Annotated in this window: 46 protein-coding genes and 1 riboswitch (2 of these 47 cut by a window edge); of the genes, 21 read left to right on the forward strand and 25 right to left on the reverse strand. The window is 66.5% G+C overall.

All coding sequences use genetic code 11. The features are described 5' to 3' along the window. Window positions 1-553, forward strand: partial view of a sigma-54-dependent transcriptional regulator gene (locus tag H4O11_RS16440; RefSeq protein ID WP_182340874.1) — the 3' end only. It extends 836 nt beyond the left edge of the window; 553 of the gene's 1,389 nt are visible here — the last part of the coding sequence; the start codon falls outside the window, past its left edge; the stop codon is at window positions 551-553. A 24-nt stretch (window positions 554-577) separates the two neighbouring features. Here the strand turns inward: H4O11_RS16440 and H4O11_RS16445 are convergent, their stop codons facing one another. Next, window positions 578-1,042 (reverse strand): (R)-mandelonitrile lyase, encoded by a 465-nt coding sequence (locus H4O11_RS16445; RefSeq protein ID WP_182340876.1) that lies wholly within the window; start codon window positions 1,040-1,042, stop codon window positions 578-580. Window positions 1,043-1,172: 130 nt separating this feature from the next. Between H4O11_RS16445 and H4O11_RS16450 the strand changes: the two genes are divergently transcribed. Continuing rightward, a complete protein-coding gene (locus H4O11_RS16450; RefSeq protein ID WP_182340879.1) occupies window positions 1,173-2,078 on the forward strand; it encodes a LysR family transcriptional regulator in 906 nt (301 codons plus the stop codon). 57 nt (window positions 2,079-2,135) lie between these two features. Here H4O11_RS16450 and H4O11_RS16455 read toward each other — a convergent pair whose 3' ends face one another. Next, complete coding sequence (locus tag H4O11_RS16455) at window positions 2,136-3,119, reverse strand: aldo/keto reductase (protein WP_182340882.1); 984 nt, start codon at window positions 3,117-3,119, stop codon at window positions 2,136-2,138. A 215-nt stretch (window positions 3,120-3,334) separates the two neighbouring features. Between H4O11_RS16455 and H4O11_RS16460 the strand changes: the two genes are divergently transcribed. The 3 genes from H4O11_RS16460 to mdtD all read left to right on the forward strand — a co-directional run bounded on the left by H4O11_RS16460 (window position 3,335) and on the right by mdtD (window position 6,195). After that, the gene (locus tag H4O11_RS16460) at window positions 3,335-3,574 is read left to right on the forward strand and encodes a WGR domain-containing protein (protein WP_182340992.1); all 240 of its coding nucleotides are present in this window, start codon (window positions 3,335-3,337) and stop codon (window positions 3,572-3,574) included. 55 nt (window positions 3,575-3,629) lie between these two features. Continuing rightward, window positions 3,630-4,703, forward strand: a complete 1,074-nt coding sequence (gene hemE, locus H4O11_RS16465) for a uroporphyrinogen decarboxylase (protein WP_182340885.1) — start codon at window positions 3,630-3,632, stop codon at window positions 4,701-4,703. A gap of 94 nt (window positions 4,704-4,797) precedes the next feature. Next, entirely contained in the window at window positions 4,798-6,195 is a 1,398-nt protein-coding gene (mdtD, locus tag H4O11_RS16470) for a multidrug transporter subunit MdtD (RefSeq protein WP_182340888.1), read from the forward strand. Between the two features lie 132 nt (window positions 6,196-6,327). On the opposite strand, the gene H4O11_RS16475 is transcribed toward mdtD, so the two are convergent. Together H4O11_RS16475 and H4O11_RS16480 are read right to left on the reverse strand one after the other, a co-directional pair. Then, window positions 6,328-9,867 carry an ATP-binding protein gene (locus H4O11_RS16475; protein WP_182340891.1) on the reverse strand — a complete coding sequence of 1,180 codons (3,540 nt, stop codon included), beginning with the start codon at window positions 9,865-9,867 and terminating at the stop codon, window positions 6,328-6,330. A 165-nt stretch (window positions 9,868-10,032) separates the two neighbouring features. After that, the gene (locus tag H4O11_RS16480) at window positions 10,033-13,545 is read right to left on the reverse strand and encodes a hybrid sensor histidine kinase/response regulator (protein ID WP_182340995.1); all 3,513 of its coding nucleotides are present in this window, start codon (window positions 13,543-13,545) and stop codon (window positions 10,033-10,035) included. Between the two features lie 241 nt (window positions 13,546-13,786). Here H4O11_RS16480 and H4O11_RS16485 point away from each other — a divergent pair, with 241 nt between their 5' ends. The 3 genes from H4O11_RS16485 to H4O11_RS16495 are packed head-to-tail and all read left to right on the forward strand — an operon-like array spanning window position 13,787 to window position 15,582. Then, window positions 13,787-14,449, forward strand: a complete 663-nt coding sequence (locus H4O11_RS16485) for a YceI family protein (RefSeq protein ID WP_425506079.1) — start codon at window positions 13,787-13,789, stop codon at window positions 14,447-14,449. Beyond that, entirely contained in the window at window positions 14,446-15,012 is a 567-nt protein-coding gene (locus H4O11_RS16490; RefSeq protein WP_182340894.1) for a cytochrome b, read from the forward strand. The genes H4O11_RS16485 and H4O11_RS16490 overlap by 4 nt, the downstream gene beginning before the upstream one ends. 3 nt (window positions 15,013-15,015) lie before the next feature. After that, on the forward strand, window positions 15,016-15,582 hold the full coding sequence (locus tag H4O11_RS16495) for a YceI family protein (protein ID WP_182340897.1): 567 nt from the start codon (window positions 15,016-15,018) through the stop codon (window positions 15,580-15,582). Between the two features lie 110 nt (window positions 15,583-15,692). On the opposite strand, the gene H4O11_RS16500 is transcribed toward H4O11_RS16495, so the two are convergent. Further along, window positions 15,693-15,923, reverse strand: a complete 231-nt coding sequence (locus tag H4O11_RS16500) for a glutaredoxin family protein (protein WP_182340900.1) — start codon at window positions 15,921-15,923, stop codon at window positions 15,693-15,695. A gap of 102 nt (window positions 15,924-16,025) precedes the next feature. On the opposite strand from H4O11_RS16500, the gene H4O11_RS16505 reads away from it, so the two are divergent. Together H4O11_RS16505 and H4O11_RS16510 are read left to right on the forward strand one after the other, a co-directional pair. After that, window positions 16,026-17,408, forward strand: a complete 1,383-nt coding sequence (locus tag H4O11_RS16505) for an L-serine ammonia-lyase (RefSeq protein ID WP_182340903.1) — start codon at window positions 16,026-16,028, stop codon at window positions 17,406-17,408. An 84-nt stretch (window positions 17,409-17,492) separates the two neighbouring features. After that, on the forward strand, window positions 17,493-18,485 hold the full coding sequence (locus H4O11_RS16510; protein WP_182340907.1) for an alpha/beta fold hydrolase: 993 nt from the start codon (window positions 17,493-17,495) through the stop codon (window positions 18,483-18,485). 56 nt (window positions 18,486-18,541) lie between these two features. On the opposite strand, the gene H4O11_RS16515 is transcribed toward H4O11_RS16510, so the two are convergent. Both H4O11_RS16515 and H4O11_RS16520 read right to left on the reverse strand, forming a co-directional pair. Continuing rightward, window positions 18,542-20,362: a S8 family peptidase gene (locus H4O11_RS16515; protein WP_182340909.1), complete on the reverse strand. Its 1,821-nt coding sequence runs from the start codon at window positions 20,360-20,362 to the stop codon at window positions 18,542-18,544. Between the two features lie 62 nt (window positions 20,363-20,424). After that, entirely contained in the window at window positions 20,425-24,963 is a 4,539-nt protein-coding gene (locus tag H4O11_RS16520; RefSeq protein ID WP_182340912.1) for an ESPR-type extended signal peptide-containing protein, read from the reverse strand. Between the two features lie 245 nt (window positions 24,964-25,208). Between H4O11_RS16520 and H4O11_RS16525 the strand changes: the two genes are divergently transcribed. Further along, window positions 25,209-26,570 carry a sensor histidine kinase gene (locus tag H4O11_RS16525; protein WP_182340915.1) on the forward strand — a complete coding sequence of 454 codons (1,362 nt, stop codon included), beginning with the start codon at window positions 25,209-25,211 and terminating at the stop codon, window positions 26,568-26,570. On the opposite strand, the gene H4O11_RS16530 is transcribed toward H4O11_RS16525, so the two are convergent. From H4O11_RS16530 to metX, 4 genes are read right to left on the reverse strand one after another with little or no spacing between them, the layout of a single operon-like run. Continuing rightward, on the reverse strand, window positions 26,571-27,278 hold the full coding sequence (locus H4O11_RS16530) for a response regulator (protein WP_182340918.1): 708 nt from the start codon (window positions 27,276-27,278) through the stop codon (window positions 26,571-26,573). 51 nt (window positions 27,279-27,329) lie between these two features. Next, window positions 27,330-28,418, reverse strand: coding sequence for a homoserine dehydrogenase family protein (locus tag H4O11_RS16535; protein ID WP_182340921.1), 1,089 nt, complete (start codon window positions 28,416-28,418; stop codon window positions 27,330-27,332). Beyond that, window positions 28,415-29,665: an O-succinylhomoserine (thiol)-lyase gene (locus H4O11_RS16540; protein ID WP_182340924.1), complete on the reverse strand. Its 1,251-nt coding sequence runs from the start codon at window positions 29,663-29,665 to the stop codon at window positions 28,415-28,417. The genes H4O11_RS16535 and H4O11_RS16540 overlap by 4 nt, the downstream gene beginning before the upstream one ends. Beyond that, window positions 29,662-30,693: a homoserine O-succinyltransferase MetX gene (gene metX, locus H4O11_RS16545; RefSeq protein ID WP_182340927.1), complete on the reverse strand. Its 1,032-nt coding sequence runs from the start codon at window positions 30,691-30,693 to the stop codon at window positions 29,662-29,664. The genes H4O11_RS16540 and metX overlap by 4 nt, the downstream gene beginning before the upstream one ends. Window positions 30,694-30,769: 76 nt before the next feature. Next, window positions 30,770-30,888, reverse strand: a riboswitch (SAM riboswitch). Between the two features lie 54 nt (window positions 30,889-30,942). Here metX and H4O11_RS16550 point away from each other — a divergent pair. The 4 genes from H4O11_RS16550 (at window position 30,943) to H4O11_RS16565 (ending at window position 36,207) form a co-directional block, all read left to right on the forward strand. Further along, the gene (locus tag H4O11_RS16550; protein WP_246333554.1) at window positions 30,943-31,641 is read left to right on the forward strand and encodes a M23 family metallopeptidase; all 699 of its coding nucleotides are present in this window, start codon (window positions 30,943-30,945) and stop codon (window positions 31,639-31,641) included. A gap of 111 nt (window positions 31,642-31,752) precedes the next feature. Next, window positions 31,753-33,357 (forward strand): peptide chain release factor 3, encoded by a 1,605-nt coding sequence (locus tag H4O11_RS16555; protein WP_182340930.1) that lies wholly within the window; start codon window positions 31,753-31,755, stop codon window positions 33,355-33,357. A 94-nt stretch (window positions 33,358-33,451) separates the two neighbouring features. Then, window positions 33,452-34,084: a PAQR family membrane homeostasis protein TrhA gene (gene trhA, locus H4O11_RS16560; protein ID WP_182340933.1), complete on the forward strand. Its 633-nt coding sequence runs from the start codon at window positions 33,452-33,454 to the stop codon at window positions 34,082-34,084. 179 nt (window positions 34,085-34,263) lie between these two features. Then, window positions 34,264-36,207: an AsmA family protein gene (locus H4O11_RS16565; RefSeq protein ID WP_182340936.1), complete on the forward strand. Its 1,944-nt coding sequence runs from the start codon at window positions 34,264-34,266 to the stop codon at window positions 36,205-36,207. 54 nt (window positions 36,208-36,261) lie between these two features. Here H4O11_RS16565 and H4O11_RS16570 read toward each other — a convergent pair whose 3' ends face one another. Next, a complete protein-coding gene (locus H4O11_RS16570; protein WP_343042852.1) occupies window positions 36,262-37,407 on the reverse strand; it encodes a PilT/PilU family type 4a pilus ATPase in 1,146 nt (381 codons plus the stop codon). Window positions 37,408-37,494: 87 nt separating this feature from the next. Then, complete coding sequence (locus tag H4O11_RS16575) at window positions 37,495-38,532, reverse strand: type IV pilus twitching motility protein PilT (protein WP_182340939.1); 1,038 nt, start codon at window positions 38,530-38,532, stop codon at window positions 37,495-37,497. 108 nt (window positions 38,533-38,640) lie between these two features. On the opposite strand from H4O11_RS16575, the gene H4O11_RS16580 reads away from it, so the two are divergent. Together H4O11_RS16580 and proC are read left to right on the forward strand one after the other, a co-directional pair. Beyond that, on the forward strand, window positions 38,641-39,297 hold the full coding sequence (locus tag H4O11_RS16580; protein ID WP_182341006.1) for a YggS family pyridoxal phosphate-dependent enzyme: 657 nt from the start codon (window positions 38,641-38,643) through the stop codon (window positions 39,295-39,297). Window positions 39,298-39,314: 17 nt separating this feature from the next. Beyond that, window positions 39,315-40,136 (forward strand): pyrroline-5-carboxylate reductase, encoded by an 822-nt coding sequence (gene proC / locus H4O11_RS16585; protein ID WP_182340942.1) that lies wholly within the window; start codon window positions 39,315-39,317, stop codon window positions 40,134-40,136. Between the two features lie 5 nt (window positions 40,137-40,141). Here the strand turns inward: proC and H4O11_RS16590 are convergent, their stop codons facing one another. Further along, a complete protein-coding gene (locus tag H4O11_RS16590; protein WP_343042853.1) occupies window positions 40,142-40,870 on the reverse strand; it encodes an aspartate/glutamate racemase family protein in 729 nt (242 codons plus the stop codon). Between the two features lie 103 nt (window positions 40,871-40,973). On the opposite strand from H4O11_RS16590, the gene H4O11_RS16595 reads away from it, so the two are divergent. Both H4O11_RS16595 and H4O11_RS16600 read left to right on the forward strand, forming a co-directional pair. Continuing rightward, window positions 40,974-41,789: a S1/P1 nuclease gene (locus H4O11_RS16595; RefSeq protein ID WP_182340945.1), complete on the forward strand. Its 816-nt coding sequence runs from the start codon at window positions 40,974-40,976 to the stop codon at window positions 41,787-41,789. Between the two features lie 11 nt (window positions 41,790-41,800). Then, window positions 41,801-42,601, forward strand: coding sequence for an MBL fold metallo-hydrolase (locus H4O11_RS16600; RefSeq protein ID WP_182340947.1), 801 nt, complete (start codon window positions 41,801-41,803; stop codon window positions 42,599-42,601). Between the two features lie 78 nt (window positions 42,602-42,679). Here the strand turns inward: H4O11_RS16600 and H4O11_RS16605 are convergent, their stop codons facing one another. Genes H4O11_RS16605 through H4O11_RS16615 form a run of 3 tightly spaced genes read right to left on the reverse strand, consistent with a single transcriptional unit; the run spans window position 42,680 to window position 44,852 of the window. Beyond that, a complete protein-coding gene (locus tag H4O11_RS16605; protein WP_182341013.1) occupies window positions 42,680-43,216 on the reverse strand; it encodes a hypothetical protein in 537 nt (178 codons plus the stop codon). A gap of 23 nt (window positions 43,217-43,239) precedes the next feature. After that, window positions 43,240-44,478: a TonB family protein gene (locus tag H4O11_RS16610; RefSeq protein ID WP_182340950.1), complete on the reverse strand. Its 1,239-nt coding sequence runs from the start codon at window positions 44,476-44,478 to the stop codon at window positions 43,240-43,242. Continuing rightward, window positions 44,475-44,852: a BlaI/MecI/CopY family transcriptional regulator gene (locus tag H4O11_RS16615; RefSeq protein ID WP_182340954.1), complete on the reverse strand. Its 378-nt coding sequence runs from the start codon at window positions 44,850-44,852 to the stop codon at window positions 44,475-44,477. Before H4O11_RS16615 ends, H4O11_RS16610 begins: the two co-directional genes overlap by 4 nt. Before the next feature lie 121 nt (window positions 44,853-44,973). Between H4O11_RS16615 and H4O11_RS16620 the strand changes: the two genes are divergently transcribed. After that, window positions 44,974-45,531 carry a flavin reductase family protein gene (locus tag H4O11_RS16620; RefSeq protein ID WP_182340957.1) on the forward strand — a complete coding sequence of 186 codons (558 nt, stop codon included), beginning with the start codon at window positions 44,974-44,976 and terminating at the stop codon, window positions 45,529-45,531. A 31-nt stretch (window positions 45,532-45,562) separates the two neighbouring features. Beyond that, entirely contained in the window at window positions 45,563-47,512 is a 1,950-nt protein-coding gene (locus H4O11_RS16625; protein ID WP_182340960.1) for an acetyl-CoA hydrolase/transferase C-terminal domain-containing protein, read from the forward strand. Window positions 47,513-47,554: 42 nt separating this feature from the next. On the opposite strand, the gene H4O11_RS16630 is transcribed toward H4O11_RS16625, so the two are convergent. From H4O11_RS16630 to H4O11_RS16665, 8 genes are all read right to left on the reverse strand, one after another. Continuing rightward, complete coding sequence (locus H4O11_RS16630) at window positions 47,555-48,286, reverse strand: ankyrin repeat domain-containing protein (protein WP_182340963.1); 732 nt, start codon at window positions 48,284-48,286, stop codon at window positions 47,555-47,557. Window positions 48,287-48,463: 177 nt separating this feature from the next. Next, complete coding sequence (tkt, locus tag H4O11_RS16635; protein WP_182340966.1) at window positions 48,464-50,464, reverse strand: transketolase; 2,001 nt, start codon at window positions 50,462-50,464, stop codon at window positions 48,464-48,466. Between the two features lie 143 nt (window positions 50,465-50,607). After that, complete coding sequence (locus tag H4O11_RS16640) at window positions 50,608-51,933, reverse strand: dicarboxylate/amino acid:cation symporter (RefSeq protein ID WP_182340969.1); 1,326 nt, start codon at window positions 51,931-51,933, stop codon at window positions 50,608-50,610. Between the two features lie 65 nt (window positions 51,934-51,998). Beyond that, on the reverse strand, window positions 51,999-53,705 hold the full coding sequence (locus tag H4O11_RS16645; protein ID WP_182340972.1) for a BatD family protein: 1,707 nt from the start codon (window positions 53,703-53,705) through the stop codon (window positions 51,999-52,001). Beyond that, on the reverse strand, window positions 53,702-55,501 hold the full coding sequence (locus H4O11_RS16650) for a VWA domain-containing protein (protein ID WP_425506080.1): 1,800 nt from the start codon (window positions 55,499-55,501) through the stop codon (window positions 53,702-53,704). Before H4O11_RS16650 ends, H4O11_RS16645 begins: the two co-directional genes overlap by 4 nt. Further along, complete coding sequence (locus H4O11_RS16655) at window positions 55,474-56,475, reverse strand: vWA domain-containing protein (protein ID WP_182340978.1); 1,002 nt, start codon at window positions 56,473-56,475, stop codon at window positions 55,474-55,476. Before H4O11_RS16655 ends, H4O11_RS16650 begins: the two co-directional genes overlap by 28 nt. After that, entirely contained in the window at window positions 56,475-56,921 is a 447-nt protein-coding gene (locus H4O11_RS16660; RefSeq protein WP_182340981.1) for a DUF4381 family protein, read from the reverse strand. The genes H4O11_RS16655 and H4O11_RS16660 overlap by 1 nt, the downstream gene beginning before the upstream one ends. Then, window positions 56,918-57,671 carry the 3' portion of a DUF58 domain-containing protein gene (locus tag H4O11_RS16665; protein WP_182340983.1) on the reverse strand. It continues 167 nt past the right edge of the window, so only the last 754 of its 921 coding nucleotides appear in the window; its start codon lies off the right edge, out of view — the gene reads right to left on this strand; its stop codon occupies window positions 56,918-56,920. The genes H4O11_RS16660 and H4O11_RS16665 overlap by 4 nt, the downstream gene beginning before the upstream one ends.

Below are 57,671 nucleotides of genomic sequence, written 5' to 3' on the forward strand. Positions count from 1 at the left end.
CACGCACAAGGACCTTGCACAGCTGGTGGACGAAGGGCGCTTCCGCCACGACCTCTATTACCGCATCAACGTGATCGAACTGCGCGTGCCACCGCTGCGCGAGCGGCATGAAGACCTGCCCGAACTGGCGGCGTCCATCCTGGCCCGGCTGGCGCGCAGCCACGGCTGTCCGCCGCCGCTGCTCGCCCCCTCCGCGCTCGATGCGCTGTCGCGCTATGGCTTTCCCGGCAACGTGCGCGAGCTGGAGAACATCCTCGAGCGCGCATTGGCGCTGGCCGAAGCGGACAGTATCGGTGCCGCCGACCTGCGCCTTCCGGAAGCTGCCGCCCGTGCGCCGGGCACGCCAGCGGTCACCGCGGTGGAAGCAGTTGAAGCGGTGGTGGACCTGCCTGCCGCCAGCGCCGCGCTGCCGTCCTACATCGAGCAGATGGAACGCACCGCCATCCAGCGCGCGCTGGAAGAAAACCGCTGGAACAAGACCCGCACCGCCGCACAGCTGGGCATCACCTTCCGCGCGCTGCGTTACAAGCTGAAGAAGCTGGGCATGGAATGACCCATGCCGGCCGGGGATGGCCGGTCATGGCCCCGCGTACTGCGCATCGCTGACCTGCTCCAGCCAGGTCACCGGGCTGCCGTCGACCGCCTCGGCGATGGCGATGTGGCTCATCGCCACCTCGGCGCTCGCACCGTGCCAATGCTTCACGCCCGGCGGGATCCACACCACGTCGCCCGGACGCAGTGCCTGGCGCGGCTTGTCCCATTCCTGCACCCAGCCGATGCCGCTGGTCACGATCAGCGTCTGGCCCAGCGGATGGGTATGCCAGGCGGTGCGCGCGCCGGGCTCGAAACTGACGGTGGCGCCGCCGACCCGTGCCGGAGCAGTGCCCTGGAACGGTGCATCAACGCGGACCTTGCCGGTGAAGTAGCTGTCCGGGCCCGCTACTGAAGGCGCGCTGCCGGCGCCGGTCACCGTGATGGAGGAAGCTTCGCCGGTACTGGCCGGGGCGGCCATGGCCATGATGGCCGACAGAAAAAAGGACATGCGGATCTCCTTGGTGTTGGACAACCAGCCTATCCTGCTCCCGACGATGCATTGCATGGGGGACGGCGCATGCATCCAGAAGCACGACTCATCAATTGCCGGGCATGCCACGTCGGGCCATGATGGGAGCATGCCGCGAGAAAACCTCAATGACCTGCAAGCATTCGTCCATGTCGCACGCGAAGGCAGCTTCACCCGCGCCGCCGCCCAGCTGGGGGTCTCGCAATCCGCACTGAGCCACACCCTGCGCGCGCTGGAGCAGCGGCTGGGCGTGCGGCTGCTGACGCGGACTACACGCAGCGTCTCCACTACCGAGGCCGGCCAGCGCCTGCTGGATACGTTGTCGCCACGGCTGGCTGAAATAGAAGAGGAACTGCTGGCACTGGCCGAGTACCGCGACCGCCCGGCCGGCACCATCCGCATCAGCGCCGCCGGCCACGCCGCCGAACATATCGTGTGGCCGCGCCTGGAGCGCGTACTGCAGGAATACCCGGACCTGAAGGTGGAACTTACCGTCGATTACGGACTGTCCGACATCGTGGCCCAGCGCCATGACATCGGCATCCGCCTCGGCGACCAGGTCGCCAGGGACATGATCGCCGTGCCGATAAGCGCGCCGCTGCAGATGTGCGTGGTGGCCTCGCCTGCCTATTTCCGCCACCACGTCATCCCCATGCATCCGCACGAGCTGGCTACCCACAACTGCATCAACCTGCGCCTGCCGACCCATGGCGGACTCATGCCCTGGGAGTTCGCCCGCGATGGCGAGGAGATCAACGTGCGGGTCACCGGACAGTGGACCTTCAACAACAGCGCGCTGATGCTGCGCGCAGCGCTGGCCGATGGCGGGCTGGCCTGGCTGCCTTCCGACCTGGCCGGGCCAGCGATCACGCAGGGTCGCCTGCAGACGGTGCTGGAACACTGGTGCCCGTTGTTCGATGGCTACCACGCCTACTATCCGTCGCGGCGCCAGTCTTCGGTCGCCCTGCGCATCGTCATCCAGGCACTGCGCGGCGACACCGCTCCGGCAACCTGACGACCACCGGCGCAAGGGGCGCCCGCCGGGCATCGCCCGGCGCCAGCGTGCCGTCGGTCAACGCCCGACCAGCCTTGCCCGCTCCGCGTTGTAGCGGTCCCCCACGATGGCAATGTCATCCAGCGCGCTGGCGATACGTGCCAGCTCCGCTTCGCCGAGGGCCAGCGTTGCTGCCCCCAGGTTCTCATCCAGGCGCGCCACCTTGGTGGTGCCGGGAATGGGAACGATCCACGGCGCCTGGGCCAGCAGCCAGGCCAGCGCGACCTGTGCCGGCGTGGCCCCCTTGTCCGTGGCAATCGCACCGATACGGTCCACCAGCACCTGGTTCGCCGCGCGCGCTTCCGCAGCGAAACGCGGAACCGAATTGCGGAAGTCACCGGCATCGAAGGTCGTATCTGCGGATATAGCGCCGGTCAGGAAGCCCTTGCCCAGTGGGCTGAAGGGTACGAAGCCGATGCCAAGCTCCCGCAGCACCGGCAGCAGCGCGGTCTCCGGCTCGCGCCACCACAACGAATACTCGCTCTGCACCGCTGCAACCGGTTGCACCGCATGGGCACGGCGTACGGTCGCCGCACCGGCCTCGGACAAACCGAAATGCCGCACCTTGCCCTCGGCGATCAGGTCCCTTACGGTCCCCGCCACGTCTTCGATGGGTACGTTGGGATCCACCCGGTGCTGGTAGAACAGGTCGATATGATCGGTGCTCAGCCGCCTCAGGCTGGCCTCGGCCACCGCACGGATCCGTTCGGGTCGGCTGTCCAGGCCGGCGTCCACCTGGCCCTCCTTGAAACCGAACTTGGTGGCGATGACCACCTTGTCGCGACAGGCAGCCAATGCCTCGCCCAGCAGTTCCTCGTTGCGGAACGGGCCATAGGCTTCGGCACTGTCGAAGAACGTAACGCCCCGCTCTACCGCGGCATGCAGCAATGCAATCGCCTGTGACCGTTCGGTTGCCGGACCATAGCCATAGCTCAGGCCCATGCACCCCAGGCCCAGCGCAGATACCTGCAGGCCGCTGCGGCCCAGTTCGCGGGATTCCATGTTGGTGCTCCTGCCGGCCACGCCGGACAAACAAGGGGAACACCACCTTACGCCGGGGCCTGCCGGTGATTGGCACCCCTTCACCACTGGCGGTCATGAGCATCGTTCATGACTGCCTGCCATGCCCCTGCGGCGCACGGCAGCATGGCAGGTCCATCGCGATGCCGTTCAGCAACACATGGTTGCCGGCCAGCAGCCGGCACTACAATCACCGGATGCACGTACACCTGCAACAACCCGCCATCGGCAATGAAGCGCCCCGCTTCCTGCGCCTCAGCCTGCAACCGGACCTGCTCGGCAGTTGGGAACTGCTGCGCGAGTCCGGCCGCGCCGGTGCACGTTCGCAGCTTCGCCGCGAGCTGTACCTGCAGGAGCAGGAAGCGCGCCAGGCGTTCGAAAAAGCACGCGATGCCGAACTGCACCGTGGCTTCAGCATCATTTCCAGCAGCGCATGAGCGCACTGTCCCCCCTGCCGGCACCCCTCGCCGCCCCCGCACAAGGAATGCCCCCGTGACCAGCCCCCTCCGCAACGATCGCCTGCTGCGCGCCCTGCGCCGTGAACCGGTGGACCACACGCCGGTCTGGCTGATGCGCCAGGCCGGTCGCTACCTGCCGGAGTATCGCGCCACGCGCGCCAAGGCCGGCAGCTTCCTGGCCATGGCCAAGAACCCGGAGATCGCCTGCGAGGTCACCCTGCAGCCATTGCGCCGGTTTCCACTGGACGCGGCTATCCTGTTCTCGGACATCCTGACCATCCCCGATGCGATGGGGCTGGAGTTGTACTTCGTCGAAGGCGAAGGCCCGAAGTTCCGCCACCCGGTGCGGGATGAAGCCGCCATCGCCCGGCTTGCCGTACCGGACATGGAACAGGAACTCGGTTATGTGATGGATGCGATCCGGGTAATCCGCCGCGAACTGGATGGCCAGGTGCCGCTGATCGGTTTTTCCGGCAGTCCATGGACGCTGGCGTGCTACATGGTCGAGGGTGGCGGCAGCAAGGACTTCGCGCGCATCAAGGCGATGGCGCTGAACCATCCGCAGCAGCTGCACCGGCTGCTGGAGGTGGTGACCGACGCCGTCATCGCGTACCTGGGGGCACAGCGTGCTGCCGGTGCGCAGGCCCTGCAGGTGTTCGACACATGGGGCGGCGTACTGTCTCCAGCCATGTACCGCGAATTCTCGCTGCGCTACCTGCAACGCATCGCCGCCGAACTGGAACGCGGACAAGGCAGTGAGCGGACACCGCTGATCCTGTTCGGCAAGGGTACCGGCCTGCATCTGGAATCCCTCTCGCACACCGGTGCCGATGCGCTGGGGCTGGACTGGACGCTGGACCTGGACGAAGCCGTGCGCCGCACCGGTGGGCGCGTCGCGCTGCAGGGCAACCTCGATCCCACCACCCTGTATGCCAGCCCGGAGGCGATCACCGCCGCCGCCGGTCGTGTGCTGGATACCTACGCCGCCGGCAACGGCGGTTCGCGCGAAGGCCACGTGTTCAACCTGGGCCATGGCATGTCACCTGACATGGACCCGGCCAACGTGCAGGTATTGGTGGATGCGGTGCATCGCCTCAGCGCGCGTTGAGGCGTTTCCCGACAGGGTGGTCCGACCCACGTTGATCGCGTCGTGACCACTGCTGGGCGATGATAGGCACCCCGTCCGCATCGATTCGCCCACGATGACATCACGCTATGCCTCCATCCGCCCGCTGCTGTGGCTGGTGTCGTTGGCGATCTTCATGCAGATGCTGGATTCCACCATCGTCAATACCGCGTTGCCGGCGATGGCCCGCAGCCTGGGCGAAAGCCCCCTGCAGATGCAGTCGGTGGTGTTCAGTTACGCGCTGGCGGTCGCGACATTCATCCCGGCCTCGGGCTGGATCGCCGACCGCTTCGGCACGCGCCGGGTCTTCCTGCTCGCCATCATCCTGTTCACCCTGGGGTCGCTGGCCTGCGCACTGGCACAGACCCTGCACCAGCTGGTTGCCGCACGCGTGCTGCAGGGGATCGGCGGGGCCATGTTGCTGCCGGTGGGGCGGCTGGCGGTGATGCGTTCCGTGCCGCGCGACGACTTCCTGCGTGCCATGAGCTTCATCGCCATTCCCGCGCTGATCGGCCCACTGGTCGGCCCCACGCTGGGTGGCTGGCTGGTGGAAGTCGCATCCTGGCATTGGGTCTTCCTGATCAACCTGCCGATCGGCGTGATCGGCTACGTGGTCGCGCTGAAGATCATGCCTGACCACTACGCGGCCCATCGCAGCCGGTTCGACCTGCGTGGCTATGCGATGCTGGCGTTCGGCATGGTGGTGCTGTCGCTTGCGCTGGACGGCATTTCCGGCATGGGCACGCCGCACGCGCTGGTGATGCTGATGACCGTGGCCGGGCTCGCCGCGCTGGTCGGCTACTGGCTGCATGCGGCCAACTCCACCGCGCCGCTGTTCTCGCTCGCGCTGTTCCGCGTGCCGAGCTACCGCATCGGCATCCTCGGCAACCTGTTCTCGCGCATCGGCAGCAGTGCCATGCCGCTGCTGATCCCGCTGCTGTTGCAGGTGGGCATGGGCATGAGCCCGATGAATGCCGGCCTGATGATGATTCCCGTGGCCGCCGCCGGCATGGTTTCCAAGAAAATGTCGGTAAAGCTGGTGGAGCGCTTCGGCTACCGCCGCGTGCTGATGACCAACACCGTGCTGGTCGGCCTCACCATGGCCAGCTTCGCGTTGATGACCCCGGGCCAGCACATGGGCTGGCGGCTGTTGCAGCTTGCCCTGTTCGGCGCGGTGAATTCCCTGCAGTTCACCGTCATGAACACAGTGACCCTGCGCGACCTGGACCGCGAGTTCGCCAGCCCCGGCAACAGCCTGCTGTCGATGGTGATGATGCTGGCCGCCGGTTTCGGCGCCGCTGCCGCCGGCAGCCTGCTGGCGGCATTTGCACCACTGGAATCACATGGCGCCACCGCCGCGCTGCACGCCACGTTCGTCTGCGTCGGCGCGATCACCCTGACCTCCACGCTGATCTTCCTGCAGTTGCCCGATACCCGCCCGGAACCGAAACAGGTCGAAGAAGTCGCCGAGTAGCGCCGGGCCATGCCCGGCGGGCGCAACGTCAACATCAAAGGCCGCAGCGCCGTGTGCATGCGTCGAGGCAGCGTCGGGCCATTCGAAGAAGTCGCCGAGTAGCGCCGGGCCATGCCCGGCGGAATATGGCTTTCAGCCAGCCTGGTCGCCCGCCAACGCCCGCGAGATCGCTTCGACCAGCAGGTCGCCGGTCACCGGCTTGCGCAGGAATCCCTGCATGCCCGCTGCCCGTACGCGTTCGGACAGGTCCGGGTCGGTACGTGCCGTCACCGCCAGCAATGGCATGTCGTGCCCTTGGTTGCGCAGGTGCGATGCCAGGTCGAAGCCGCTCAGTCCCGGCAGGTCAAGGTCCAACAGGCCGATGTCGAACCGTTCGCCGGCCATTTCCCGCAGCGCTGCCAGGGCATGCCCGGCATGCACCACCAGGTGCCCGCGTGCCGCCAGCAATCCGGCCACGACGTCGGCCACCGTCGCATCGTCTTCCACCAGCAGGATGCGCAGTGGCGCCAACGCGGCGACCTCCGCCGCCACGCCACCGCTGGAATGGCCGGCAAGGTCCGCCGGACACAGCACCAGCGGCAGGCTGACGATGAAACGCGTACCGCGCCCCAGCCGGCTGTCCACCGTGATGCTTCCGCCCATCGCCAGCGCCAGCTCACGACTGATCGCCAGGCCCAGGCCGCTGCCTCCATACTGGGCCGCCGTGCGCGCGCCATCGCCCTGCTCGAACCGCCCGAACAGGCGTTTCTGTTGTTCAGCGGTGATGCCCGGGCCGGTGTCGGACACTTCAAACTGCAGCCCCTCACCACTCGCTTCGCTGCGTGCCGCCAGCGTGATGCCGCCCTGCTGGGTGAACTTCACCGCATTGCCAAGCAGGTTCAACAGGATCTGCCGCACCCGTAACGGATCACCCAGCACTTGGCAATCGCCCTCCAGGTCATCCTGCACGGTGAACGACAGATCCTTCTGCTGCGCCAGCGGCGACAACAGGGTCTGCAGGTCGGCCAGCAGCCCATGCGGATCGAAGGGCAATGACTGCAGTTCCAGCCGGCCCGATTCGATGCGCGCCAGGTCCAGCGCGTCGTTGACCAGCAGCAGCAGGTGCTCCCCTGCCATGCGGATGGATTCGGCCTGGCTGCGCTGGCGCATGTCCAGCGGCGACGACAGCAGCAGTTCGGTCATGCCCAGCACGCCGGTCATCGGTGTACGCACCTCATGGCCCAGGTTGGCCAGGAACCGGGTCTTGGCTGCGGACGCATGCTCGGCGACTTCCTGCTTGTGCACGGCCATCTGGTACGCATGCCGCCGCTGCAGGCGTCGCCGGTAAAGCCAGGCAAACAAGCTCAATACCAGCAATCCGGTCGCTACCAGCACCAGCACGCCGGCCAGGCTTCGCCACCACGGCGGCAACACCTCGAATTCCAGCTTCTGCACCTGCGACCAGACATGGTCGGCCGAACGCGCCTGCACCTCCAGCGCATACGTGCCTGGCGGCAATCGGGAGAAAACACGTTCCCCGGCAGCGCCGGCATCCACCCAATCCGGGTCATAGCCCGTCAACCGGTAGCGGTAATCGTTGGATGCCGCGTCGCTGAAGGACAACAGCCGCGCGACGATGTGCAGGTCGCGGTCGCCATCCTGGATGACAATCGAGCGCTCATGGGTCAAGTCGACCACCTCGTCGCCACGGCCGACCTCGATCCGCTCGATCACCAGCGGTGCCTGCCGCATCGGCTGGCGTATCTTCAGCGGATCGAACATCACCACGCCGGCCGGCGTGCCCGCTACCAGCAGGCCGCTGGCGCTGGCCACCAGCGTGTTCTCGCGGAACTCCTGGCTGGGCAGGCCATCGTGCACCCCATACAGCCGCACGCTGGGCGCGCGCGGGTCCACCCGCAGCAATCCGCGCGGGCTGCTGGCCCATACGATGCCACTGGCATCGACCGACAGGCCATTGGCTGCTACGGCGGGATACCCCTGCACCGGACCGACTACCCTGTGCCGCTGCAATGCCTTGCCATTCCAGCGGTGCTGGACCAGGCGTCCGTCCTGCGACAGCCAGACCTGGTCGTCGCCAGCCAGCACCATGGCGTGCACGGCGCCGACCGGTCCGCCATCGACCATCTCGAAGCGGCGGCTGCCTGGTTCCCATTCCTGCAATCCCAGGCTGCTGGTCAGCCAGGGACGTCCGCGTGGTCCGCATTCCACGCTGAAATTCAGCTGCCCCGCCTGCAGCCCTGCCTGGCCCAGCGGAACGGTGGACAGCACGCGGCCATCCAGGTCCCTCGCCTGCATCCCACCCGGCGACATCGTCCAGACCTCTCCGCCACAGGCGGCGATGTCCTGTACGTTGCCTTCCATCACGGCATCGACCTTGGCGTCGGCCGCCCAGCGACGCTGCCGGCCATCGCGCGGCTGGTAGCGCACCAGGGCATCCAGTGAGCCCATCCACACCTGGCCGCGCTCGTCTTCGGCCACCGACAGCAGCCAGTGGTTGCCATTGACCCAGGTAAGGTGCTGCTGGACCTTGCCGGTGGCCGGGTCCAGCTTGTCCAGCGCACCATGCCCGCCTACCGCCCAGATGCCCCCATCGTCGGCGGGCGCTGTCCCCAACACGAATCCATTACGCAGCGAGCCGGGATCATCCTCCAGCCGGGACAGTACCGAAAACTGCCACCAGCGCGGCAGCAGGTGCCACAGCCCGGCATTGGTGCTGGCCAGCCATAGCCCCCCTTCGCGGTCCTGGAAGGCGCCGCTCCAGTTCGGCCTCACCTGGCCGCGCGCCAGTGCGCTGTACAGCGGCACCTTCTGGTAGCGGCCATCGACGCCGCGCCCCAGGCCTGATCGGGTATCCAGCCAATACCCCCCTTGTTCGTCGTGCAGCATCATGCCGAGCACCTGGTCATCGGCCGGTACCGGCCAGGGAGCAGGCTCGAAACGGCCATCCGGACGCCGCACCAGGACGCTGGCCAAGGTGTTGATCCACAAGCTGCCGTCGGCATCGGCGGTCATGCCGTTGACCACCGCGCCAGCCAGCACGCGTTCGGGGACGCGTTCGAAATCACGGCCGGTCCAGCGCGCCAGGCCCCGTTTGGTGCCGACCCACAACGTGCCATCGGGCAAGGTAGCCAGGAACGGTACGCTGTTGGAGGGCAGGCTGCGCTCATTGCCGCTCTCAGGCAGGAACCGCTGCAGATGCTCGTCCGCATCCAGGCGATACAGCCCGCCTTCGTAGGTGCCGAACCATATCGCCCCGTCCGGCGTGGCGGCCACGCTCCAGACCGTATTGCTGGCCAGCAGTGGCTGGCTGGCACGATCGTAGAAACGCAGGTCGCGTCGGTCGGCCGACATCCGGATCAGGCCTGCGTTTTCGGTTCCGACCCACAGCCGGTTGCGTGCGTCGGCGATGACGGTCCACACCCGGTTGTCGCGCAGTCCGTCTTCCGCACGCCATATCCGGTAATTGCGACCATCGAAACGCGCCAGGCCGTCGTTGGTGGCTATCCACAGATAGCCCAGGCGGTCCTCTGCCATGCGGTTGACGGTGTTGGATGGCAATCCGTCGAACACGGTCAACTGGCGGGGTGTCGGCGGCACCGGCTGCGCCAGTGCCGGCACCAGCGCCAGCCATCCCAACAACAGCAATGCAAACGCCGTACGCAACCCCAGCACCCTGCGACTCTCCCCGTTCCGGGCAACCGTTCCATGGCAGGCATCGCAATGCCGCCCCCACTGCGGACACGACGGCATGCCGCCTGCCCCCGCATGGTAAACCGAACCAGGCGACCTTCACGGCACTTTCCACGCCTGCCGCGTCCCGCCAGGGCTGCTCGGTGTTCAGCCGGGCCCGCGTCGCAACCTCGCCTTTGCAAGGGCTTCCACCAGCATGTCCCCGGTCACCGGCTTGCGCAGGAAGCCATCGAATCCAGCACTGAGCACTTCGCTTTCGGCATAGACGTCCGAGCGCGCGGTGACGGCCACCAGGGGGAACACATGGCCCATCGCGCGCAGTTGCCGTGCCAGGGAGAGCCCATCCAGCGCGGGCAGGTCAAGGTCGAGCAGGCCGGCATCGAAGTCCGCAGTCGCCACCTCCGCCAACGCGGCCAGGCCGTGCATCGCATGCACCACCCGGTGCCCGCGCACGGCCAACAGTCCCACCACGACGTCCGCCACGGTCGGATCGTCCTCCACCAGCAGGATGCGCAATGGGGGAAGCTTCAGGCTCATTGAAGGCACGTCCGATCCCGGACTCCCTTCCTCGACCTGCCAGGGCAAGGGCAGCTCCACGATGAAGCGCGCGCCCTGGCCTGGCCGGCTGTCCACCGTGATCCCCCCGCCCATCGCGACCGCCAGTTCCTGGCAGATGGCGAGCCCCAGTCCGGTGCCGCCATAGCGTGACGCGGTACGCGGACCATCGGCCTGCTCGAAACGCAGGAACAGGCGTTCCTGCTGGTCGGCGCTGATTCCCGGGCCGCTGTCGATCACCTCGAACACCAGGCCGACATGGTCGCCGGCAGGTCTCACCCCGATCCCGACATGTCCGCGCTCGGTGAATTTGATGGCGTTACCCAGCAGGTTCATCAGTATCTGCCGGATACGCATCTCATCGCCACTCGCGCACAGGTTGCCCGGCAAGGCCACGGTACGCCGGAAATCGAGGCCGCGCTGGCGCGCGATCGGCTCCATCAGGCCCTGTACTTCGTCCAGCAAGGCGCCCAGCGCGAACGGCCGGATGTCCAGTTCCAGCCGCCCCGCCTCGATGCGGGCCAGGTCCAGCGCATCGTTCACCAACCGCAGCAGGTGGTTGCCAGCCTGGTGGATCGCACCGGCGTAGCTGCGCTGCTGCTCGTCCAGCGAGGTGTCCAGCAGCAGTTCGCTCATGCCCAGCACACCGGTCATCGGCGTACGTACTTCGTGGCCCAGCGTGGCCAGGAAATGGCTCTTGGCCTGCGACGCCTGTTCAGCCAGGTGCTGCTTGTGCAGGCTGAGCTGCCACTGGTGCCGCCGCCGCAGGCGCAGTCGCACGTACCACGCCACTGCCGCCAGCAGCAACAGAGCACACAGCACGTACACCAGCAGCGCTACGCCGTTGCGCCACCATGGCGGCAACACCTGCACGAGCAGTTCGCGCGATGGCGTCCAGTCTCCTGCGGCGGCACGTGCCTGGATCTCGATTCGATAGTTGCCTGCAGGCAGGCGCGAGAGCGTGCGTTCCCCCTCCATGGCCGGCACCCAGTTGAGGTCGTAACCCTGCACCCGGAAGCGGTAGGCATTGCCGGCGGGATTGGCGAAGGACAACAGGCGCGCGTTGATCTGCAGGTCGCGGTCATCCGGTCCCAGCACGATCGGCGCATCGGCCGCCACGTCCTGCCATCCTTCAGCGTCGTCGCGGCGGACCCGGACCGATCCGACCACCAGCTGCGACGGTGGCAGGGCCACGTCATCCACGTTGGGATCGAAGGCCACCAGGCCGGTCTGCGAGACTGCCAGGACCCGCCCTGCCGCGTCCTGGGCCGGCGGCCTGCCGGTGAACTCCGAATCCGGCAAGCCATCCCGCTCGCTGTAGATGCGCAGCTGGCGACGCTGCGGGTCCCAGCGCAACAAGCCACGCGGACTGGTTGCCCATACCTCGCCGTTCGCGGCAGGCACCAGCCCGCCCATCGAAACCGGCGGCACCCCCTGCGCGGCACCGACCTGCTCGCGCAGCGTCAGGCTCAATCCATCCCAGTCATAACGTTCGAAAGCGCCCTGGCGAGCCAGCCACAGGCTGCTGGCGGACTGCCAGGCGAGATCGAAGATGCTGCCGCGGGAAACGCCGGGCACGGCGATGAAACGATCATCCTGCAAGCGCAGCACGCCCATGTTGCCGACTGCCCACAACTGCCCGCGCGCATCGAAACGCAACTGCTCGACCGGTGCATCCGAGCCCCCGGGCAGCGCCTTGGCCAGTACCTCCCGCAGCAGTTTTCCGCTTGCGTCGCGCTGCTGCAGGCCATGGTTCATCACCGACAGCCATACCGTGCCATCCGGTGCAGCACGCATCAGGTCGATGCGCTGGCGCAGGTCCGAACCGCCATGGATGAGCAGGTCGCGGTAGGTTTCCCGCTGCGGATCGTACACGCTGATCCGTCCAGCGCGGCCCAGCCACAGGCTGCCATCGGGCCGCGGCAGCAATGACCAGATCGCGCCACTGCCGAGGCGCTCATCGTTGACCAGCAACGACAAGCTGCCCTGTGGATCGAGCTGGTAGACCCCATGCGCAGCGCCAACGAAGAAGTGGGTGCCGTCGCTTGCCGCGCTGAGCAGGTACTGGCTGTCCAACGACTTGCCATCGAGCTGGTACCAGGTGGAAAAGCGGCGCCAGTCCGGTGGCAGGTAGGCCAGCCCCTGGGTGAGCAGTGCGATCCATATGCCCCCTTCATGATCCTGCAGCATGTCCAGCACACCGCTATGGGCGGTCAGGAAGCCGCTTCCGCGGTCTCCCTCCAGGCGGCGCAGCCGTTGATCATCACCACGCAGCAATCCGTCCGAGCTGCCGATCCAATATCCCCCAAGGCGGTCATGCAGCACCGAGGCCGAGCGCAGCGATGCCCCTCCCCCCCAGCCCGGACGCTGCACATGGTCGCTGCCATCGATGCGCAGCAGACCGTGCGCCTGGGTGCCGGCCCAGACATCGTCGTTCGCGTCCCCCTTCAGTCGCAACACGGGCATGTCGGCCAGCACGTCAGCGCCGATGCGGTCGAAGCTGCGGCCATTCCAGCGCGCCACGCCCCGTTCGGTGCCCAGCCACAATCGTCCACGGCGATCGACCAGACTGGTGTAGACCGTATCGCTGGGAATGCTGTGCGGATCGGCCGGATCATGGCGAAACACTTGCACCGTGCCATCTTCCTGCCGGCGACATAGTCCATAGCCGCTGGTGCCGATCCACAGCGCGTCATCGTCATCGGCCAAGGTCCAGAACTGACCTTCGCAGGCCTCATTGATGTCGTTGATGGCCTCGAATCCGTCGCGCTGCGGCCCCATGCGTACCAGGCCGACGCCGTTGATGCCAAGCCACAGTCGATCGCGACGATCCACGATCAGTGTCTCGATCTCATCGCCCGGCAGCGAGCCTTCCACCTGCGGATCATGCCGCCAGGCCTGCAGCGAAACGCCGTCGAAGCGGGCAAGCCCACCGTCGGTGGCAGCCCATACATGGCCCTGGCGGTCCTCCGCCAATGCCGTCACCATCCGCGAAGGCAGGCCCTCGGCCGTGCCAAAACGCCGTAGCTGCGGGGTTTCCGCCACCCCGGGCGATGCCGACGGCGCGGCAGCAGCCTGCGTGCCGGGCACCGGGATCCCGACCATCGCCAGCAATAACAACAGTGCACGTCCGTGATGCATGTACGTCGCCATGGCGGCTCCCCTGGGGACCGGAATTGTCACACAGCCCTGCCCCAGCGTCCCGGCGTATCGGACCAGACGTGCATCCGGCGACGCGTCTGGACGGTCAAGGCGCCATCGCCACCATGAACTGTTGCAGCCATGTGGCTGCTCGCGACCCCGGTGCGGTGCGTATGATCATCCCGTCCCCTGCAGGAGCTTTCGCGTGTTCCATCGACCGACCCTGACCCTGCTGCTTTGCCTGCTGCCCGGCTTGGCGTTGGCCGCAGACACGATGTATCGGCTCGATCCGGTGCACACCCGCGTGTTGTTCGCCATCGAGCACGCAGGCTTCTCCAGCGCACTGGGCACGGTATCGGGCAGCGAGGGTGAACTGCACTTCGATCCAGGTCAGTGGGAGGCAGCCCGCCTGGACGTGCGGGTTCCACTGGAGAGGCTGGACCTGGGCGACGACAAGTGGAACAAGGCGGCATTGGCGCGCAACCTGCTCGACGGCAGGAACTTCCCGCAGGCGCGCTTCGTGTCCACGCAGGTGCTGCCCGTCGACGACACCCATGCGCGCGTCATCGGCCAGCTGACCCTGCGTGGCGTCAGTCGCGAGGTGGTGCTGGATGTCACGCTCAATGCGCTCAAGCGTCACCCCATGCCTCCGTTTCGCCGCACCGCGGGCTTCACCGCCACCACGGCCCTCAGCCGCCGTGATTTCGGCATCACGGCATGGCCGGGCATGATCGGCGATACCGTCCAGCTTCGCATGGAGGTGGAGGCTGTCCGCGACCGCAGCGGCGGCGACGCGGAAACCCCTGCGCCTGCTTCACCTTCCGATTCCCCGGATGATGCAACCCCCGACGACAGGAGCATCCCATGAACCGCAATACGCTCCGCTGGGGCCGTGTCAGCCAGGCACTGCACTGGCTGATCGCCCTGCTGATCCTCACCCTTGGGGTGGTCGGCCTGACCATGGGCGAGCTGCCGAAGACGCCGAAGTATTTCTGGGTATACACCGCGCACAAATCATTGGGCATCACCGTGCTGGCGCTGGTGCTGTTCCGGCTTGGCTGGCGGTTGTCCGCCGGCGCGCCCGAACCGGTCCCCGGCATTCCCACTTGGCAGGAACGCATCGCCGGTGCCACGCATTGGCTGATGTACGTGCTGATGTTCACCATCCCGCTTTCTGGCTGGGTCTACGATTCGGCCAGCGGCCTGCGCCCGTTCCGCTGGTTCGGGCTGGTGGATGTTCCCAAGCTGGTCGCGCCTGATCCAGGGACGGTGGCGATCTCGCACGCCATCCACGAATACGGCTTCTGGCTGTTGATCGCCGTGGTGCTGGCGCATGCCGGCGCAGCGTTCTACCACCATTTTTTCCAGCGCGATGCCACGCTGGCACGCATGCTGCCGCGTGGCTGGCTCGCCTCCCCACAGAAGGACTGACCGATGACCATAAGACTGACCACCCCGACCGCCGTGGCTGCCGCATTGGCCGGCCTGCTTGCAGCGTCACCCGCCATCGCCGCGGACTACGTGCAGGCACCGGGCTCCACGCTTGCCTTCGCCACCAAGTACGACGGCGAAGTGTTTTCCGGTACTTTCCCGGGCTTCAAGACCCAGCTCAGCTTCGACCCGGCCGATCCGGCCTCCGGCAAGCTGGATGTGGAGATCCCGCTGGCCGGGGCGAAGAGCGGCAACAGCGATCGCGACTCCACCCTGCTGGGCGCGGATTTCTTCAATGTCGCCAAGTTCGCGCAGGCGCGCTACACCGCCAGCGGCTTCCGCGCACTGGGCAACGACCGGTATGCAGCCGATGGCACCCTGCAACTGCGCGGCATCAGCAAGCCGGTGACCCTGACCTTCACCTGGACACCCGGCGCGCAACCGGTGCTGAGCGGCAAGGCCACCGTCAAGCGCCTGGAGTTCGGCGTGGGTGGCGGTGACTGGGCCGATACCAAGACCATTCCCGACGAGACGGCCATCAGCACCAGGGTGATATTCAACGCGAAGTAAGGCCGGCTCATCCGGTAGCGCCGGGCCATGCCCGGCGGCTTTGCCCGGCAGGTTTGCCCGGCAGCTTTCACCGATGGCCGCGCTTTGCGCTCGCCGGGCATGGCCCGGCGCTACCCAGCCGCGGCCAACCAGGCCTGCACGGTGGCCGCGTCGAAGGGCCAGTCGAGTTCACCGGTCCCGGCCGACTGGCCCAGCACCGGCACACGCATGCCGTAGTGTGCTTCCAGCACCGGATCCTCGTCGATGAACACGGAACGGAATTCCGGCACCTTGGCCTGGGCCAGCACCTCCAGCGCCAGGTCGCAGAGATGGCAGTCATCACGCTGGAACAGGGTCAGCACGGGATTCGCTCCAGATGGCAGGTATTGTTGCGCCGCAGCCAGGGTCGAGCACGGCGAACCGTTAGAATAGCGGTCTCTTCCGGTACCCGCAGTACGGCATCCATGGCAGTCAGCACCTTCGACGTCTTCAAGATCGGCATTGGCCCGAGTTCCTCGCACACGGTCGGGCCGATGAAAGCGGCCGAACGTTTCGTGCACCGCTGGCTGCTGGATCCGGGCAGGCTGCAGGACGTGGTGCGCATCCGCGCCGACGTCTACGGCTCGCTCGCCCTGACCGGCCGTGGCCATGGCACCGACAAGGCCGTGCTGCTGGGCCTGGAGGGCCAGCGCCCGAACCTCATCGATCCGGACATCATCCCGGCCACGCTGGAGCGCATCCGTGGCAGCAAGCGCATCCGGCTGATGGGCCAGCATGAAATCTTCTTCGACGAAAAGCGCGACCTGGGGATGAACAAGCGGCAGAAGCTGCCCTACCATACCAATGGCATGCGTTTCACCGCCTTTGATGCCAATGATGAGGTAATCGCCACCCGCGATTATTACTCGGTAGGCGGTGGATTCGTGGTCAACCAGGACGACGCCGCCGATGACCGCATCGTGCCCGACGAAACGCCGCTGCCCTACCCCTTCAAGAGCGGCGACGAGCTGCTGGCACAGACGGCGCGCAGTGGCCTGAGCATCGCGCAGTTGATGTTCGAGAACGAGAAGTCCTGGCGCAGCGAAGACGAGATCCGCGAACTGCTGCGCGAGATCTGGAATGCCATGCAATCGTGCGTGGCGCGCGGCATCCTCCAGGAGGGCACGCTGCCGGGGGGCCTGCATGTCGGTCGCCGCGCCCCTGCACTGCACCGCGAGCTGTCGTCCAAGCCGGAAGCGGCCATGCGCGATCCATTGACCACGCTGGACTGGGTCAACCTGTATGCGCTGGCAGTCAACGAAGAGAATGCCGCTGGCGGTCGCGTGGTTACCGCACCCACCAATGGCGCGGCGGGCGTACTGCCTGCCGTCCTGCATTACTTCGATCGTTTCTGCCCCGGCGCGAACGAACAGTGCATCTTCGATTTCCTGCTGACCTCCGCGGCAATCGGCATCCTGTACAAGGAGAACGCCTCCATTTCCGGCGCCGAAGTCGGCTGCCAGGGGGAAGTAGGCGTGGCCTGCTCGATGGCGGCCGGCGGCCTGGTTGCCGCACTCGGCGGCACCCCCAGCCAGATCGAGAACGCGGCCGAAATCGGCATGGAGCATAACCTCGGCCTGACCTGCGACCCTATCGGCGGACTGGTGCAGATTCCCTGCATCGAGCGCAATGCCATGGGCGCGGTGAAAGCGATCAACGCATCGCGCATGGCCATGCGCGGCGATGGCAAGCACAAGGTATCGCTGGACAAGGTCATCAAGACCATGCGCGATACCGGCCGTGACATGCAGGACAAGTACAAGGAAACCAGCCGTGGCGGCCTGGCGGTGAACGTCATCGAGTGCTGACCGGCAAGCTGGCCGCTGGTGGATGACGACCGGGAGTCGTCATGGTTTTGCAGGTACCCTCGGGGTTTGCCCACGGAGACCACCATGCGCCTGCTGGCCACCGCATTGCTCGCCTGCCTTCCACTGACCGCCGTCGCCGCCGACAGCCATGGCGCCCGTCTGGAAGGTTTCGACTACCCCTACCCGGTGAAGACGTTTGCGCTGGAGTCCCAACGCCAGCCACTGGAAATGGCCTATCTCGACCTTTCACCGGACCGCGCGGCCATCGGTACCGTCGTCCTGCTGCACGGCAAGAATTTCTGCGCCGCCACCTGGCAGGAAAGCATCCAGCCCTTGCTGGATGCCGGCTATCGGGTGATCGCGCCGGACCAGGTGGGCTTCTGCAAGTCCAGCAAGCCGCAGGGCTACCAATACTCGTTTGGCCAGCTGGCCGCCAACACCCATGCCCTGCTGCAGCAGTTGGGCGTGCAGAGCGCGCATATCGTCGGCCATTCCATGGGTGGCATGCTGGCCGCGCGCTATGCGCTGCTGTATCCACGGGCCACGCAGAGCCTTGCGCTGGTCAATCCGATCGGCCTTGAAGACTGGAAGGCACTCGGCGTGCCCTGGCGCAGCGTGGACGCCTGGTATGCCAACGAACTGAAAACCAGTTTCGATTCGATAAAGAAGTACCAGCTGGATGTGTATTACGACGGCGACTGGAAGCCACGATTCGAACACTGGGCCCGCATGCAGGCCGGCATGTACGCCGGGCCGGGCAAGGACGCCGTTGCATGGAGCCAGGCGTTGACGTCAGACATGGTCTTCAACCAGCCGGTGGTCTACGAACTGAAGCACATCACCGCGCCGACCACGCTGTTCATCGGCCAGAAGGACCGCACCGCCATCGGCCGCGACCTCGCGGCGCCGGAACTCAAGGCACGACTGGGCGACTATCCCGCGTTGGGCAAGGCAGCCGCCACGGCCATACCCGGTGCGCAACTGGTGGAGTTCGACGACCTGGGCCATTCGCCGCAGGTGCAGGATCCGGCCCGGTTCAACACAGCGCTGCTGCGCTTCCTGGACGCTCACCGCTGACAGGAACAGGGGCACGTTGATCGCGCTGCCCCTGTCCCGTCTTGTCGCGTGGAAGGTCAGCGGGCGATGGCCAGCACGCTGACTTCGCTGAACGCGGCTTCGCCCACCACCCGCAGGTACCATGTCCCTGGTTGCGGGCTGCCTATGACGATCGCCTCGGCGGTGCCGGCATGCAGGGAGCGGTAGGGCGCATCCTCCGCTGAAGGCTCGACACCAGGCGCCGCATACAGACTGACATCACCGCGGCCGCCCAAGGTACGCAGGTTCAAGCTGCGGGCGCCTGCCGGCACATTGATCCGGTAAAGGAACGACTGCTGGTTTGCCCCAGCCAGGCCCTGCAGCGGCACGCCATTCTGCAGTTCGGGCGCCGGTGGCTCCGGGAGGTCATTGCCCAGTGCCAGTTGCACCGCGCGCCCTGCATCGGCGAGCCCCGCGCCGATGGGCCTGTCGACCGGTGGCGGCACCGGGAACGGACGCACCGACGCCACCAGCAGCTCGTGCACCTGTGCAGGGGTAAGTGCACCACGACCCGCTCCCACCGCCGCGGACTGCATCAGGGCCACGATGCCGGCCACATGCGGGGCAGCCATCGACGTACCCATCATGCCGACCAAGGCATCCTTGCCTGCCACCGTCTTACCGTCATTGCCGGTGGACCAGATATAGCCCTGCGACAGGCCTGCGTTGCTGCTCGGATCGCCGCCAGGAGCGGCCAAGGCCACGCCCGAACCGAAATTGGTATAGCTGGCGATCGTTCCACCGACACCGGTGGCGCCAACCGCAATGACGTTGTTGCAGCCGGCGGGACTGAACTGTGAAACATCAGCATTGCTGTTGCCGGCAGCAACAACCACCGTAGTACCGCGTGATACAGCAAAATCGATTGCTTCCTGCGTAACCGAATCTTCCTCGCAACCACCACCACCGCCCAGGCTCATGTTGATGACATCGGCCGGAGTGGGGTTAACGGGTATGCCATCGATTTTTCCACCTGCCGCCCATACGATCGCATCGGCAATATCCGAGGTGAGGCCGCCGCAATGTCCGAGCACGCGCACCGGCTGCACTTTGGCGCCCCACGCGGTGCCGGCCACGTCCAGCCCGTTGTTGGTCATCGCCGCCACCGTACCCGCCACATGGGTACCATGCCAGCTGCTGGGACTGCCTTCGCACCAATCGCCCGGATCGGTGGCATCTGGATCGCGGCCGTCGCCGTCTCCGGCAACATCGGGCTCGTCCGGCGATTGGCCATACCATGAAACGAAGTCGTAGCCAGGAATCAGATTGTCCTTCAGGTCAGCATGCGGGGTGGAGCCGGTGTCCAGCACGGCCACCACCACGCCTTCGCCGGTGCTGTGCTCCCAGGCCTGCGGGCCATAGATGCCGCCCACGGTATTGAGCAGGTCCCACTGATAAACAGGAAGTTGCGGGTCGTTCGGCATCAGATCCAGGGCATGCTTGATTCCATCCACTTGGGCGTACAGCACGTCCGGATCCTGCCGCAGCTGGCGCAGCACGACCTGCGCCTCCGCGGCATCGAGCGGGCGCGAAGCCGCCACGATTTCCGCACCGGTGGCGCCGCGGCGCAGTGCCTGCAGGCCCAACGTACCGCGGACCGACTGCGTGCCGATGGCGCCTGCACTGGCAGCACGCAGGCTGGACTGCACCCGGCTGCGATCGCGCGCGGGTGCGCTGCCGGGCTTGTACTTGACGATGAAACGTTGCACCGGTGCAACTGCCGATGCGTCGGGCAACTGCCGCAGCGGAACCAGTGCGCGCGCCACGGGAACGTCGGCAGCGTGGCCCAGCATCGGGACGGTGCCAAGCGAAATGGCAACGGCCAGGACGCCGACCTTGGTGGTGAAGCAATGACTCATGGGTATTTCTCCAAGAGGAACATCAGAAAGGAGGCCGCCCCAGGCAGAGCGGCCCCGCAGGATCAGAGGTCGATGCCGAAGCCGACGCCCGCAGAGCGGTCACTGCCGCTGAAGGCACCGCCCAGGCTGAAGCTGGCGCGCTCACCGACCTGCTTGCCATAGCCGACGGACAAGGCCTGCTCGCCGTTCTGCCAGCCCGCACCCACGGCCACGCGTCCGCGTGGACTGCGGCTGCCCGATGCGTTGATCGCCATGTTCATCATGGCGCTGCTCATCGCCCCTTGGCGGTCGATGCGCCGGTCCTGCTGGCCCAAGCGACGGTCAAGGTCCTGGCTCAGGTCGACGAAGCGATCATCCATCTGCTTGAAGCGCGAATCGGTGTAGGTACGTGCCGATGCCAGCGTCTGCGCATCGCCCGCCTGCATCTGTCCTACATTGGCCGCATCGGTTGCGGCCGTGCCCGTACCCACGTTGGTAACGCGACGGGTGTTGTCCGCACTACCGACCGAAACGGTATTCGCTTCGCCCGCAACGGAGCCCTCGCCAATCACGATCGAGCCCGCGCCACCGCCTGCGGCCACTAGGCCATCAGCTGGCGATGGCCCTGCGCCCGGACCGATCACCGGGCCCTTTCCGCCTGCTCCGGGTACATCCCCGGCCCCGCTACCCACGCCTCCATCGCCATTACCTGTACCCGGGTTGGATTCGAGCACGCCCACGCGAGCGTCCAGCCCGCTCAATGCGCCATCAAGCGCGCTCACCGCACCGCCGACATTGCCGAAACGGGTTCCCTGGACCGTGTACACCGGCCCGATCAGCATGCCGTCCCCGCCAAGCTCGGCGCCGCCACCCAATGCCCGTACTACGCCCTGCAACTGATCCACGTTGACGGCATCGCTGCGCCCCACGCCAGCCTTGAGGTTGCTGATCGTCGTTCCCTGTTCGCCCTCCAGGCTGAGCCGGTCCTTGCCCTTGTCGTCGTAACGCACGGCCGTCGCACCAAGTTCACCCAGACCGTCGCCGATGTCGGAGATGGCGGTATCCAGCTGGCGCTTGTTGACCGCATCGGTACCTTCGGTAGCGTCGGCGACGTTGGCGATCTGGCGCTCACGCCCGACGCTGCCGACGGACAGCGTACCGCTGCGATCAGCGATGCTGCGTGCCCCCAGGGCGATCGCATCGTCTGCCGAGGCCCGTGCCATATAGCCGATGGCAATCGCGTTTTCCGCCGTAGCGCGCGACCAAACACCCATCGCGGTCGCCGCCTGCGCGGTTGCCGACGAACCGCGCCCAAATGCTCCACTGTATTCGGCGGTCGCATTGGTACCGTACCCGACCGCGGTGGAACCATTGCCCGTGGCATAGGCAATGGTGCCCAGTGCGGTGGAATCTTCGCCGGTGGCCCGGTTGTTGAAGCCCACCGCGACCGATCCAAATCCGGTTGCCCTCGCCGCAGGTCCTACGGCCGTCGACAGTGCGCCAGTCGCCAGTGCTTCGGTTCCAAACGCGGCCCCATTGGCCGAGATCGCCCCGCTTCCTACCGCGGTCCCACCGATGCCATGCGCCATCGCCCCCTGACCGATCGCCACGGTGCCCTCGCCGTTGGCGCTGCTGGCCGCACCCAACGCGGTCACGCCCTCTCCAGATGCCGAAGCGCCCGCGCCGTATGCCGTAGAGCCCGCTCCGACCGCATTGCTCGCACGCCCCATGCTGGTCGTGTCCTGTCCGAGCGCCAGCGACTGGGCCCCCACCGCAACGCTCCCCGCGCCATCAGCCAGCGCCTGTGGCCCAATGGCCGATGCGCCTGTGCCGGCCGCAATCGGATCATCGCTGCCATCGCCAGCGCCATCGACGGCCACGTAGCGCCCATTGCCGGCCTTGGCTTCCACTTCCTTCAACTGGCCCAGGTTGACCGCGTCGGTCTGCTCGGTGCCAGCGGCGACGTCAGTGATCTGGCGCTGCATCACGCCGTGCCACTCGCCCATCTCATCGAACCATTCCTGCGAAGCGCCGACCGACACCGAATTGGCACGCGTCGCCAGCGAACCATGGCCCAGCGCCACACTGTCAGCTGCCTGTTCCTGTACCCAGGAATTGCCGATGGCCACGCTGCGGTCAGCATAAGCAACCGCCATGGTGCCCAGCGCCATGGCGTAGTCGCCATGGCTGTAGGCCATCTTGCCCACCGCCACGCTGCCAAGGCCCTCGGCCGTGCTGTTGCCGCCAACGGCAGTGGATGCACTGCCGGAAGCGCGCGCGGACGCGCCGATCGCGATCGTACTGAAAGCATCAGCGTGACTGTCGAAACCGACTGCAACGCCAAACGCCTCGCTTGCCTCGGCCGATGGCCCCAGGGCAAGGCTGTTCCAGCTCGAAGCGTGGGCGTCCCAACCGAACGCCATCGAGCCGAGTCCCGTGGCACGCGCATTGGTGCCTATGGCGGTGGAATACGCATAGCCAGCCAGGCTGTCGGTACCAATGGCGATGTTGTTGCTGAGGATGGCCGGATCGTCTCCGCCGGCGGCGTGCGCCTTGCTGCCCAGCGCGATGTTGTTGGCTCCCTTGCTCATCGCATCATTGCCAATGGCAGTGCTGTTGTTGCCATAGGCTTCCGAGTGCCATCCCAGCGCCACCGCCTGTTCACCGAACGCACCACTCAGCGGGCCGAGCGCCACCGAATCGTTGCCCAGCGCACGCGCCGATGCTCCCAGGGCCATGCTGTTGCGACCATCCGCTGCTGTGTTGGATTCGATGCATAGGCCATCACAGACATACTCTCCGCCCAGCGCAATGGAACCGTCGCCACGTGCAGATGCCTTGTAGCCTGCCGCGATGCTGCGGAATCCGTCGGCGTTGCTGGACGCGCCCAATGCCACGCTGCCATGCCCGATGGCCCGGCTGGACTGGCCAAGCACGGTGGAAAAATCTCCGGCAGCCACCGACTCGACACCGATGGCGATGCTGGCCGGACCATCGGCAATGGCCTGTGTACCCAACGCCACCGAACTGTTGCCATTGGCTTCGGCCAAGCCACCCACCGCAACGCTGGCATAGCCGCGCGATGAGGACAACGAACCCAACGCCATCGCGCCCGGCCCTTCGGCCGTGCTGCCATCGCCAAGCGCGATCGCCGATTGCGCCGTGGCCACCGCGCCGCTGCCTTGTGCGATCGCGCGCTCCCCCAGCGCCGTGGCGCCATGGCCGAGGGCTACCGACGACTCACCGCCCGCCTGCGCGCTGTCGCCCGCCGCCAGCGCATGATCGGCATCGGCCAGGCTGCTGGCCCCCAGCGCGGCACTGCCAATACCCTGCGCGAAGGCGTTGCTGCCCACAGCCAGTGCCGCATCACCCACAGCCGTCGCCAAGCTGCCCAGTGCGCTGGCATCGTCGCCGCTGGCCCGTGCACTGGCCCCCAATGACGTCGCGCCGGTACCTACAGCCTGGGCCTTCCCGCCCACCGCCACGGTGAAGTCGCCGCCGGCAGCACGGGAGTTCGCGCCAATGGCCACGCCGCTATCACTGTTGGTGCCGGCATCGTAGCCTGCGGCGAAACTGCCGGAGCCGTAGGCTTGCGCCAGTGCGCCGACGGCGGTGGAACCTTGTCCCATGGCCGTGCTCAGCGCACCCAATGCGGTCGCGGCCTGTTTGCCCTCGGCGGATGCACTGGCACCCACCGCTGTATTTCCCAATCCTGCCGCAAGCGCAGACTGGCCTATCGCGGTGCCGGCGTCGCCGTGTACGTTTGCCCCCTGGCCAAATGCCGAACCGCCTATGCCCTGCACCCAGGCCTCGGCACCGACAGCGGTGGCCATATTACCCTCGGCGGTCGCACGCGAGCCGATGGCGACGGCCGTCTCACCGGTCGCGGTAGCGCGGTCGTTGCGATCGGCATTGCCATCGATGGCGATGTAATCCAGATCGCCGATCTGATCCTTGACCTCGTCCAACTGAGCCACGTTGACCGCATCTGTCGCTTCGATACCGGCCCTGACATTGGTGATCTGACGCTCCTGCCCGCGTCGGCCCACCGACACCGTGCCGCTGCGATCTGCCAGCGCATTGCTACCCAGCGCCACTGCATCCGCGGCGTCTGCCTCCGCATACGCGCCCAGGGCGACCGAAGAGGCGCCCCGTGCGCTGACCGTCGCGTTCTGCCCGAGCGCGGCGGCGCCTGTGGCCAGTGCACGAGCGCTCTGGCCCACCGCAGTGGCAGACCCCGCCGTTGCACGCGCATTGCTGCCGAACGCCGACGCACCCACGGCTGTCGCCCGCGCCTGGCTGCCTATGGCGGTGGCATCGGCACCCTGCGCACGTGCCAGCACGCCCACCGCCACCGCCGCGTCGCCCATGGCCTGCGCATCGTCGCTCCCGTCATTGCTGCCATCAACCGCCACGTAGCCACCGGGCACACCCGCTTCAGGCTGGATGCGTGCATCTTCCGATGCCATTGCTGCCCATGCAGGCAGCAGCAGCGCGCCCACCATCACGCAGGCCGGCACGCGCCTCCTGCCCCCTTGGCAATGACCACGCGTGGCCAACTCCGAAGCCACCACCAGTTGCTGCAACGAGCGGCTCCATACACGACTGAAAATCTTGTTCATCCAGCACCTCACGGTTCGAAGGGCAATGCACTCCCGTCCCGCGGGCCGGACGGCGTCATGCACCGATCCAGGCCGCTGGGCCCGAGTGTCCAAAGAAGCGCCGCGCAGCGCGTGGAATGCAGTCCGATTGCGGACGGCCAGCAGCGGCGTGGATGAACGTACGATTCAGCCGTGATTGTTGTCACGCACGTGTTGTCACTGAATACTCACCACTTCTCACCGTCGGTCGGGCTGCCGCGCGCCGCATGTCACAGGTTTCCCCGCCGTCCTCTTCTTCGACGTGGCGTCGCTGGCTGCAGGCGTGGACACCAGCCGCGCTCAATGACGACGTGGACAGGCGAATGGCGCCGGCAATCCAGTTGCTGCTGCTGTTCTACGGCGTGGCCCTGCCGCTCAACTGGCTGTGGCAACTGGGAGATCGCCCGGTTCCACGTGGCTGGACGCTGGTATTGGCAACCGACCTGCTTACCGCAGCAGCTGCCCTGATCGGCGTTGCGCTGGTACGTCGGGGGCATCTACGACGCGCCGTATGCCTGTTCATCATTGCCCTGCTCGGCAGCAGTTGCATCACCTGGCACAAGCTTGGCGCGCACGCCCTGCTGATCGACCAGACACCGTTGCTCCTGCTGCTGGCGATGGCAGCACTGGTGCTGGGACGGAGGGCCTTGTGGCTGACCTGGTTCGGCATCCTCGGCGTGTTCTTCGTGGGCATGCATACCGACTACCATGCGGGCCACGACGGGCAATGGACGGCCAATGCCATGCACAATGGTCCCTCGCTGTTGCTGGCCTGGCTGATCATCGCCTTCATCCTCGACCGTACCGCCAGCGCCCTGCGCGATGGGCTGGTCCGCGAGCGCCGCCACGGCGACGCGCTGCGTGAAGAAATGCGCCAGCGCGCGAAACTGCAGGAGCACCTGCTGCATGCGCAGAAACTGGAAATCGCCGGCCGCCTGACCAGCGGCATCGCACACGACTTCAACAACGTGCTGGCGGTGATCCGTGGCTTCTGCGACGAACGCAATCGCGCGGCCGGCAGCCCCCTGCAACGCGAAGCCGCCCTCGTGGATGCGCTGGAGGGCATCGACGTCGCGGCGCGCCGAGGCAACCATATCTGTCGCGCGCTGCTGCGTTTCAGCCGCCAGGACAGCGTGGATGCCGAGCGCTTCTGTGTCCGTACAGCGCTGGTCGAGCTGCTTCCCATGCTGCGCCAGCTGTTCGTCAACCGCAGTCAGCTGAAGCTCGGCGAAGTGAATGGCGCGGCACACCTGTTCATGGACCGCAACCAGTTCGATCTGGTCCTGCTGAACCTTGTCGCGAACGCGCGCGATGCGCTGGGGGCACACGCGCGTGGCGGCGTCAGGATCGAGGTGATGTACAGCACCGGCTCGGTGCACCTGATCGTTACAGACCATGGCCACGGCATGGATGCCCTGACCCGCCAACGCATGTTCGAGCCCTTCTTCAGCACCAAGCCGCGCGACCAGGGAACCGGACTGGGATTGGCGGTGGTCAACGATGTCGTGCACGCCAATGGCGGACGCATTGAAGTCCACAGTACCCATGGCGCTGGCACGCGCATCGGCCTGCTGCTGCCGGCAGCCTGATCAGGGAGCGAACACGTAGCCGGCACCGTGCACGGCCGAGAGCGGAAAAGGATGCGCGCTTGCTGCGGCAACCTTGCGTCGCAACCGATGGATGAGCGAATCCAGACGATGCGTATCGAACTCGAAGGTATTGCTGGTCAGGGTGGCGATCAGGGCGTCGCGCCCGACCACCTGTCCGGCGTGCTGTATCAGGCAACGCACCAGCGGACGCTCGCTGCGCGTCAACAACACCGCCTGCCCGCAGGGTGCCATCAGGCGCCAGCCTCCACCCGCCAGGCGCCAGCCAGGTGGCGAGGCGAAAGCATCGGTGGCCATGACCGCCTGCAATCGCCGGGCAAGACTGTGCAACGTTGCCGCCAGCAGGCCCAGTTCGACCGGCTTGGTCAGGTAGGCATCGGCGCCATCGACCAGTCCACGCACTTTGTCGTGGGGACTCTCACGCCCGGTCAGCATCACCACGCCCACCGCAGGGAACCGCGACCGCAGCGACTGTGCCAGATCGAACCCGTCTGCGTCCGGCAAGCCGACGTCCAGCACGATGATGTCGGGAACGCCGGCCAGGAGCAGTCGCTCCAGCGCGGCTGCGCTGCCCAGCCCGATGACATCGAAACCATGGTCGCGCAGACGCGGGGAAAGAATCCGTTCGCGCAGCACTGCGTCATCCTCGAGCAGTGCGACGCGGAGGGAGGCGTTTTCCAGATCTTTCACTGCAGGCTCTTCGATCACCGCAATTGATCGATATTAAACAGATCTGCAGCATCAACTACGGTCTGCCATCCCATTTCGCGTGATGCGCAGCACGTCATCCAGCAGCGCCGCAGCGGTGACCTCCGCGCCTGCCCCGGGGCCCTGGATCAGAAGAGGCTGATGGCGATAACGATCACTGTGGATGGCGACACGGTTGTCGGTTCCCGCGCCCGAAGCCAGGGGATGATCCGCTGCCAGTGATTGCACGCCGACCCGGGCAGCACCCGCTTCGACGCTGCCAATGAAGCGCAGCACCTGTCCGGCGTCGTTCGCCCGTTGCCAACGCTGGCGAACCGGCTCGTCAAGCTGGTCCAGCTGCGCCAGTGCCTGCGCATGCGGCAGCGCGGCCAATGCAGCCGGCACCAGCGAATCCACCAGCACCTGGTCGTCGCCCAGGCCCAGCCCACAGGCACGTGCCAGGATCAGCAGCTTGCGGCGGACATCTTCTCCGGAAAGGTCTACGCGCGGGTCCGGCTCCGTGAATCCGGCATCCAGTGCTTCGCGTACCGCCGCCGAGAACGGCTGCTGGCCGTCGTAGCGATGGAACAGCCAGGCCAGCGACCCCGACAGCACGCCTTCGATGCGATGGATGCGATCGCCGCCTTCCACCAGCGCGCGCAGGCTGCTCAGCAACGGCAGGCCCGCGCCTACCGTGGCGCTGTCGCCATAGCATGCGCCGGTCTCTACGCAGCGCGCGGCGATCTGCAGGGCACGTTGTTGCTGCGCGCCCTGGCCCAGTTTGTTGGCCGTGACCACATGCACGCCGCGCGCAAGCCAGTGCGCGTGTTCCGCAGCGACCGTTTCGCTGGCCGTCGCATCGACCACCACGTCACCAGCGTGCAGGGCGTCCGCCTGCGTCCACGGCGCCGCAGCGGCCGCTACCCGAGGCGCCTGCCGTACTTGCTGCAGCGGCTGCTCTGGCGCACCTTCGCAAGCCAGTACGGCACGCGAGTTGGCCAGCCAATGAAAGCGTGGCAAGGCAAGGCCACGGGCCTGCAACGCCTGGTAGCGGGCGACGAACGCCGAGCCGACGGTGCCGGTCCCCAGCAATGCCAGTCGTCCCGGTGCGACGCTTGGAAGTTCGATGACCTGCGCGTTCATGCGTCCACGACCTGTTTCTGCCGGGCCTGTGCATCGACCACGGCGGCGGCGCGGTCCAGCGCGGCGGCCAGGTCAGCCAACAGGTCGCGTTCGGACTCGATGCCCACCGACAGGCGCAGCAGGCCCTCGCTGATCCCGGCAGCCTGGCGTGCCTGCACGGTCATGGCGGCATGGGTCATGGTTGCCGGATGCGCAACCAGGCTCTCCACTCCGCCCAGTGATTCGGCCAGGGTGAAATAGCGCAGGCCATCCACGAAGGCGCGTACCGCCGCATGCGGATCGTCGCCTTCGCAGCTCGCCAGCTCGAAGGACAGCATGGCGCCGAAGCCGGATTGCTGGCGTGCGGCGATGGCGTGGCCCGGGTGCTCGGCAAGGCCCGGGTAGTACACCGCAGCCACCACCGGGTGCGCTGCCAGCAACGGGACGATCGCGGCGGTGTTTTCCTGGTGCACGCGCAGGCGCGCGTCCAGCGTGCGCAGGCCGCGCAGGGTCAGGAAAGCATCGAATGGCGAGCCGGTCAGGCCGAGCGCGTTGGCCCACCAGGTCAACTGTTGCGCCAGTTCGGGGTCACGTGCCACCACCGCGCCGCCGACGACATCGCTATGGCCGTTGATGTACTTGGTGGTCGAATGCAGGACCAGGTCCGCGCCAAACGCCAGCGGCTGCTGCAGGGCCGGCGACAGGAAAGTGTTGTCAACCACCACCAGCGCGCCGGCCTTGTGCGCGGCGTCGATGACGAAGCGCAGGTCGGTGATGCGAAGCAGCGGATTGGACGGGGTTTCCACCAGCACCAGCTTGGGCTGGCTGGCCAGTGCCTGCGCCAGCGAGCGTGGATCGGTCAGGTCCGCTGTGACCAGCTTGAACTGGCCCTTGCCGGCCAAAGCGTTGAACAGCCGCCAACTGCCGCCATAGGCGTCGTGCGGCACCACCAGGGTGTCTTCCGGGCCCAGCAACGCCTGCAGCACCAGGTTGATCGCCCCCATGCCGGTCGAGGTGACCACGCCGCCCGCGCCGCCTTCCAGTTCCGCCAGTGCTTCGCCAAGCAGGTCGCGGGTCGGGTTGCCACTGCGCGTGTAGTCGTATTGACGCTTGTTGCCGAAACCATCGAAGCTGAAGTTCGAAGACAGCACGATGGGAGGCGTGACCGCGCCATGTGCGGTGTCGCGATCGATGCCAGCGCGTACGGCGGCGGTGGTGCGGCTACAGGACGGATCAGCGGACAGCGTGCCGTTGGACGTCAGGCTCATGCGGTTTCTCCCGGGGTACGGATGGCGTTGGCAAGGATCGCGTCGATGCGATCGGTTTCTTTCAGGAAGGCGTCATGCCCATAGGGCGATCGCAGCACCCGCAGGCTGCCGCGCGGGCCCAGGCCTTCGACCAGGGCGACGAGATCGGCCAGTGGCACCAGGCGGTCGCCTTCCACGGCGACCACCACGGTCGGCCGCAGCAGTTGCGCCGGATCGACGCGGTGCAGGTCGATGGATTCGGACAGGCGCAGCCATGCGGTGACCGGCGTGCGGGCCACGTACTGCGCAGCTGAGGCATCCAGGTAGTCTTCGGCGGCCACGCGCACGCGGCCATTGACCACTTCCGGCGCGGCATCGAAGCGTTCGCCGAATTCTTCCGGCGTGCGGTAGCTGAGCATGGCGAACTGACGCGCCAATGCCAGTCCGTTCTCGTCGCTGCATTGCAGCTGGCCCAGCGCCACCGCGCGACGTTGCAGCGCACGCCAGGCAGCGGCATACGGATGCGCGCGATGGGCACCGCTGACCACGACCAGCCGCTGCACGCGTTCGCGATGGCGCAGGCCGAACTGCTGGGCCACCAGTGCGCCGTAGGAGTAGCCGACGAAAGCCTGCAGCGTCGGGATGCCGAGGTGGTCGAGCAGCACGGCCAGTGCATCGGCCTGGTCGGCGGTGTCGATCGGCACGTCCAGCGCGCCATCTGCGCCGATGAAATCGAAGGCCAGCACGCGCAACTGTTGTGGATCCAACGCGCGCCCGGCGCCTACCAGGCCCTCGGCCCAGCCTTTTTCCGCGAACTGCAGGTTGGCGGCCACGTGGCGGTGGGCGGAGATGCCACCGGCCAGCACCACCACCGGTGCGTCGACCGGCCCCACCCACTCGTAACGGATGCGCACCGGGCACTGGCCTGCGTGGCGCATCTCCAGCACCGCGGCGAACTCGCCGCGCACGGCATGCACGCGGTCTTCGACCGGCACGCTGGCGGGGACAAAGGATTCGGATCGGACGGCGGTGCTGGGGGCGAAGCTCATGGCGGTATCCAGTAGGAAAACGGCCATCGAGCCTTCGCGGGCCCGCGTTCGAGAGACACCTGCTGGTGCACGGCTCGAACCATCTTCCGGTGGACGCCACGGTCCCCGCAGGATTTGGCACCTACGCCGGCGCTTGCGCGCCTGCGGGCTGCCCCGGCTTCAAAGGGCCTGTCCCTCTGCCGGTCTCGATGGTGTGGCCACGATGCCAGCGCCTTCCGCACTTGTCAATCCCTTCATGCGGATAAAGAGATGGATTATTTGGAACTGATCCAGCGCATCCGGCGCCGCGGCTGCCTGCTACAGTCCGCCGACTCCCTGCCGGACCCTGCGATGCGCCGCCTGCCGTGCCTGTCCCTCTGCCTGTTGCCGCTGCTTTCCACCGCCAGTCCAGGCAGCGACTGGCGTAATGGCTGGGGGCTTGCCGGGCCCGACAGCCCGGCTCGCAACGAAGCTGGGCAGCGCCTGCAGGATGTGGCCTACCGGCTGCCATTCGACGAACGCCGGTTCAGTGTCGGCCAGGCGCCGCAGGGGCGTTTCAGCCACCGCGACGCCGAAAACCGCCATGCCGTGGATTTCACCCTGCCCGAGGGCACCCCGGTACTGGCGGCCCGCGCAGGCCGGGTGCTGGACCTGCAGGCCGGCTTCAGTGGCAATGGACTGGACCCGCAGCACGACCGCGCGCGGGCAAACTACGTCCGCATCCAGCATCCGGACGGCAGCATCGCCGTCTATGCCCATCTGCAGCACGACGGCGTGCGCGTGCGCCAAGGCCAGTGGGTGGAAGCCGGACAGCGCATCGCCTTGTCCGGCAACACCGGCTACAGCACCGCCCCGCACCTGCATTTCGCGGTACAGATCCGGCGCGGCACGCACCTGGAGTCCGTGCCCATCCGCATCGTCACCGCCCGCGGCCAGCTCCATTACATGAAAGGGGACGGAGGGGATTAAGTCGCCAATGACACCGGACGGCTGAAAACGACTTAATCCCCTCCGTCCCCTTTTTCGGCGATAATCATCGGCTTATCTCTTTGATCAGCGCCCCGGGCGGGCGCCCATGCCATGTCCGAAGTCGCCACCGAGGCTGCGCGTCGCCGCACCTTCGCCATCATTTCCCACCCTGACGCCGGCAAGACCACGCTGACCGAAAAGCTGCTGCTGTTCGGAGGCGCGATCCAGATGGCCGGCTCGGTCAAGGGCCGCAAGGCCGCCCGCCATGCCACCTCGGACTGGATGGCACTGGAGAAGGAACGCGGGATCTCGGTCACCTCCTCGGTGATGCAGTTCCCATACGGCGGCAAGATCGTCAACCTGCTCGATACCCCCGGCCATGCGGACTTCGGTGAAGACACCTACCGCGTGTTGACCGCGGTGGACTCGGCGCTGATGGTGATCGACGTCGCCAAGGGCGTGGAAGAACGCACCATCAAGCTGATGGAGGTGTGCCGGCTGCGTGACACCCCGATCATGACCTTCATCAACAAGCTGGACCGCGAGGGCAAGGAACCCATCGACCTGCTGGACGAGGTGGAAAGCGTGCTCGGCATCCAGTGCGCCCCGGTGACCTGGCCGATCGGCATGGGCCAGCGCCTGAAGGGCGTGGTGCACCTGCTGACCGGCGAGGTCCATCTGTATGAACCGGGCCGCAACTTCACCCGCCAGGATTCGACCATCTTCCCGTCCATCGACGCGCCCGGCGTGGCCGAGAAGATCGGTGCGGCGATGCTGGCCGAACTGCGCGATGAGCTGGAACTGGTGCAGGGGGCCAGCCATCCGTTCGACCCGCAGGCCTACCTGCAGGGCAAGCAGACGCCGGTGTTCTTCGGCTCGGGCGTGAACAATTTCGGCGTGCAGCCGCTGCTCGACTTCTTCGTCGAACACGCGCCTTCGCCACAACCACGCGCCAGCACCGGCCGTGAAGTCGCTCCGCAGGAAAACAAGCTGAGCGGCTTCGTGTTCAAGATCCAGGCCAACATGGATCCCCAGCACCGCGATCGCGTGGCCTTCATGCGCGTGTGCTCCGGCCGCTTCGCCGCAGGCATGAAGACCTTCCATGTCCGCACCGGCAAGGAAATGAAGCTGGCCAACGCACTCACCTTCATGGCCAGCGACCGCGAGATCGCCGCCGAGGCGTGGCCGGGCGATGTCATCGGCATCCACAACCACGGCACCATCTCCATCGGCGATACGTTCACCGAGGGCGAGGCGATCACCTTCACCGGCATTCCCAACTTCGCCCCCGAACTGTTCCGGCGCGCGCGCCTGCGCGACCCGCTCAAGCTCAAACAGTTGCACAAGGGCCTGGCGCAGTTGTCCGAAGAAGGCGCCACCCAGTTCTTCCGCCCGCTGATGAGCAACGACCTGATCCTGGGTGCGGTCGGCGTGCTGCAGTTCGACGTAGCGGCCTATCGCCTGAAGGACGAGTATGGCGTGGAGGCAAGCTTCGAACCGGTCGGCGTGGTCACCGCGCGCTGGGTGACCTGCAGCAACGAGAAGAAGCTGGAAGAGTTCCGCGAGAAGAATGCGCTGAACCTGGCGGTGGATGCCGCCGGCCAGCTGGTCTACCTGGCGCCCACCCGGGTCAACCTGCAGTTGGCGCAGGAACGGGCGCCGGACGTGCGCTTCTCGGCCACGCGTGAAGCGGCACACACCCAATCGGTCGCCTGAACCGCAGGCAGCCCACCGGGCGTGCAAGCATCCGCCATCGCGGCGATGATAGGGGGGACGCAGGTCCCCCTCCCTGCAACCCTTTCGGCTTGCCATGACCTCTGTTGCTTCGATCCGCGAAGAAGTAGCCAGCGCGCTCACCCATGGCCTGGGTGCAGTATTTGCCCTCGCCGCCAGCGCGGTGCTGATCACCCTCGCCGCCACCCATGGCGATGGCTGGCAGCTTGCCAGCTCGATCGTCTTCGGCATTGCCCTGCTGCTGCTCTACACCGCGTCCACCCTGTACCACGCCATCCAGCACCCGATCGCCAAGGGCCGGCTGAAGGTGTTCGACCACTGCGCGATCTACGTACTGATTGCCGGCACCTACACGCCGTTCACCCTGATCGGCCTGCGTGGTCCATGGGGCTGGGGCTTGTTCACTGCCATCTGGACGCTGGCGCTGGCCGGGGTGGTCTTCAAGCTGTTCTACACCGGACGTTTCAAGGCCCTGTCCACGGCGATCTACATCGCCATGGGATGGCTGATCGTGGTAGCGATCAAGCCAATGCTTGCGGCGATCGATCTGTGGACGCTGGGCTGGCTGCTTGCCGGCGGCCTGTCCTACACCCTGGGCACCTATTTCTACCACCGCGAATCGATCCGCTATTCCCATGCGATCTGGCATCTGTTCGTGATCGGCGGCAGCGTCTGCCACTTCGTCGCGGTCACCGCGCAGGTGTTGTAGCGCCGGTAGAGCGGGTCCATGACCCGCTGCCGTCCGCGCGGCTGTAGGGAAAAGCAGCGGGTCATGGACCCGCTCTACCGTCTCCTGCACACGGTCCGAATACCTGCTTCGCACCCTGTGCACGATGAACAGGCAACGCTAGGCGCGTGAACGCCACCCCGCCCCCGGCAGAAAACCGCGTGCCATCCCGCCGCTTCCGCGCTCCCGGCAAACGCGGGCAACGCTGGCTGGCCGTGCTGCTGTTCGTGATCGCCGCCATCCTGCTGCTGATCGCCCTGTGGGACTGGAACTGGTTCAAGGGACCCGTGGAACGTGCGGTGCAGGCAAAAACCGGACGGGCACTGCACATCGGCACCCTTGACGTCGACCTCGGACGGATAACGACCGTGCGCGCAGACGCCATCACCTTCGCCAACGCAGGTTGGGCGAAGCAACCGCAGATGGTCCGTGCCGACCGCGTGGAGATCGACGTGCGCGCCTGGCCGCTGCTGCGCGGCAGCGTGCAGTTGCCGGAAGTCCGCCTTACCCGGCCCGATGCCCTGCTGCAGGCGGCACCGCGCAAGGGCGAAGCAGGCAACTGGGATTTTCTCGGCGAAAGCAGCGGTGGCGGCGAACCCTTGCAACTGCAGCGCCTGCGCATCGACGATGGCCGCCTGCAATACCTGGATGTCCTTGGCCGTACCGACATCCGCGTCAACGTGCGCAGCGGTGACCCGAAGCAGGCTGATGCGGCCCCGCCGCTGCTGGTTACCGGCAAAGGTTCCTGGCAGGGCAATGCGTTCACGCTCAATGGCAATACCGAATCCCCGCTGGAACTGACCGACAGCGACCATCCCTTTCGCATCCACCTGGATGGTCGCGCTGGCCAGACCCATGCGGTGGCCAGCGGCACGCTGACCAATCCCTTCCAGTTCCAGACCTTCGACCTGCAGTTCCGCCTCAGTGGCCAGGATCTGGAGGATCTCTATCCGCTGGTCGGCATCGCCCTGCCATCCACCCCACCCTATCGGCTGGACGGACGACTCAAGCGCGACCACCAGATCTGGCAGTACGACGCATTCAAAGGCCAGGTCGGTGACAGCGACCTCGGTGGCAACGTCAGGATCGACGTGGCCGGCGAGCGGCCGCGCCTGACCGCGGTGCTCGTTTCAAAGCGGCTCGACTTCGACGATCTGGCCGGCTTCGTCGGCGCCCCGCCAAGAACCGGCAGCGGCGAGTCGGCCAACGCTGCACAGAAGGCCGAGGCAGCCCGGCTGGCGGCAAAGGCCACGGTGCTGCCCGATACGCCCTACGACCTGGGGAAACTCCGCTCGATGGATGCGGACGTGCAGTGGAAAGCACAGCGCATCAACTCACCTGCGCTGCCCCTGGACGACATGGACGTACACCTGAAACTGGATGACGGCCTGTTGCAGCTGGTGCCGTTGAACTTCGGCGTTGCCGGCGGCGATATCCGCAGCACGATCCGGATGGATGCACGCAGGCCGCAGATCGCCACGTCGCTGCAGGCAAGCGTGCGCCGTGTCCAGCTGGGCAAGTTGTTCCCCGACGCAAAACTCGCCGAACAGGCATCGGGGGGCATCGGCGGCGAAATAGACCTCAGCGGCAGCGGCAATTCCATCGCCGCCATGCTGGGCAGCAGCGACGGTACGGTTTCCGTAGGCATGGGCAAGGGCCACGTGGGCAACCTGGTGATGGAGCTGGCGGGACTGGACGTCGCCGAATCGCTGAAGTTCCTGTTCACCGGTGACCGGCAGATTCCGCTGCGCTGTGCCTTCGCGGACTTCGGCGTGCGCGATGGCCGCATGGACAGCCGCGCGCTTGCCGTGGACACCACCGATACGCTGATCGTCGGCGAGGGCAGCATCAACCTGAAAAGCGAACAGCTGGACCTGCTGCTGAAACCACGCCCGAAGGACATCAGCATCCTGGTGCTACGTTCGCCACTGCGCATCGGCGGCACGTTCAAGGATCCCTCCTTCCGGCCGGATTTCAAGGCGTTGGGCATCCGCGGTGCCATCGCCATCACCCTGGGCAGCATCGCCCCGCCTGCCGCCCTGCTGGCCACCATCGAGACCGGCCCAGGCAAGGACGCCGATTGCGGCGGCAAATTCGCCCACTGACGGCAGCACCAAAGCGAGGTACCCCGGCAGCGTCAGGCGCCCCATGCCATGGCGCTAGCGGACCTCGGAGATCTCCACCCCGTCCAGCCCTTGCGACAACGTGCGCGCGTCACCGCCCTGGCTCAGCTTGATGCGCAGGCGTACCTCATTCTGCGAATCGGCATGGCGCAGCGCATCTTCATAGCTGATCTCTCCCGCCTGGTACAGCTCGAACAGGCTCTGGTCGAAGGTCTTCATGCCCAGCTGGGTGGATTCCTTCATGACCTCCTTGAGCTTGTGGATCTCGCCGTCGCGGATGTAGTCCTGCACCAGCGGCGTGCCCAGCATGATCTCCATCGCCACCTTGCGCGAACGTCCATCGGGCGAAGGAACCAGCTGCTGGGCAACCACGCCCTTGATGTTCAGCGACAGGTCCATCAGCAACTGGTTTCGGCGATCTTCCGGGAAGAAATTGATGATGCGGTCCATCGCCTGGTTGGCATTGTTGGCATGCAGCGTGCACAGCACCAGGTGTCCGGTTTCAGCGAACGCGATGGCGTGATCCATGCCCTCCCGGGTACGCACCTCGCCGATCATGATCACGTCCGGTGCCTGGCGCAGCGTGTTCTTCAACGCCGCTTCCCAGCTGTCGGTATCGATGCCGACCTCGCGCTGGGTGATGATGCAGCCCTCATGGCGATGCACGAACTCGATCGGGTCCTCGATGGTGATGATGTGCCCGGTGGAGTTCTGGTTGCGGTATCCGATCATCGCGGCCAGCGAGGTCGACTTGCCGGTACCGGTGGCGCCGACGAACAGGATGATGCCGCGCTTGGTCATCGCCAGCGTCTTGATGATCGGCGGCAGCGACAACTCATCCACGGTCGGGATACGCGTTTCAATCCGACGCAGCACCATGCCGACCTGGTTGCGCTGGTAGAAACAACTGACACGGAAGCGACCAACCCCGGCCAGGCCGATGGCGAAGTTGCATTCGTGGGTCTTCTCGAATTCCTCGCGCTGGGCCGGCGTCATCACGTTCAGCACCAGGTCGCGGCTCTGCTGCGGGGTCAGGGGCGTCTGCGTGGCCGGCGAGATCTTGCCGTTGACCTTTATCGACGGCGGCATGCCCGACGTGATGAACAGGTCGGAGGCGCGCTGTTGCGCCATCATCTTGAGGAACGAAGTGAAATCGATCGAACTGGTGGCGGTACTGTTCACGGCGGACTCCAGGGAACGGGACGATGGGCGCAACGCGGCGACGCGGGGCATGCGCCTGCTCGACGCATGCCCCGCCGTTACCTCGCCTTACTCGAACAGACGCTTGTCCTTGGCATATTCGCGGGCCTGGTTGCGGGTGATCAGGCTGCGCTTGACCAGGTCCTGCAGATGCTGGTCCAGGGTCATCATGCCCACCTGCTGGCCGGTCTGGATGGCCGAATACATCTGCGCCACCTTGTCCTCGCGGATGAGGTTGCGGATGGCCGGGGTGCCGACCATGATCTCCCAGGCCGCCGTACGCCCGCCGCCGACCTTCTTCAGCAGCGCCTGCGAAATCACCGCGCGCAGCGACTCCGACAGCATCGAACGCACCATCGGCTTTTCGCCTGCGGGGAACACGTCGATGATGCGGTCGATGGTCTTGGCCGCCGAACTGGTATGCAGCGTGCCGAACACCAGGTGGCCGGTTTCGGCAGCGGTCAGCGCCAGCCGGATGGTTTCCAGGTCACGCAGTTCGCCGACCAGGATGATGTCGGGGTCTTCGCGCAGCGCAGAACGCAGGGCTTCGTTGAAACCGTGCGTATCACGGTGCACTTCGCGCTGGTTGATCAGGCACTTCTGCGAGGTATGCACGAACTCGATCGGGTCCTCGACGGTGAGGATGTGCCCGTACTCGTTCTTGTTGATGTAATCGATCATCGCCGCCAGCGTGGTCGACTTGCCCGAGCCGGTCGGACCGGTCACCAGGATCAACCCCTGCGGCTGCTGGATCACCTCGCGGAACAGTGGCGGGCAAGCCAGGTCTTCCAGCGTCAGCACTTCGGACGGAATGGTACGGAACACCGCACCGGCACCGCGGTTCTGGTTGAACGCGTTGACGCGGAAGCGCGCCAGCGATGGAATCTCGAACGAGAAGTCGACTTCGAGGAATTCCTCGTAATCGCGACGTTGCTTGTCCGACATGATGTCGTACACCAGCGCATGGACCTGTTTGTGGTCCAGCGCCGGGATGTTGATGCGACGGACATCGCCATCGACACGGATCATCGGCGGCAGGCCTGCGGACAGATGCAGGTCGGATGCTTTGTTCTTGACGGAAAACGCCAACAGCTCGGCGATATCCATGAGCGGCTACTCCCCAATAACGGCTTGGACTGGAAGGATCTTTCCCCGGGCGGCAGTATAGCCTCCTGTCACACCGGAACGCGTTACGTGCAAAGCCCCCTGCCCGACATGCTGAGCAACCTGCAGGACGCGGCCAAGGCCGCCGGACGGCCAGTCCCGTTGCTGCTGGCGGTGTCCAAGACCCAGCCAGCCGAGGCGATCGCCACCCTGGCCGCGCAGGGCCAGCATGCCTTTGGCGAAAATTACGTACAGGAAGCACTGGCCAAGATCGAGGCGCTGCGCGGCCTGGCGCTGGAGTGGCACCTGATCGGCCATCTGCAGTCGAACAAGGCCGAGCTGGCCGCCCGCCACTTCCACTGGGTCCAGAGCGTGGACCGCACCAAGCTGGTCCATGCCCTCGCCCACCAACGTCCGCGCGACCTGCCCCCCTTGAACGTGCTGATCCAGGTCAACATCGACGATGAAGGCAGCAAGCACGGTTGCCAGCCGCAGGACATCGATGCCCTGGCTGCAGCCATCAGCGCCGAGCCGACGCTGTGCCTGCGCGGCCTGATGGCCATTCCCGCACCGTGGCCGGACGCAGCCCGTCGACGTGCCGCCTTCATGCGCATGCATGCCCTGAAACAGGCATTGGCCCGGCAGTATCCCCAGGCCGACACGCTGTCGATGGGGATGAGCAGCGACTACGCCGAGGCCATCGCCGAAGGCGCCACCATGGTCCGGATCGGTACCGCGCTGTTCGGCGCGCGCGCCCGTCCGGCCTGATCACCAGGAGAACGCACATGAAAGAGACGTCCATCGCCTTCATCGGTGGCGGCAACATGGCCCGCAGCCTGATCGCAGGGCTGGTACGCCGGGGAATGGCCGCAGACCGTATCCACGTCGCCGAGCCGGTACCGGAGCTGCGCCGGGCGCTGGCTGCCGACTTCGGCGTGGAAACGCATGCCGAAGCCAGCGAAGCGGCTGGCCAGGCCGGCACCTGGCTGCTGGCGGTGAAGCCACAGGCGCTGCGCGATGTCTGCCGGTCGCTGCAGGCGCTGGCGCAGTCGAAGCAGCCCTTGCTGGTTTCCATCGCCGCGGGCATCACCAGCAGGCAGCTGGCCGGCTGGTTGGGCGGCGACCTGCCGGTGGTGCGCGCCATGCCCAATACTCCGGCGCTGCTCGGCGCCGGTGTCACCGGCCTGTTCGCCACCGCCCAGGTGTCAGCCGACCAGCGAGAACAGGCTGACACGGTACTGGCCAGCGCAGGCCGCACGGTGTGGGTGGACGACGAAGCGTTGATGGATTCGGTCACTGCGGTATCCGGCAGCGGTCCGGCCTATGTGTTCCTGCTGGCCGAAGCCATGGAAGCGGCAGGCATCGCCCAGGGCCTGCCAGCCGATGCTGCCCGCCTGCTGGTGCAGCAGACATTGCTGGGGGCCTCGCGCATGCTGGATGAAAGCGATGAAGCGCCGGCCGAACTACGCCGCCGCGTGACGTCGCCAGGCGGCACCACCCAGGCGGCGATCGAGGCCTTCCAGGCCGGTGGTTTCGAAACACTGGTGGAATGCGCGCTGAAAGCCGCGCAACAGCGTGGGCAGGAACTGTCAGCGGCCAACGACTGAGTGGATCAGGTCCCTTTTCCAGCGGAAAGGGGATCCTGCCCAAGCAGGTGATCGACCGCAGCCTGTGCATGCAACGCGGTGGTGTCGAACAGTGGCACGCTGGCATCGTCGGCACCCACCAGCAGCATGATCTCCGTGCAGCCCAGGATGATGCCCTGCGCACCGCGCTCCACCAACCGCTGCATCACCCCGCGGTAGGCCTGGCGCGACTCTGGCAGCACCCGGCCCTGCACCAGTTCCTCGTAGATGATCCGATGCACCAGGGCACGGTCTGCTGCATCCGGGACCAGCACGTCCAGCCCATGCCGCTGCGCCAGCCTGCCTTTGTAGAAGTCGTGCTCCATGGTGAACGCCGTGCCAAGCAGTCCGATGCGCTGTATGCCGGCCGCCTTCGCCGCCATGCCGGTGGGATCGGCGATATGCAGCAGCGGAACGTGGATGGCGGCCTGCACCGTGTCCGCCATGCGATGCATGGTGTTGGTGCAGATGACCAGCGCGCTGGCGCCCGCCGCCTGCAGCCTCCGTGCCACATCGACCATCAGGCGCGTCGCTGCGTCCCAATCGCCAGCATGCTGCAACGCCTCGACCTCCGAGAAATCAAACGACCACAGCAGCACCCGTGCCGAATGGGTACCTCCCAACGCATCGCGCACCTGTTCGTTGATCATCCGGTAGTACTGCGCCGAACTTTCCCAGCTCATGCCACCGATGAGACCCACGATCCTCTGCTCCACCGCCGTTCCCGCTGATAGCCGATGGACACAGCGTAGCGCCACCGGGCATGGCGCGGCCAGATCCGGGCAAGTCCGGCTGCAGGCCGCCCGCTAGAATGCAACGATGAAAATGAACTCCCTGATCCCGGCCGCTGCCCTGGCCCTGGCGCTTACCCTCGTTTCCACCAATGCCCTGGCCTGGGGCGCACAGGGCCACCGCCTGGTAGGGCGCATCGCCGAGTCCCGCCTCACCCCGGCAGCGCGTGCCGAAGTCGATGAACTGCTGGCAGGCGAAGCCGACCCGACCCTGCCCGGCGTCGCAGCATGGGCCGACCAACTGCGCGCGCATGACCGCGACCTCGGTCGCCGCTCGGCCCGTTGGCATTACGTCAACATCGCCGAGGACGATTGCCGCTACCTGGCACCCAGGCACTGCCCCGATGGCAACTGCGTCGTCGAGGCGCTGAAGGCACAGACCCTGATCCTGTCCGACAGCAAGCGCAGCAATGCAGAGCGCGCGCAGGCGCTGAAGTTCGTCGTCCATCTTGTCGGCGACATCCACCAGCCCATGCATGCCGGTTACGGGCACGACAAGGGCGGCAATGATTTCCAGCTGCAGTTCAACGACCGCGGCAGCAACCTGCACTCCCTGTGGGACAGCGGCCTGCTCAATACCCGCAAGCTGGATGACGATGGCTACGTGGCGGTGTTGCAGGCCCTGCCCAAGCCCAGCCTGCCACGCCGCGTGGACCTGCGCCATGACGCGGCGGCATGGGCCGAGGCCAGCTGCCGCATCGCCGTTGAACAAGGTGTTTACCCCGCTTCACGTAAGCTCGGCGACGAGTACACCGCCCGTTATCGCCCCGTGGCCGAAGGCGAACTGCGCATCGCCGGTGAGCGCCTGGCACAGGTCCTGAACAGCGCGCTCGGCCACCGCTGAGGAGCCCTGCCATGCCCATCCAGGTCAAGTCGTTCTTTCACCCCGACAGCAGCACGTTCAGCTACGTGGTGCACGACCCTGCCAGCGGCCAGGCCGCGCTGATCGACGCCGTGCTGGACTACGACCCGGATACCGACGCGACCAGCGAAACGCCACTGCGTCCGCTGCTGGAACATGTGCAGGCCAACGGACTGGAGGTGCAGTGGCTGCTGGAGACCCATGCCCACGCCGACCACGTGTCGGCGGGGCGTCGGTTGAAACGACAGTTCCCCCGCGCCCGGCTGGGAATCGGTGATGGCATCGGCGCGGTCCAGGCCACCTTCGCGCCGCGCTACGCACTGGACCTGCCGCTGGCACGGAACCCGTTCGACCACCTGTTCGCCGACGGCGAGGCCTTTGCGTTGGGGGAACTGCGGGGCCGGGTCATCGCCGTTCCCGGCCACACCAGCGACAGCATCGCCTACCTGATCGACGATGCATTGTTCCCGGGCGATTCGTTGTTCATGCCCGACGGCGGCACCGCCCGCTGCGATTTTCCCGGTGGCGATGCAGCGCTGCTGTACCGTTCCATCCAGCGCCTGCTAGCGTTGCCGGAGGACACCCGCGTATTCGTCTGCCACGACTACGGCCCGGGCGGTCGCGACATCGCCAACGAAACCACCATCGGCGCACAGCGTGCGCACAACATCCATGTGCACGATGGGGTAGACGAAGCCGCGTTCGTCGCCATGCGCCAGGCACGCGATGCCACCCTGCCCGAACCAAAGCTGATGCAGGCCGCCGTGAAAGCAAACATCCAGGGCGGCGCCTGAAAAGAGGGGACGGAGGGGATCAAGTCGTCTTTGGCTATCATTGCGGCCAAAGACGACTTGATCCCCTCCGTCCCCTTTTCATTCTTTCTTTCGGACGTACTGGCGGCCCTGCACGATCTCGAAGGTGAAGGCGTACAACAGGCTGACCGGCACCGGTTCCACGTGTTCGGCACCGTTGCAGTCACCCGGGTCTGCAACGGGCACGCCTGCGGCGAAATGGCATACGGCGGCCGGTGTGAACTCCCATTTCGCCACGGCTTCCTGCGCGGCCTGCAGCAGCATGGTGTTCTCAGCGGCAAGTCCGGCCTTGCATTCGTCACGATTGGACAAGGGCAGGCTGCGTTCGACTGCGCCGGTGGCGTCGACCACCACCTGCAGGCAGACCATGGTCGGCGCAAGATTGCGACGCGGATCGCGCGCGCCCACCACCGGCGGTGGCGCGGTATGCAACTGCGGCATCCGATAGCCCTCGCTGGGACGCAGCTGGTAGGGCTCGATGGCGCCGGCACCCGCACCGGAACCTACCTGCAACTGCCGGTGCTCGACCTGCTCGTCCCGCGTATCGATCGCCGTCAAGCGGTCATGCCCAGCGCACCCAGCCAGGAACGCCACCATCAACGGCAGCGCTGCCGCACGCTTCAAGGGGCCGGCTCCGTCTCATCCATCGCGAAGGTGATCGGAATGCGCAGCGCAGACGCTACCGGTCTGCCGTCCTTGATGGCAGCCTGGTAGGTCCACTGCCTGGCCGCGGCGATGGAGACGTCGTCGAAGACGCCCGGGTTGCTGGCCTTCAGTACACGCACATCGCCCACCTGCCCATCTGCGCCTATGTCCACGCGCAGTACCACCTCACCGGTCTGGCTCTGTTCGAACGCCGCCTTCGGGTAGTGCGGTGGCGGCATCTTCAACGCCTGCGCCTGCCGGTCGCCGGCAACAGGGGACGCATCGGCGGACGCCGGCAGGGGAGCGACATCGATGCCGGAGGGCAACGCCTGCCCCGTCTGGCTGGCCCATGCAACGCCTCCTACCGCCACGCACAGTCCGGCCACCAGCACCTGGCCGGACAACCAGGGCAACCGCTTCCGCTTCGACTGACCCAACATCATGATGCGCTCCTTCAACAAGGGCTGGCAGCGCCAATGGCAGGCCATCGGTGCCGCCGGATGGACCAGCTGCGCCTTCAACAGGGCAGTGGCATAAAGACCGCGCAGCGCCGGTCGGATACCCACCGTGCGCGCGTCACAGGCCAGTTCCTGGTCGCGCAGGAAGCAACGGGCCGCCCACGCCAGCAACGGGTGGAACCAGAACACGCAACGCAGCAGCAACAGCCCACCATTGGCAAGATGGTCACCATGACGGCGATGGTTGCGCTCGTGCTGCAGCACCAGTTCCCGCTCGGCGGCGTCGAACTGTGCATCGAACCGTGGTCCGACCACGATGCGTGGCCGCAGCAGGCCCACCAGCGCAGGCAGGCCCGGGTCGCCACTGGCCTGCCAACTGCCATCCTCGCGCGCTCGCAGCGTCCCCATGCCGCGTTCGAACCGGCGCTGGGCACGCCAACTGCGCACCGCCGTGGTGGCCATACCCAGCCCCCATAGCCCGGCCAACGCCATGGGCCAGCCCGATGGCACCATCGTACCGGCGGCCGACAGGCCGGGAACCGCGATGTGGCCGAGGACAGGCAATGCGTCACCCATCGGCAACGTTGGCACAGGCAGGCACAGCGCCAGCAGCACCAGCGGCAGCAACCACCAGCTGCGATAGACCAGTCCCGCGCCGCCCAATGCCAGCAGCAACGGCCGTATCGCTGCCAACAGCACCACGCCGATGCCCAGCCAGATGCTCGCCACCAGCAGTAACTGGAGCAGCCCGCTCACGGTCCTTCTCCCGGCTCGGCCAAGGCCTGGATCAATGCTTTCAACTCGGCGATGTCCTGCGCACTCAACTGGCCGTGTTGGCTGAAGTGCGCTACCAGCGGTGCGACCCGCCCCTCGAACACACGGCCAAGGAAGTCCTGGCTTTGCTCAGCCACCCAGGCCTGACGCTGCAGCAGCGGGTGGTACAGATAGCGTCGACCATCGCGCTCGGCACTTATCGCACCTTTGGTCAGCAACCGGTTGAGCAGCGTCTTGATGGTCGCCTCCGCCCAGTTGCGGCCCGCCAGTGCGGCCACTACCTCTTCCGCGCTGCGGGGTGCCTGACCCCACAGCACGTCCATCACCACCGCTTCGGCTTCACTGATCTGGATCATCGTTTACATCCGTAATCGAGTGATTGCGATTACGCTCGTAATCGAGACCGATGTCAAGTCCTCGACCTGCGTTTCATCCGTCTTCGCCCAGCATGCAGGTCGATGCCATGCAGGAGCTCCCATGAGATCGCTACATAAGTTGGACCATCCGGTCGAGGACGCGCGTCGCTTCCTCGAACCCGGGCCCATCATCCTGGTCAGCACGGCCGCGCATGGCCAGCGCAACATCATGACGATGGGCTGGCACATGGTGATGGGCTTTTCTCCCTCGCTGGTCGCCACCTATATATGGAACGAGAACCACAGCTTCAGCCTGGCCCGCGACAGCCGCGAGTGCGTGATCAACGTGCCTGGCGTGGAACTGCTGGACACCGTGGTGGACATCGGCAACTGCAGTGGACGCGACGTGGACAAGTTCGACCGGTTTTCCCTGGATGCAGTCCCTGCCGGGAAGGTCGGCGCACCGCTGGTCGGCCAATGCCATTCCAGCTTCGAGTGCCGCCTGCATGACGGCAGCCAGGTGGTTTCGAACAATCTGTTCATCTGGGAAATCGTCAAGGCCCATGTTGCGCCGCGGCCGAAACTGCCGCGCACCGTGCATTACCGCGGCGATGGACAGTTCATGGTCGCCGGCGCCGAAGTCTCGCGTCGACGGCGATTCAAGCCCGACATGCTGTAATGCCGTCATATCCATTGCAGGACCACGCCGCATGACCGACCACCTGACTGACCTGGATGGCGCCGTCGACTGGCTGCTGGCGCGGGTAGACGGGCAGCTGCGCATCGGTGCGCCACTGGCGCTGGGCAAGCCACATCGCCTGCTCAATGCCCTCTACCAGCGCATCGAGGGTGACCCTTCCCGTCCCTTGCAGATATACACCGCGCTTTCGTTGAATCCGCCAGTCGCACGTGGCGAAGGCCTGGAAGCCCGCTTCATGGCACCGTTCGCCGAGCGCCATTTCGGCGCCGGCTTCCAGCGCCTGGCCTATGCCGATGCGATGGCGCGCGATGCGTTGCCAGCGCATGTCCAGGTAGAAGAATTCTACATGCAGTCGGGCGCACTGCTGGGCTCGCGACAGGCACAGGCCAGCTATACCAGCCTCAACTACACCCATGCCGCCGACGCGGTCGCGCAACGCGTGCCGTGCGCCATCGTGCAGAAGGTCGCACGCCGCGAAGGCAGCTCGCTGCTCTCGCTCTCCTGCAACAACGACATCACCCAGGACACCCTGGATGCGATGGCTGCACGCGGCCTGTCACGTCCATTGATGATCGCCGAAGTGGACCCGCAACTCCCCTGGCTGGGGGGTGCGGCAGCGGTGGAAGAACGCTTCTTCGACCTGGTCGTCAGCCCTGCCGGCCCCTACCCGGCGTTGTTCGGCCTGCCGCGACAACCCGTCGGCGATGCCGACCATGCGATCGGGCTGTATGCCAGCACGCTGGTGCGCGACGGCGGCACGCTGCAGATCGGCATCGGCACGCTGGCCGACGCACTCAGTCATGCACTGGTGCTGCGGCATACCGACAACGCCCTCTACCGGCGCGTGCTGCATGCACTGGACCCGCAACTGGCCCAGCACCCGCTGGTAGCGGAAATCGGCGGGCTTGGACCGTTCGAAGAGGGCCTGTACGGCTGCAGCGAAATGCTCAACGAAGGCTTCCGCAAACTGGTGCAATGCGGGGTGATCAAGCGCAAGGTGCACGATGACCTGGCACTGATGAAGCGACTGGACAACGGCAGCGCCTACACCGCCGACCATGCCACCCTGGCCGCCGAAGGCGAATGCCTGCACGGCGCGTTCTACCTGGGCTCGCCGGAGTTCTACGAGTGGCTGCGTACGCTGCCGGACGAGGAGCGTCGCGCCATCGGCATGCGTCGCATCAGCGAAATCAACCAGCTGTACGGTGGCAACGAAGAGCTGGAGCGCCTGCAACGCCGGCACGCCCGCTTCTTCAATTCCTGCATGATGGCCACCGCACTGGGTGCCGCGGTGTCGGATGCGCTGGAAGATGGCCGGGTGGTTTCCGGCGTGGGTGGCCAGTACAACTTCGTGGCGATGGCGCATGCGCTGCCGGGCGCGCGCAGCGTGCTGCTGTTCCGCGCGGCGCGCGACGATGGCGGCCAACGCCAGAGCAACGTCCGCTGGAACTACGGCCATACGACGATCCCGCGCCACCTGCGCGACGTGTACCTCAACGAATACGGCATCGCCGACCTGCGGGGAATGACCGACGCCGACTGCGTGCTGGCCATGCTGGGAATCACCGAAGCGCCTTTCCAGCAGTCCCTGCTGGAACAGGCGACGTCGGCGCGCAAGGTTCCTGCCGATACGCGGCCGGACCCACGTGCAGCACGCGCGACTCCCCAGGCGCTTGCCGCGGCGCTGGCCGGGTTCCGTGCCGATGGCACGCTGCCGGATTATCCCCTGGGCAGTGATTTCACCGAGGTTGAACAGGTACTGCTGAAGGCGCTGGGCTGGTTGAAAGCGAATACGCAGACCCGGAACAGCACGCTGCGCACGGCGTGGGCAGCACTGAAGCAGCCTGCCGGCGATGGCGACGCGGTGTACCTGCAGCGGATGGGGCTGGAAGCACCGAAAGGCGTCGGCGAACGGCTCAACGCCCGCCTGCTGCGGCTGGCATTGGCGCGCACAGCCTGAGCAGCGGGGCCTTGCCCCGCTGTACCACGCCATGCCGGCCGCTCAGTTGCAGCTGGACCGACCGGTCTTATGGTTGATCGCCCCCTTTGAGATCAACAGCTCGGCAACATCGGTGAATCCACCTTCGCACGCACCGCTGAGCGGGCTTTCATCAATCTTCGGATGGTCATTGATCGCCACCACATTCACGTCTGGGGCGAACTGCAGGATGTACTTCACGGTTGCCAGGCGCCCATCCACCGCAGCCACCATGAACAAGGTTTCCTGGTCGCTTTCACGGGCATCCCAATCCGTTTCATCCTTCAACAGGGCATGCAGGTATTTGACGACATCGACGTTTCCGCCCATCACGGCGGACTTGAGCGCGTTGTAGACATCGGCCCTGTCCGTGGCACGGATGTCCGCCCCCTGCTCGACCAGATACTGCACGATGTCCATATAGCCGATGAAGGCAGCCCAGCCGAGCGCGGTCTGTCCGAGCGAAGCTTCGTCCTTGGCTTCCAGATCCTGGCCAGCCCGCACCCTGCGCTCTACTTCGGCCAGGTTGCCCTGTTTGACGGCATCGAACCAGGCCGCATCCGGACCAACCGATGCCCGGTCGTAGAAGTTCCGGTGAGCAAGCAGCCCGGGATTGGATATCTGCCGCATCGTTTCAAGGCCATAGCGGAACCTGGAGAGATCGGCCTGTGCACCGTCCTCCTGGCCCTGTGCGCCGAAGCTGCCCAGCGCCACCAGCATGGCAATCATGACCCCGGTTTTCGTCTTGGTTTTCATGCCACCAGAATCGCATGTCCCGGCGTGCTGGAAACCTCGTGCGCGGGAACGGATCATTCCGGCGGTATCGCCTGAAAATCAGCTACATACGATGGCCTCGCACGCGTCCCTGGATAGCCGCGGGAAAAGAAAAGGCCGGCTTGCGCCGGCCTTCTCCGCAGCATGCGACAGTCGCCGTTACAGCGCCTTCGCCGCCTCCACCACGTGCGTGGTGGTGATGTTGAAGTGCTTGTACAACGCACTGGCCGGTGCCGACGCGCCGAAGGTATCGATGCCGATAACCGCACCATCCAGGCCGACGAACTGGCCCCAGAAACCGGTGACACCGGCTTCCACTGCAACGCGCTTGCGCACGGCCTTCGGCAGCACCGCTTCACGGTAAGCCGTATCCTGGCGCAGGAACACATCGGTGGATGGCATCGACACCACGCGGGTCTTCAGGCCAGCGGCGTCCAGTTGCACCTTGGCTTCAGTCGCCAGCGAGACTTCCGAGCCCGTGGCGATCAGGATCACATCCGGATTGCCGCCCTCGGCGTCGGCCAGTACGTAGCCGCCACGTTCGATCTGCGCGATCTGGGCGGCACTGCGCGGCTGGTGCGGCAGGTTCTGGCGGCTGAATACCAGGCAGCTCGGACCATCCTGGCGGGTGATCGCCGCCTTCCAGCTGACTGCCGACTCCACTGCGTCGCACGGACGCCAGACATCGTTGTTCGGGATGTAGCGCAGCGAGGCCAGGTGCTCCACCGGCTGGTGGGTCGGGCCATCTTCGCCCAGGCCGATCGAATCGTGCGTATAGACGTGGATGGCATGTGCCGGGATCAGCGCACTCATGCGTACGCCGTTGCGCGCGTAATCGCTGAATACCAGGAAGGTCGCATCGAACGGCAGGAATCCGCCATGCAGGGCCAGGCCGTTGGCGATCGCGGTCATGCCGAACTCGCGCACACCGTAATACACATAGTTGGCATTGGCGTCGTCGGTGGCCACCGACTTGCTGCCTTTCCACAGGGTCAGGTTGGAATGCGCCAGGTCAGCCGATCCACCGACCAGTTCCGGCAACAGCGGGGCGAACGCTTCAATGGCCAGCTGCGAGGCCTTGCGCGAGGCAATGGTCGGGCCTTCCGCTGCCACCTGGGCGACGTAGGCATCGGCCTTGGCGATGAAATCAGCCGGCAGCTCGCCATGCGAACGACGGGTCAGCTCTTCGGCCTGCTGCGGATACTGCGCGGCATACTTGTCGAACTGCTGTTCCCACTCGGCCTGGCGCAGCGTGCCGGTACCGCCTGCACGCCAGCCAGCGTAGATCTCTTCCGGAATTTCGAACGGGGCGTACGGCCAGTCCAATGCCTTGCGGGTGGCTTCCAGTTCATCCTTGCCCAGCGCGGCGCCGTGGCTGGATTCCTTGCCTGCCTTGTTCGGCGAACCGAAACCGATGGTGGTGCGGCAACAGATCAGGGTTGGCCTGTCGGACTGCGACAGCGCCGCGTCGATGCCTGCCTTGATGCTTTCCGGATCATGGCCATCCACGTCACGCACCACGTTCCAGCCATACGCTTCGAAGCGCTCGGGTGTGTTGTCGGTGAACCAGCCGGCGGTGTTGCCGTCGATGGAGATGTGGTTGTTGTCCCAGAAGCAGACCAGCTTGTGCAGGCCCCAGGTACCGGCCAGCGAAGCCGCTTCATGCGACACACCTTCCATCAGGCAGCCATCGCCCATGAACACCCAGGTGCGGTGGTCGACGATTTCCAGCTCAGGGCGATTGAAGCGCTGTGCAAGCAGCTTCTCTGCCAGGGCGAAACCAACGGCATTGGCGAAACCCTGGCCCAGCGGTCCGGTGGTGGTTTCGACACCAGGCGTCTCGTGGTGCTCGGGGTGGCCAGCGGTCTTGCTGCCCAACTGGCGGAACTGCTTGAGCTGCTCGATCGGCAGGTCGTAGCCGCTCAGGTGCAGCAGTGCGTACTGCAGCATGGAGCCATGGCCATTGGACAACACGAAACGATCGCGGTTGAACCACTGCGGATTGTTCGGATTGTGCCGGTGGTAGTCGTTCCAGAGCACTTCGGCGATGTCGGCCATGCCCATGGGCATGCCGGGGTGGCCGGAGTTTGCGGTTTCAACCGCGTCGGCGGCAAGGAAGCGGATGGCGTTGGCCAACTGGCGGCGGGTAGGCTGCGTCATGAGTTCGGTCGGAATCAGGGAGGCGGCCGCGAACGTGCGGGCGCCCTATTGTAGCGCCGAGCCATGCCCGGCGGGCCCCCATGGCATCGGTCCGGCCAGGGAACGCCGAGCAGGGCCCGGCGCCACGCGACCTGCGACAGCGGTCAGTCCACCCGGCTGGTGCTTGCCGGCACCGCCGGCTCGTCCTTTTCACCCTTGGCCACCAGGGTGGTCAGGGCCAGGTCGCCGGTGACGTTCAGGGCGGTGCGGCACATGTCCAGGAAGTGGTTCACGCCCAGGATCAGGCCGATACCCAGCGGGTTCACGCCGACCATCGCGCAGATCATCGCCACCACCGGCAGCGAACCGGAGGGCACGCCGGCGGTGCCGATGCCGCCCAGGATGCAGACCGCCATCACCATCACCTGCTGGCCGATGCTCAGGTCCACGCCGAAGAACTGGGCCAGGAATATCACCGTGACGCCTTCGAACAGCGCGGTGCCATTCTGGTTGGCGGTGGCCCCCACGGTCAGCACGAAACGCGATACGCGCTGCGGCAGCTTCATCTGGTCGGCCACGCGCAGCGCGGTCGGCAGGGTGGCGTTGCTGGACGCGGTGGAGAAGGCCATCACGGTGGCCTCCTGGGTGTCGCGGAAAAAGCCGATCGGCGAGCGGCCCGACAGCCACACCGCCGTGCCATAGGTCACGATCATGTGCACGCCCAGCGCAAGCACCACCACGCCCACGTATGCGCCCAGGCGGATGATCAGCTCGAAGCCGAACAGCGCGGCGAGGTTGAACATGAAACAGGCGACGGCGTACGGAGCAAGGCGAATGACCAGATTGATCAGGGTCATCGAGATTTCAAACACGCCTTCGATGGCGCGGCGCAGCGGGGCAACCTTCTCATCGTCGGTCAGCACCATGCCGATACCGAACATCAGGGCGAAGAACATCAACGACAGGATGGCGCCATTGTCAGATGCAGCCTGCAGCACATTGCTCGGCACGATCGACAGCAGCATGTCCACCCCCTTGGGGCTGCCATGGATGCCGGCGACGATCTCCTTGCTGCGTTCGGCGTTCTCCGACAGCATCTGCGCGGCCACCTGCGGGTCCACGCCGGCACCGGGCTTGAGCACGTTCACCAGTACCAGGCCGATGGCCACGGCGATGCCCGACAGCAGCACGGTGTAGGCCAGCGTCTTCCAGCCGATACGGCCAAGGGCGCGGATATCGCCCATTTCCGACACGCCCATGACCAGCGCCGAGAAGATCAGCGGCACGATCAGCATGAAAATCAGGTTGAGGAACAGACCCGACGCCGGCGTGGTGACGTAATGCATCAGCCACTTGGCCACGTCCATCAATCCGGGCATCTGCCCGCCCAATGCATGTACCGCAAGGCCCGCCAGCAGGCCGATGGCAAAGCCGATGCCCATTTTCCAGTGCAGTGGCATCTTCTTCTTCGCGGGGCTGGCTGCTGTCATCGGGTCGATTTCCTCACAAGTGAACGTAACTTTAGCAAAGCGCCCTCGCCATCCTGCTGCTTTGTTCAGCCGCGCGGATACAGGGGGGGCAGGTCAGTCTGCGCGATTTTTGCCTGTGCCGACCAGTGCGGTCCGTCACGGAAGGCCTCCCTCACCTGTCGGCGGACGGCAGGCAGCTCGCCCTCGCCTGCCCAGCGTGCCCTCTGCAGCGCCAGCAGCGCCTCACGCTGGCGCGCGTCGTCCAGCCTGGTGACGACCTGTTCCAATCGCGATACGCCCGCCATCGCGCATAGCAGCGTGGTCACCTCGGCCAGGCCGTCGGTGTCCAGCGCACGCCGCAGCTCCGCCGTGCCTGGCCGCGCTGCGGCAGGGTCTGTGGCGCCGGGCGCCGTCGCATCTGCCGGCCTGCCACGTCCGCGTCGCCAGCCCCACCACAGGGTCAGCAGCCACAACAGCAGCAGGCCAACGACCAATGCGGTCCACGGCCACGTCCGCACGGAAGAACCGTCCTGCGGAAGCGGGAGGGCGATCGTGGCGCCATCGCCGTCGCTGCCAGGCAACGCGGCGTCGGTCTGCAGCGCCTGCACCGGCGGCGCGGCGCCCGGACTGCCGCCCCTTGCCGCAGCCACGGCCAGGCTGAGATCCGGCAGGCGACTGCTGCGTACCTGCCCGCTGCCCACGTCCCACCAGCGCATCTGGATACCGGCAACCTGCAGCGTGCCTGCCGCGCGCGGCACGATGGAATAGCGCCGGGTGATCTTCAAGCGGGGAGATCCACCACTGAAGGTTTCGTCGTACTGCGCCGGCTCTGCGAACACCTGCGCCTCGCTGCCCAGGTCGGGAACCGGAAGCTCGGTGAACTGTGCACGGGTGGCTCCCATGGCAATCGCTTCCACTTCCAGCGTCGCGGCTTCGCCACTGCGCGCGCGCTCGGGAGCCAGCGTGTAGCGCAGGCGCAGGTCATGCAGGGGCAGCCATGGCTGCGGTGCGTTGGCTGGCTGCGCCTGCACCTGCAGTACCTGCTCGGCTGCGGCGGCGCGCATGCGGCCATCGCCTCCACCACCGAAGAAGTCCTCGAAGAAGCTGCCGGCAGTGCGACCATCGAAACGCGCACCCGGCAGCCGCAGGGGGCCGCTGCGTTCGGGAATCAACAGGTAACGGCGCTCGGCGACATTGTAACGGCGGCCATTGATCTCACGGACGTCGGTGCGGTCCTGCCCGACCACCTGCAGCGAAGCCCCTTCCGGCGTATCCAGCACCAGCGTGCCAGAGGCCAGCTGCGCGGCGTAGAACAGCCGCACCACGATACCCACGCTCTGCTGCACGTAGGGGCTGTCATCATCCACCTCGGTTTCGATGAAGGCTGCTGCGCTGCCATCGTTGCGGGCCGGCGTGGCTGCACTGACCTGCAGTTGCAGTGCGGGGGTGCGCGCCGTGCCCAGTTGCAGGGGGGGCACGACCAGGGTCCCGCTACGCCGTGGCGACAATGCGATGCCATGCAGGGTGCGCGCCTGCATGCGGCCATTGCTCCATTCCACCTGGCGGCTGCGGGTCTGGCCGCTGAGCACGAAATCCGCGCGCAGCGGGGCGAAATCAGGCGCGGCATCGCTGTCGGTCTGGATGTTCAGGGTGACCGTGCCGCCCATGTCCACCTGTGCACGATCCAGCCAAGCGCGGGTCTGTGCAAGCAACGGCGATGGCAGGCACAACAGCAGTGCGCAGAACCACGGCAGCAGCCCTGCAATGAATGAGGGTGAGGCGCGGCGTGTCATCTTCCTTCCCGTTTCCTGCGTTGGTTTTCCAGTTGGAACTTGGCGCGCAGCAGGTCGCCGGGCTCGTCAGGGACGCGACGCATCCACGCCTCGACTGCCTGTTGCTGCTCACGCTGCTGCGGCGTGCGGCCATCACTGCGCTGCGCCGGCAGTCCGTCCGACCCGGCCCCCTCTTCCTGCATGGCCTGCTGCATGCGTTGGCGCTGCTCGGCATCGGCACGTGCCTGTGCCTGTGGGTCCGCAGGGGGCTTCGACGGTGGCTGGCCCTTCTGGTCGCCCTGGTCGCCCTGGTCGCCCTGCTGGTCCTGCGAAGGCGGCGGCGCAGCGTGGGAGGAAGATGGCTGCGATTGCTGTTGCGCAGGCGGCTGTCCCTGTCCGGCCGGCGACTGTCCGTCCCCATCCTGCGAAGGCGGGGCCTGGCCATCGTTCGGTGCCGGCGGTGGCTTGCGCTTGCGTGCGGCGTCCACCACGGCCCGATTGGCAACCGCATCCGGCATGCCCGGGCGTTGGCCCAATGCATGGTCATAGGCCTGGATCGCACCGTCCAGATCGCCCTGGCGCGCACGCGCATTGGCCAGGTTGTACCAGCCTTCAGCGCTGTCCACGCCCTCGAACGCACTGGCCGCGGCAGCGAAATCACCCGCGTGGTATGCCTGCACGCCCTGTTCCAGGCGCTGTTGTCTACGCTGGTCCGCGCGCAGCCAGGGCGTGCCTGCATCCGTCCCGGCATCCGCAGGCGGGTTGGGGCTGGCCTGCACCTGCACCGGCTGCAGCGCGGCCATGCCAACCACCAGCAGCGCCGAAAGCACCACGGCACGACGACGGAAAGCGAGCAGCGCCAGCAGCATCAACGGTGGCACCAGCCAGTAACCCTGGTCCAGCCAATGACGAACGCCATCGCGTACCTGCGCACCGGCCGACGCATCGGCACCATGCAGGTCCAGCGCATGCAGGTCACTGACATCACTGGCCAGCCGCCGGTAGCGTCCACCGCCGGCTGATGCCAACCGTCGCAGGCTGGCTTCATCCAGCGCGGCGTTGCCGATCTGCCCACGCCCATCGCGATACGCGGCCCCGGCCGGGGTTCCCAACCCCAGCACGGATACCCGCACGCCCTGTCCCCGCGCCTGGCCAGCCGCTTCGATCGCCGCTGCGTCGGCGTGATCGGTGAGCAGCAGGATCGCACCACCCCGCATGCCACTGCGCTGCAGCAGCTGCGTCGCCCAGTCCAGCGCGCGGTCGGTGCGCTGGCCATCGGACGGCATCACCTGCGGCGCCAGGGCATCCAGGTACAGCGCGACGTTGGCCATGTCATCGGTCAACGGCGCCACGGTATACGCATCGTCGGCATACACCACCAGCGCCAGCTGTCCGCCTTCGCGTTGCTGCAGCAGGCTGGCCAGCTTGGCGCGTGCCTGCAGCAGCCGCGACGGCGGCAGGTCGGTGGCGGTGATGCGCGTGGACAGGTCCAGCACCACCACCAGTGGCGACTGCGGCTGCTGCAGGGGCTGCGCCTGCTGCGTCCAGCCGGGTCCAGCCAACGCCAGCACGGCCAACGCCCAACCCACCCACACTGCCCAGGGCCAGCGCCGCGCACCCTGCGTGCCGGTCACCAGCAGGTGCGGCAGCAGGTGCGCATCGACCGCCTGCTGCCAGCGCCGCGCGTCACGGCCGCGGCGCCACGCCCACCATGCGATCACCGGCAGCGCCAGCAGTGCCCACAACAGCTCTGGCCGCGCCCAGTGCAACGTGGGAATGAAGCCGACGCTCATCGTTGCCGTCCCCGCCACAGCCATGCCAGCGCGCCCAGCAACATCGCCAGCGCCAACGGCCGGTAATAGATTTCTTCGCGTGGGCGCAGCGCGGGGCCTTCCGCATCTACCGGCTCCAGGCGGTCCAGCTCTGCATAGATGCCGGCCAGTTCACGGGTGTCGCGGGCGCGGAAGAAACGCCCCCCGGTGGATTCGGCGATCTTCCGCAAGGTGGCTTCATCAACGGGATCCTGCGCCTGGCCCAGGTCGATGCCGAACAGCTTCATTCCGCCATCGCCACCAAACGCCACGGTGTAGATGCGCACCTGCTCGGTGGCGGCCAGCTCTGCCGCGCGCAGCGGCGCCAGTACGCCCGCATTGCTGACCCCGTCAGTGAGCAGGATCAGTACACGCTGCCCTTGCGGCTGCCCACGCAATCGCTTCACTGCCAGTGCGATGGCATCGCCGATGGCGGTTTCGCGACCGGCCAGGCCGACCACGGCATCACCCAGCTGTTCGCGTACGCTGGCCAAGTCGGCGGTGATGGGCGTCAGTGAGTAGGCACGGTCACCGAACACCAGCAGCCCAACGCGGTCACCGGCACGGCGGTCCAGGAAGTCGGCCAGCACGGCCTTGGCGGCAGTCAGGCGTTCGACCACCTGGTCGCCGAGCACCATGTCCGGCTCGCCCATGCTGCCGGAAACATCCATCGCCAGCATCAACTGGCGCGCCTGGGTTGGCGGGCTGACCGCCTCACCCAGCAGTTGCGGTCGCGCTACCGCCACGCACAGGCAACACCAAGCCAGCCACAACAGCACCCGGTGCAACCGCGCACCGCCGGCATCGGCTTCGCCAGCGATGTCCTGCAGCAGTTGGGCCGGCCATGGAACACGCAATGCAGCGTCCGCTGCAGCCGCGCGCTGCGGCCACCACCGCATCAGCCACGGCAACGGCAACGCCAGCAGTGCCCACGGCCACGCAAGCAACAGGTCCGGCCACGGCCAAGCGGGAAGGATCATCACCCACGCTCCTGCAGCAATGCCAGATAGCGCTTGGCCGCCCAGCGTTCCAACGCAGCCAGTTGCCCGGTATCGATGCGCGGCTGGTAGGCGCCCTCATGCAGCAAGGCACGCTGCGCCGGCGCCAGCTCTCCCTTCGGGTCCAGTGCCTGCAGCCACGCGTCACCCTGCAGCAGTTCGCTGCCCGGCCGCTGTTGGCGTGCGGCGCGCCGCAACAGGATCACCAATGCCGCCAGCCGCGCTGGGCCATCGCCCGCCGCCTGCAGGTCGGCATCGAACCGGCGCAGCCAGGCGCGCTGCCGGCGCCGGCGGCGCCACTGCAACCACAGTGGCACGGCAAGCAGCAGCAACAACCCGGCGGCCAGCAGCCACCAGCCCGGCGCCGGTGGCCACAGGCCGGGTGCCGGCGGCAGATGCACGTCACGCAGCGGCAGCGCCGCGCTCATGTCGGCACCTGCGGCAGGTCCGGTGCCAACCATCCTGCGCTTGGCGCATCGGTGGCGATCACGTGCACTGCCACGCGGCGCGCCGCCAGCAGCCGCTGCAACTGGTCCAAAGGCTGCACGAACCGGTCCTGCCACTGCTCGCGGACCTGTGCGTTGCGCAGGTCCAGGCGCACACGCTGTTGGCCGGCAATGAAATCCAGGGTGTCAGAAGGCGGCTGCAGTTCCAGCGGATCCACCATCAACAGCAGGTCGATCTCATGGTGCTGGGCCAACCCGGCCCATCGTGCGGCCGGGATCGCCTGCGCACGTTGCGGGTCGGCCAGTACCAGCATGCGCGCACCAGGCCGCAGCACCCGCGCCGCCTGCTGCAACGCATGTTCCAGCCCGGCATCTTCTTCGGGCGGGTGCGCGTACCAGCGCGTCAACGCATCCAGCACGCGCAACACACCACGTGTTCCGCTCGCTGGAGGAATGGGTGCCTCCACCACGCTGCCGCGCAGTGCGGCCAGGCGGTCGCCACGCCGCTGCGCCGACCACGCCGCAACGGCGCCGACGCGTGCCGCCTGCACGGACTTGAAGCGGGTGCGGGTACCGAAGTACAGCGCCGGGTCGGTATCGGCAACGATCAGGCTGACCCGTTCGCGCTCGGCCTGGAACAGTTTGGTATGCGCGCGCCCGCTGCGCGCAGTGACCCGCCAGTCGATGTGGCGTGCGTCGTCGCCGGCAACGTACTCGCGCGACTCGGCATAC

Origin of the sequence: Stenotrophomonas tumulicola (assembly GCF_014117215.1) — a bacterium.
GTDB lineage: Bacteria > Pseudomonadota > Gammaproteobacteria > Xanthomonadales > Xanthomonadaceae > Stenotrophomonas > Stenotrophomonas tumulicola.

Coding starts and splice junctions, on each gene's coding strand:
- H4O11_RS16445 (WP_182340876.1), bottom strand. CDS start 1,042: ATGTCCTTTTTTCTGTCGGCCATCATGGCCATGGCCGCCCCGGCCAGT.
- H4O11_RS16450 (WP_182340879.1), top strand. CDS start 1,173: ATGCCGCGAGAAAACCTCAATGACCTGCAAGCATTCGTCCATGTCGCA.
- H4O11_RS16455 (WP_182340882.1), bottom strand. CDS start 3,119: ATGGAATCCCGCGAACTGGGCCGCAGCGGCCTGCAGGTATCTGCGCTG.
- H4O11_RS16460 (WP_182340992.1), top strand. CDS start 3,335: ATGCACGTACACCTGCAACAACCCGCCATCGGCAATGAAGCGCCCCGC.
- mdtD (WP_182340888.1), top strand. CDS start 4,798: ATGACATCACGCTATGCCTCCATCCGCCCGCTGCTGTGGCTGGTGTCG.
- H4O11_RS16480 (WP_182340995.1), bottom strand. CDS start 13,545: ATGGTCGGGATCCCGGTGCCCGGCACGCAGGCTGCTGCCGCGCCGTCG.
- H4O11_RS16490 (WP_182340894.1), top strand. CDS start 14,446: ATGAACCGCAATACGCTCCGCTGGGGCCGTGTCAGCCAGGCACTGCAC.
- H4O11_RS16495 (WP_182340897.1), top strand. CDS start 15,016: ATGACCATAAGACTGACCACCCCGACCGCCGTGGCTGCCGCATTGGCC.
- H4O11_RS16505 (WP_182340903.1), top strand. CDS start 16,026: ATGGCAGTCAGCACCTTCGACGTCTTCAAGATCGGCATTGGCCCGAGT.
- H4O11_RS16510 (WP_182340907.1), top strand. CDS start 17,493: ATGCGCCTGCTGGCCACCGCATTGCTCGCCTGCCTTCCACTGACCGCC.
- H4O11_RS16515 (WP_182340909.1), bottom strand. CDS start 20,362: ATGAGTCATTGCTTCACCACCAAGGTCGGCGTCCTGGCCGTTGCCATT.
- H4O11_RS16520 (WP_182340912.1), bottom strand. CDS start 24,963: ATGAACAAGATTTTCAGTCGTGTATGGAGCCGCTCGTTGCAGCAACTG.
- H4O11_RS16525 (WP_182340915.1), top strand. CDS start 25,209: ATGTCACAGGTTTCCCCGCCGTCCTCTTCTTCGACGTGGCGTCGCTGG.
- H4O11_RS16535 (WP_182340921.1), bottom strand. CDS start 28,418: ATGAACGCGCAGGTCATCGAACTTCCAAGCGTCGCACCGGGACGACTG.
- H4O11_RS16540 (WP_182340924.1), bottom strand. CDS start 29,665: ATGAGCCTGACGTCCAACGGCACGCTGTCCGCTGATCCGTCCTGTAGC.
- metX (WP_182340927.1), bottom strand. CDS start 30,693: ATGAGCTTCGCCCCCAGCACCGCCGTCCGATCCGAATCCTTTGTCCCC.
- H4O11_RS16550 (WP_246333554.1), top strand. CDS start 30,943: ATGGATTATTTGGAACTGATCCAGCGCATCCGGCGCCGCGGCTGCCTG.
- H4O11_RS16555 (WP_182340930.1), top strand. CDS start 31,753: ATGTCCGAAGTCGCCACCGAGGCTGCGCGTCGCCGCACCTTCGCCATC.
- trhA (WP_182340933.1), top strand. CDS start 33,452: ATGACCTCTGTTGCTTCGATCCGCGAAGAAGTAGCCAGCGCGCTCACC.
- H4O11_RS16575 (WP_182340939.1), bottom strand. CDS start 38,532: ATGGATATCGCCGAGCTGTTGGCGTTTTCCGTCAAGAACAAAGCATCC.
- H4O11_RS16580 (WP_182341006.1), top strand. CDS start 38,641: ATGCTGAGCAACCTGCAGGACGCGGCCAAGGCCGCCGGACGGCCAGTC.
- proC (WP_182340942.1), top strand. CDS start 39,315: ATGAAAGAGACGTCCATCGCCTTCATCGGTGGCGGCAACATGGCCCGC.
- H4O11_RS16595 (WP_182340945.1), top strand. CDS start 40,974: ATGAAAATGAACTCCCTGATCCCGGCCGCTGCCCTGGCCCTGGCGCTT.
- H4O11_RS16600 (WP_182340947.1), top strand. CDS start 41,801: ATGCCCATCCAGGTCAAGTCGTTCTTTCACCCCGACAGCAGCACGTTC.
- H4O11_RS16605 (WP_182341013.1), bottom strand. CDS start 43,216: ATGGTGGCGTTCCTGGCTGGGTGCGCTGGGCATGACCGCTTGACGGCG.
- H4O11_RS16615 (WP_182340954.1), bottom strand. CDS start 44,852: ATGATCCAGATCAGTGAAGCCGAAGCGGTGGTGATGGACGTGCTGTGG.
- H4O11_RS16620 (WP_182340957.1), top strand. CDS start 44,974: ATGAGATCGCTACATAAGTTGGACCATCCGGTCGAGGACGCGCGTCGC.
- H4O11_RS16625 (WP_182340960.1), top strand. CDS start 45,563: ATGACCGACCACCTGACTGACCTGGATGGCGCCGTCGACTGGCTGCTG.
- H4O11_RS16630 (WP_182340963.1), bottom strand. CDS start 48,286: ATGAAAACCAAGACGAAAACCGGGGTCATGATTGCCATGCTGGTGGCG.
- tkt (WP_182340966.1), bottom strand. CDS start 50,464: ATGACGCAGCCTACCCGCCGCCAGTTGGCCAACGCCATCCGCTTCCTT.
- H4O11_RS16640 (WP_182340969.1), bottom strand. CDS start 51,933: ATGACAGCAGCCAGCCCCGCGAAGAAGAAGATGCCACTGCACTGGAAA.
- H4O11_RS16645 (WP_182340972.1), bottom strand. CDS start 53,705: ATGACACGCCGCGCCTCACCCTCATTCATTGCAGGGCTGCTGCCGTGG.
- H4O11_RS16650 (WP_425506080.1), bottom strand. CDS start 55,501: ATGGCTGTGGCGGGGACGGCAACGATGAGCGTCGGCTTCATTCCCACG.
- H4O11_RS16655 (WP_182340978.1), bottom strand. CDS start 56,475: ATGATCCTTCCCGCTTGGCCGTGGCCGGACCTGTTGCTTGCGTGGCCG.
- H4O11_RS16660 (WP_182340981.1), bottom strand. CDS start 56,921: ATGAGCGCGGCGCTGCCGCTGCGTGACGTGCATCTGCCGCCGGCACCC.